The organism is Leclercia sp. UBA5076, from assembly GCF_002416465.1.
Taxonomy (GTDB): domain Bacteria; phylum Pseudomonadota; class Gammaproteobacteria; order Enterobacterales; family Enterobacteriaceae; genus Enterobacter.
Genome location: NZ_DIAO01000014.1, coordinates 173,015 through 230,437 on the forward strand (window position 1 = coordinate 173,015; position 57,423 = coordinate 230,437).

The window sequence follows — 57,423 nt, forward strand, 5'->3', positions numbered from 1 at the left end:
GAGAAAAATTTTCTCTGCGGGGTGGTTATGCTAGATAAAATTGACCGTAAGCTGCTCTCCTTACTGCAAAGTGACTGCACCCTCTCTTTGCAGGCGCTGGCGGATGCCGTTAATCTGACCACCACGCCCTGCTGGAAACGCCTGAAACGACTGGAAGACGAAGGCATATTGCTGGGGCGTGTGGCGCTGCTCGATCCCGAAAAACTGGGGCTTGGCCTGACCGCGTTTGTGCTGATAAAAACGCAGCACCACAGCAGCGAATGGTACTGCGGATTCGTTAGCGTGGTTTCACAGATGCCGGAAGTGCTGGGCTTCTGGCGCATGGCGGGCGAATATGACTACCTGATGCGCGTACAGGTAGCTGACATGAAGCGCTATGATGACTTCTATAAACGGCTGGTCAACAGCGTGCCGGGTCTGACGAATGTCACCTCCAGCTTTGCGATGGAACAGATAAAATACACCACCGCCTTACCCATTGAATAACCCGGAATACAATCCTCAGGAAAAGACCGCGTGCGATTATTTGCTCAGTTAAGCTGGTACTTTCGCCGGGAGTGGCAACGCTACCTCGGTGCAGTCGCCCTGCTTATTATTATTGCCATTCTGCAGCTCATCCCACCAAAAGTGGTGGGCTACGTTGTGGATGGCGTTACGGAACAGCATTACACCACCGCACGGGTGATGATGTGGATCGGCATGCTGGTCCTGACGGCGGTGGTGGTCTACCTGCTGCGCTATGTCTGGCGCGTGCTGTTGTTCGGTGCGTCATACCAGCTTGCCGTCGAGCTGCGGGAAGATTTTTACCGCCAGCTCAGCCGCCAGCATCCGGAATTTTATCTGCGCCATCGCACCGGCGACCTGATTGCCCGCGCCACCAATGACGTGGATCGCGTAGTCTTTGCCGCCGGGGAAGGGGTATTAACCCTGGTGGACTCGCTGGTGATGGGCTGCGCGGTGCTGATCGTCATGTCGACCCAAATCAGCTGGCAGTTAACCCTGCTGGCGCTCCTGCCAATGCCTCTGATGGCCCTGGCGATCAAACGCTACGGCGATCAGCTTCACCAGCGCTTCAAGCTGGCGCAGGCGGCGTTCTCCACTCTTAACGACCGTACCCAGGAGAGCCTGACCAGTATCAGGATGATCAAAGCCTTTGGCCTGGAGGATCGTCAGTCGGCGCTGTTTGCCGCCGACGCGGCGGATACCGGGGCCAAAAACCTGCGCGTCGCCCGGATTGACGCCCGTTTTGATCCCACGATTTATATCGCCATCGGCACCGCTAACCTGCTGGCCATTGGCGGCGGAAGCTGGATGGTGATTAACGGCTCGCTGACGCTCGGACAGCTGACCAGCTTTGCCATGTATCTGGGGCTGATGATCTGGCCGATGCTGGCCCTGGCCTGGATGTTTAACATTGTCGAGCGCGGCAGCGCGGCCTACAGCCGGATCCGCGCCATGCTCGCCGAAGCGCCGGTGGTCAACGACGGTAGCGAGACGGTACCGAACGGACGCGGCGAGCTGAATGTCGCCGTCCGCGCCTTTAGCTATCCGCAGACGGAACAGGTCACGCTTGAAAACGTCCACTTTACGCTGCAACCGGGGCAGATGCTGGGCATCTGCGGCCCAACAGGCGCCGGCAAGAGCACCATTCTGTCTCTAATCCAGCGCCACTTCGATATCCCTCAGGGTGAGATCCGCTTCCACGATATTCCACTGCCGCAGCTGCGGCTGGATAGCTGGCGCAGCCGCCTTGCGGTGGTGAGCCAGACGCCGTTCCTCTTCTCCGATACCGTCGCGAATAATATTGCGCTGGGTTGTCCGCACGCCACACGCGAGGAGATCGAGCACGTTGCGCGTCTCGCCAGCGTCCATGACGATATCCTGCGCCTGCCCCAGGGCTATGAAACCGAAGTGGGCGAGCGCGGCGTGATGCTGTCGGGCGGGCAGAAGCAACGTATTTCCATCGCCCGTGCGCTGCTGCTGAATGCCGAAATCCTGATCCTCGACGATGCCCTTTCCGCCGTCGATGGCCGTACTGAACATCAGATCCTGCATAACCTACGACAGTGGGGGGAGGGGCGCACGGTGATCATCAGCGCCCATCGTCTCTCGGCCCTGACCGAGGCGAGCGAAATTCTGGTGATGCAGCACGGGCACATTGCCCAGCGCGGGCAGCATGAGCAGCTGGCGGAACAGCCGGGCTGGTATCGCGATATGTACCGTTATCAACAACTGGAAGCGGCGCTGGATGAGGTGCCGGAGACGGACGAGGAGGCCGCCGATGCGTAGTTTTTCCCAGCTGTGGCCTACCCTGAAGCGCCTGCTGGCCTATGGCTCGCCGTGGCGCAAACCGCTGTCGCTGGCGGTGGTATTGCTGTGGATTGCGGCGATAGCCGAAGTGACCGGCCCGCTGCTGATCAGCTATTTCATCGACAACATGGTGGCGAAAAACTATCTGCCGCTCGGTTTAGTCACCGGGCTGGCGGTGGCCTATGTCGGGCTACAGTTGCTGGCGGCGGGGCTGCACTACGCCCAGTCGCTGCTCTTTAACCAGGCCGCCGTGGGGGTGGTGCAGCAGTTGCGCACCGACGTGATGGACGCCGCGCTGCGCCAGCCGCTGAGCGCGTTCGATACCCAGCCTGTCGGGCAGATTATCTCCCGCGTGACTAACGATACGGAAGTGATCCGCGATCTCTATGTTACGGTGGTGGCGACGGTGCTGCGCAGCGCCGCGCTGGTCGGCGCTATGCTGGTGGCGATGTTCAGCCTGGAGTGGCGCATGGCGCTGGTGGCGATGGCGATTTTCCCGGCGGTGATGATTGTGATGATCATCTACCAGCGCTACAGCACACCGATTGTGCGCCGGGTGCGAACCTATCTGGCGGATATCAACGATGGCTTTAACGAGGTCATCAATGGCATGAGCGTGATTCAGCAGTTCCGTCAGCAGGCGCGCTTTGGCGAACGGATGGGCGAGGCCAGCCGCTCACACTACATGGCCCGCATGCAGACCCTGCGTCTGGACGGTTTCCTGCTGCGCCCGCTGTTAAGCCTCTTTTCGGCGCTGGTGCTGTGCGGGTTGCTGATGCAGTTTGGCTTTGCCGCCCGTGGCACCATTGAAGTGGGGGTGCTATATGCCTTTATCAGCTATCTGGGCCGTCTTAATGAGCCGCTGATTGAACTCACCACCCAGCAGTCGATGTTGCAGCAGGCGGTGGTCGCCGGTGAGCGCGTTTTTGAGCTGATGGATCGCCCGCGCCAGGCCTATGGGGATGACGAGCGCGAACTGCAAAGCGGCGAGATTGAATTTGATCAGGTCTCCTTTGCCTATCGCGACGATCGCCTGGTATTGCAGGATATCAACCTGACGGTACCGTCCCGAAGCTTTGTCGCGCTGGTGGGGCATACCGGCAGCGGTAAAAGTACCCTCGCCAGCCTGCTGATGGGCTACTACCCGCTCACCGAAGGTGAAATTCGTCTGGATGGGCGCCCGCTGTCGACCCTGAGCCACGCCGTGTTGCGTAAAGGGGTGGCGATGGTGCAGCAGGATCCGGTGGTTCTGGCCGACACCTTCTATGCCAACGTGACGCTGGGGCGGCCGTTTAGCGAAGAGCAGGTGTGGGACGTGCTGGAAAAGGTGCAGCTGGCGGATCTGGCCCGCGGCCTGCACGACGGTATCCATACCCGGCTGGGCGAGCAGGGTAACAATCTGTCAGTCGGGCAAAAGCAGCTATTAGCGCTGGCCCGGGTGTTGATCGATACGCCGCAGGTGCTCATCCTCGATGAAGCCACCGCCAGCATCGATTCCGGCACCGAGCAGGCGATCCAGCAGGCGCTGGCGGCGGTACGCGAACAGACCACCCTGGTCGTGATTGCTCACCGCCTGTCGACCATTGTTGAGGCAGATACCATTCTGGTGCTTCATCGCGGCCAGGCGGTTGAGCGCGGTACCCATAAGCAACTGCTTGAGGCGAAAGGGCGTTACTGGCAAATGTATCAACTGCAGCTCGCTGGCGAAGAGCTGGCCGCCAGCGCGCGGGAGGAGTCCCTCAGCGCCTGATGCACTAAAATTAAGCAACCTGCCAGCCGCTGAATCGGTTGGTGCAAAAATGAAACGCACCCTGCACTGTCATGGTGCGTTTTTTTTCGCCATCTTATCGCGATGCCTCGTATTCACGCCCTTTTCACTTTTGGCACACCCCTTGCAATACCACCTTCGTTAGCTCGCCAAAACCGAATTCTGACTGGAGGGGATATATGAAGCTGGTTACCGTGGTAATCAAACCATTCAAGCTCGAAGACGTGCGTGAAGCGCTCTCTTCAATGGGTATTCAGGGGCTGACCGTCACCGAGGTGAAAGGCTTTGGTCGACAGAAGGGGCATGCAGAGCTCTACCGTGGCGCGGAATATAGCGTCAACTTTCTGCCAAAGGTGAAGATTGACGTGGCGATCGCCGACGATCAGCTGGAAGAAGTCATCGACGTGATTAGCAAAGCAGCCTACACCGGCAAAATTGGCGACGGCAAAATTTTCGTTGCTGAGCTGCAACGCGTTATTCGCATTCGTACAGGCGAAGCCGACGAAGCGGCACTGTAAAACAGCAGGCACACAGTGATAGGGATCGAGAAAATGAACACAACAACACTTAAAGCAGGTCTGGGGTCTCTGGCGCTGTTGCCGGGGCTGGCAATGGCTGCACCCGCGGTAGCAGACAAAGCCGATAACGCCTTTATGATGATTTGCACCGCGCTGGTGCTGTTTATGACCATTCCGGGGATCGCGCTCTTCTACGGCGGCCTGATCCGCGGCAAAAACGTCCTCTCCATGCTCACCCAGGTGACGGTGACCTTCGCGCTGGTTTGTGTGCTGTGGGTGGTTTACGGCTACTCGCTGGCCTTCGGGGAGGGCAACGCCTTCTTCGGCAGCTTTAACTGGGCGATGCTGAAAAATATCGAGCTAACCGCGGTAATGGGCAGCTTCTATCAGTACATCCACGTGGCGTTCCAGGGCTCGTTCGCCTGTATCACCGTCGGGCTGATTGTTGGGGCGCTGGCGGAACGTATCCGCTTCTCCGCCGTGCTGATCTTCGTGGTGGTGTGGCTCACGCTCTCCTACGTGCCGGTGGCGCATATGGTGTGGGGCGGCGGCCTGCTGGCCTCTCATGGCGCGCTGGACTTTGCGGGCGGTACCGTTGTGCATATCAACGCCGCGGTAGCGGGGCTGGTGGGAGCATACCTGATCGGCAAACGCGTCGGTTTTGGCAAAGAGGCCTTCAAACCGCACAACCTGCCGATGGTCTTTACCGGCACGGCTATCCTCTACTTCGGCTGGTTTGGCTTTAACGCTGGCTCAGCAAGCGCAGCAAACGAAATCGCGGCGCTGGCCTTCGTGAATACCGTTGTGGCGACAGCGGGCGCAATCCTCTCCTGGATCTTTGGCGAGTGGGCGGTACGCGGCAAGCCTTCGCTGCTGGGTGCCTGTTCCGGTGCCATTGCCGGTCTGGTAGGCATCACCCCGGCCTGTGGCTTCGTCGGTGTCGGTGGCGCGCTGATCATTGGTATCGTGGCAGGTCTGGCCGGTCTGTGGGGCGTAACGGCGCTGAAACGTGTTCTGCGTGTGGACGACCCGTGTGATGTCTTTGGTGTGCACGGCGTGTGCGGCATCATCGGCTGTATCATGACCGGTTTCTTCGCCTCAACGTCCCTTGGCGGCGTGGGTTATGCGGAAGGCGTGACCATGGGTCACCAGGTTCTGGTTCAGCTGGAAAGTATCGCCATTACGGTGGTCTGGTCGGGTGTGGTGGCCTTTATCGGCTACAAGCTGGCAGACATGACGGTGGGGCTGCGCGTACCGGAAGAGCAGGAGCGCGAAGGTCTGGACGTCAACAGCCACGGCGAGAACGCATACAACGCGTAAAGTTAAAGTATTGCCCGGTGGCGCTACGCTTACCGGGCCTACGGATTGTGCTTTTGTAGGCCGGGTAAGGCAAAGACGCCGCCCGGCTTTTTCATATCATCCGCGGTTACGCATCACCCCTTCCTGCACGGTGGAGGCCACCAGCACGCCATCCTGGGTATAAAACTCACCACGAACAAAGCCGCGAGCGCTGGATGCCGAGGTACTCTCCACGCTGTACAGCAGCCACTCATTCATATTAAACGGACGGTGGAACCACATCGAATGGTCGATGGTGGCAACCTGCATCCCTTTCTCAAGGAAGCCCACACCATGTGGCTGCAGGGCAACCGGCAGGAAGTTGAAGTCGGAGGCATAACCCAGCAGATATTGATGCACGCGGAAATCTTCCGGCATCGCGCCGTTCGCGCGGATCCAGACCTGACGAGCCGGCTCCGCAATATGGCCCTTCATTGGGTTGTGGAACTCAACCGGGCGGATCTCCAGTGGTTTATCGCAAAGAAACTTCTCTTTAACCTGCGGAGGCAGCAGATGCGCCAGCGCACGGGCAATGTCCGTCTCGGAACGCAACGCGTCGGGTGCGGGGGCAGGGGGCATCGCTTTCTGATGCTCATAGCCCGGCTCCGGCGCCTGGAATGAGGCGGTCATGTAAAAGATTGGCTTGCCGTTTTGCACCGCCGCCACGCGGCGGGCGCTGAAACTGGTGCCGTCGCGCAGGACTTCAACGTCATACACGATGGGCTTCTGGCTGTCGCCAGGGCGCAGAAAATAGCTATGAAAGGAGTGCACAAAGCGCTCCTGGGGTACGGTCTCTTTTGCAGCGTAGAGGGCTTGTCCCACAACCTGGCCGCCGAAAACCTGGCGTAATCCCAGATCTTCGCTTTGTCCCCGAAAGAGTCCTTCTTCAATTTTTTCCAGGTTTAATAATGTCAGCAGATTGCTTAATGCTTGACTCATAGTCGTCCTCAATTAATACGCCGTGGCGAAAGATACGCAGAGTATAACGCAGAAATGCAAGTGGTCCGATGGGTGCAATAATCTGAATAACAGGGGGATTCCAGGCATAAATAATTGATCTGTGCCACACTTAGTCTCGTTATCTTTATGTTAACCACTCATCTGGCGGTATCGATCCCGCTGGTGCATTGATGATAAGGAGAACTCAATGAAACTCGTGCACATGTTAAGTGGTTTAGCGGTAGCGATTGCTCTCTCTGCCTGCGCGGATAAAAGCGCAGACATTCAGACGCCGGCGCCGAACCCTAACACTGCTGGCGTAGCGACGCAGCCGACCATTCAGCAGCCAAATGTCTCAGGTACAATCTGGATCCGCCAGAAGGTGGCTTTACCGCCGGATGCAGTGTTAACCGTTACTCTGTCTGATGCCTCGCTGGCGGATTCGCCATCGAAGGTTCTGGCGCAGCGGGCGACGCGTACCGAGGGTAAACAGGCGCCATTTAAATTTGAACTGCCGTTTAACCCGGCGGATGTTCAGCCTAACGCCCGCATCCTGCTGAGCGCAGCCATTACCATTGACGATAAGGTTGTCCTGATGACCGATATCGTTAAACCGGTGATCAATCAGGGCGGTACCAAAGCCGATCTGGTGCTGGTGCCGGTACAGCAGACCTCGCTGCCGCTGCAGCCTGGCGGCGGTGCGCCGACAACTGTGCCGTCAACGTCACCAACCCAGGTTAGCCCATCTACGGCTACGCCGGCGCCAACCCAGCTTTAATGCTTCATGCCCCTCTCGTCTGAGAGGGGCTATTCAATACCGCCAGCGATAACGCTGCATATCAATTTGCCCACTTCCCGACACCTGCACACCTTCGCTGAGTAAGGCCTGACGCTGGCGCTGTAAATCTGGCCCGGTTAAGGAGATTGCTCCGTGGCGGTTGACCACCCGATGCCAGGGCAGGGTGCTACCTTCAGGCAGCCTTCTCAGCACACCGCCTACCTGTCGCGCTGCACGGGGAGAACCCGCCAGCTGCGCCACCTCGCCATAGGTGGTGACCGTGCCTTCGGGAATCGAGGCCACTATCTGCCATACCCGCTGGGGAAAAGAGTCGTGCTCGTCCATTTTGTGCTCCTGTGTTAAGGGCATGATAAAGATTTACGGACAAGACAGGAAGAAAGTGCCCACTCTGTAAACGCTTTGCGCAATAAAACATCACCCGGACGCGGTTAACTTGCAATTGCTATCCCGTACAGTGATAATGCGCCAGCGCGTTGGTTAACAACGCTCTCAATGGGGGCTCTGTTGGTTCTCCCGCAACGCTACTCTGTTCACCAGGTCAGGTCCGGAAGGAAGCAGCCAGGGCAGACGACGTGTGTGCCGGGATGTAGCTGGCAGGGCCCCCACCCATTTCTGCTCTTCTCAGCATCGCTTCATATCCATTATCGCCATTATCCCCAACAATAGTGCGCGTATTATATATTTTTAAACCGACCTGTATATTTCGCAAATTGTCATCATACTGAAACATGGTTGTCATTATTCTGTCATAAATTTTCTGCAGGGTAAGTGTGACATTTTTATGATGTATAAGCAGAGAATATATATCTGGATAATAATGTTAACTTCGTGTATTAATTTAAGAAAAAATAGCCAGGGATGTAAAAACGATGACGACTGCAGTCCTGAATGTAAAAATTGACGAAGCGCTGAAAGAGAAACTTCGTCATTATGCCGAAGTGAATAATGAGAATCTCAGCGTTACCACTGAGAAGCTGCTGCAGATGGCATTTGCTGTAGCAGATGAGGCGGGAGTGACGGAGGAGGATATCGACAATCAGCATACGGAAGAAGAGAGTGTAGCTCCATTTACTCCTAAAGAAATCAAGGCACTAAGAAAAATTCTGAAGAAGAAAAAATGAAACAACATCAACAATCCACCGCCAGCAGCTACTCCGAAGCCTGCACGCTTCTGCGCTCTGGCTATGTCAAACATGTCCGCCTGGGCTGGGACGTTGGCAGTGATGAGTTCTTTCGAATTGCGTCTGACTGGTGTGATACCGGCGCAAAAATAAAGAAAGAAGGCGATAGTTTTGTTATTTCCCTGAAAGGTTTTCCTATTCCTGCTCAGCACTGACCTCCCATGCTGAAAATGTCTGACTGTAACAATTACAGTCAGACATTTTTAAATTGCCCGTTATGCGCGATTATTTGTGCGCCCGCTCACTTTTTTCCCGTAATTAATATCAACGTTGCAGTCGCCCACGGCGAAAAGGCGATTACACCAGGGTACGTTTTACGTTTTGCCCACCGTTAATCAGCGCCAGCCACAGCGGCTTGATCCGCACCAGGGCGTTTTCCAGCGCCATTGGCTCCAGAGAGAAGGGCATGCGCAGGTAGCGGTCAAACGCCCCGGAAAGCCCGAACCGCGTCCCGGCCCCCAGATGAATACCCGCCGCTTCGGCGCGGGTGGCGAGCTGAGTGGCCAACATATCCGGCAGTTCCACCCAGTAGGATAAGCCCCCTTCCGGCACCTGGAAACGCCAGTCGGGAAAATGTTCCCGCAGTAGCGCGGCGCAGCCATCTCGCCGCTCACGCAGCATCTGCCGTCGGGCAGGTAAAAAGGTTTCGCCCTGCTCAATCAACCACAGGGTCGCCAGCTGTTCCAGCAGCGGCGAGCCGAGATCGAGCGTATCGCGCGTTTGCGCCAGCGTGGCGATGGTGCGCGCCGGGGCGCGAACCCAGCCCAGACGCAGGCCGCCCCAGAAACTTTTTCCCGCCGAGCCGAGGGTAATGACATTGCCGTTCGGGCAGAAGGCAGCCAGCGGCGCTGGGGGAGGTGCATCGAACCAGAGATCCACCATGGTTTCATCGACGACCAGCAGAGTGCGGGCCCGGGCAGCCACGGCGGCGATAGCTTGCCGGCTCGTCGCATCCATGCAGCGGCCCGTGGGATTGTGGAAATCCGGCATCAGATAAGCCAGGCGCGGCGCGGTCTGGGCGAGGGTGGCGGCAAATCCGTCAATATCCCAGCCGGTCTGCGGCAGCGAGACACCTACCGGTCGGCAGGAGGCGCCCTGGATGGCGGCAATAGCCAGCGGGTAAGTGGGGTGATCCACCACTACCCGATCGCCTGGCCCGGTGAACATGCGCAGTACCAGCGCCAGCCCGCTGACGGCACCGTTAACCACCATCACCTCTTCTGCCCGGGTCGGCAGGCCGCGCGCCGTATAGCGTGCGGCAATGGCTTCGCGCAGGGCCAGCAGTCCCAGTTGGTCATAGCCGGTTTGCGTCAGATGCGGCGTCATGGCGGTCAGGGCATGGGTATAGGCCTGATGGATCTCCGGCCCGGCTCCCAGCGCGGCGGTAGAGAGATCCAGCGCCGCACTGGCGTTGGCGCGGGTAGGGGGCGTGCGGCTGTTGGGCAGGATCACCCGCGAGCCGCTACCGTGTCGGCTTTCGAGGTAGCCCTCATCCCGCAGATGGGCAAGGGCGCTGCTGACGGTGGTCCGGCTGACTTCCAGCGTTAAAGCCAGCTCCCGCTCTCCCGGCAGGCGTGTATCCAGCGCCAGCCTGCCGTCCAGGATCAGCAGGCGCAGGGCATCGGCCAGCTGTCGCCACAGCGGGGTACGGGAGGGGCTCTCCTGCCAGTGACCCAGCAGACGCACTAATGACTGACTTCCAAATCGACGTGATGACACAGGCAGTCCACTTTTTGAAAACTGGTCATTAATCATAGGGCCATTTCAGGCAATGATAAAAGCAGAAACCATCGGAGAGCGATCATGTTACGTCGATTACTTCAGCTTTACGTCGGATTAAGCCTCTATGGCCTGTCAACGGCGATGTTTGTGCGCGCGGATCTGGGGGCCGATCCGTGGAATGTCTTCCACCTGGGGGTGGCAAAACTGCTGGGAATGGATATTGGCACCGTTATCATTCTGACCGGTGTGCTGGTGCTGCTGCTGTGGATCCCACTGCGCCAGCGCCTGGGGCTCGGCACCATCAGCAACGTGATTGCCATCGGTCTGGCGGCCGATGTCGCGCTGGCGTTTATTCCGGCTATCGATTCGCTGATGGCCCGCTGCGTATTGCTGGTCAGCGCGGTTATCGTAAATGCGCTGGCGACCGGCATGTACATCGGGGCCGGATTTGGCGCCGGGCCGCGCGATGGCCTGATGACTGGTATCAACGCCCGCACCGGCTGGTCGGTTCGCAGCGTGCGCACGGCGATTGAGATTTCAGTTTTGCTGACTGGCTGCCTGCTGGGGGGCACTTTTGGTGTCGGTACCGTGCTCTATGCGTTAAGCATCGGCCCGCTGATCCAGATCTGTCTGCCATGGTTTCGTCAGAGACCGCGCCCGCTAGTCCCGCAGCCTGAGCGCGTTGTCTGATTTTGCGAAGCGCTCACATGCTTTACGCCAGGCGTTATGACAGAATAGGTACCTCTGTCACTGCAACGCGAAGCGCATGAAAGCCATAACGCTCTATGATGTTGCCCGCCTCGCGGGCGTCTCTTATCAAACCGTCTCACGGGTCATTAATGATGCGGCCCACGTCTCGGCCCGGACCCGGGAGAAAGTGCTGCAGGCGATGGCCGAGCTGCACTATGTTCCCAATCGCGGTGCCCAGCAGCTGGCCGGTAAACGCACCCGCACCCTGGGGTTGATTACTACAGATCTGGCCCTGCATGCCCCCTCGCAGATTGCCTCAGCGGTGAAGACCCGCGCAGGCGAGCGCGGGGCGAGCGTGCTGATCTCGATGGTGGAAAATCCCCAGCAATGCATGGCGGCGCTGCAGGAGCTGCTGGCCCAGCGCGTGGAAGGGCTGCTGGTTAACGTGCCGCTCGAAGAGGCCCAGGCAGAAAGCCTGCAGGCGCAGGCCCTTCCGGTGCCGGTACTGTTTCTTGATGTCTCCCCTGACGCCCGGGTACACAGCCTGGTGTTTGATGCCGGACAGGGGGCCACTCTGGGGGCGCAACATCTGCTGGCGCTGGGCCATCAGCGGATCGCCCTGCTTGGCGGGCCACAAAGTTCCGTCTCTGCCCGGGCGCGTCTTGCCGGCTGGTTGTCTGCCTTAGGCGATGCGGGCCTGGAACCGTGTGCGGTTGCGGAGGGGGACTGGAGCGCGGCTTCAGGTTATGAAAAAGGCCATCAGCTGCTGGCGGGGGCGACCCTCCCGCAGGGGATCCTGGTGGCGAACGATCAGATGGCCCTTGGCGTGATGCGCGCCTGTGCCGAAAAGGGTATTGCTGTGCCGGGCCAGATCTCGGTGGTCGGTTTTGACGATACCACCGACAGCGCGTGGTTTACCCCGCCGCTGACCACGGTTCGTCAGGCGTTCCGTGAGGCGGGACTGCGCAGCGTGGAGTGGTTACTGGCGCAGCAGGGGACGAGTGAAGCAGCCCCGGCACAAACCCGGCTGCCGGTGACGCTTGTCGAGCGCCACTCCACCGCCCGGGAAGGGATCCCGCAGGGAAGTGAAGATCTGGCCCGTCAGCTTAAATCGCTGGCGCTGCTGGCCGAACAGCTGGCGCGTCGTTAACGCTTTTGTGATCGCCATCGCTTCATGACGCTCTCCCCCTTTACCCTGGCAACCTGACAGGGCATTGTAGCCATAAATTGTGAGCGCTTCGCAAAGAGGTAACTATGTCCCATCCTGCTTCGCTGACCCTCAGCACACTTCTTGCCCGTCGTGACTGGGAGAATCCCGGCGTCACCCAATGGAACCGACTTCCTGCCCACGTCCCGCTAAGCGGCTGGCGTGATGAGCACGCCGCGCGGGATGAGGAGCCAACCCCGGCCATCCGCTCGCTGAACGGTGACTGGCAGTTCAGCTTCTTTCCTGCACCCGAGCAGGTTCCCGACAGCTGGACGCAGGAGGATTGCGCGGATGCGGTGGTGATGCCCGTTCCCTCCAACTGGCAGATGCAGGGCTTTGATACGCCGATCTACACCAACGTCACCTATCCTATTGCGGTGGATCCGCCCTTTGTCCCGGCTGAGAACCCGACCGGTTGTTACTCGCTCACATTCGAGATGGACGCCAGCTGGCTGGAAAGCGGTCAGACGCGACTGGTCTTTGACGGCGTCAATTCCGCCTTTCACCTCTGGTGCAACGGGCAGTGGGTGGGCTACTCCCAGGATAGCCGTCTGCCTGCGGAGTTTGACGTGTCTGCGTTCCTGCGGGCAGGCAGCAACCGGCTGGCGGTAATGGTGCTGCGCTGGTGTGACGGCAGCTATCTTGAAGACCAGGATATGTGGCGGATGAGCGGTATCTTCCGCGACGTGACCCTGCTGCATAAGCCAGATACCCATATCGCCGACTATCACGTTGTGACGGAGCTGAACGCCGATTATGACCGCGCACAGCTTCAGCTGGGGCTGACCCTTGGCGGGAACAACTACGCAGGCTGTGAGGTGAGCGTAAACCTGTGGCGGGACGGAGAGCGTATCGCCAGCGCCATCGGCACACCGGGCTCTGCGGTTGTCGATGAGCGCGGAAGCTGGCAGGAGAGGGTAAATGTTGCACTGAAGGTGGAACACCCGGCGCTGTGGAGTGCGGAAATCCCCGCCCTTTACCGGCTGACTCTGGTGTTGCATGACGCGCAGGGCCAGATCCTGGACGTAGAAGCCTGCGATGTGGGATTCCGTCGTGTCGAGATCGCAAACGGGCTGTTGAAGCTCAACGGCAAGCCGCTGCTGATCCGTGGCGTAAACCGTCACGAGCATCACCCTGAGCGCGGACAGGTGATGGACGAAGCCACCATGCGCCGCGACATTGAGCTGATGAAGCAGCACAACTTTAACGCCGTGCGCTGCTCGCATTACCCTAACCACCCGCTCTGGTATCGCCTGTGCGATCGCTATGGGCTCTATGTGGTGGATGAGGCCAACATCGAAACTCACGGCATGGTGCCGATGAGCCGCCTGGCTGACGATCCGCGCTGGCTACCCGCCATGAGCGAACGCGTCACCCGCATGGTGCAGCGCGATCGTAACCACCCGTCGATCATCATCTGGTCTCTGGGCAACGAGTCTGGTCATGGCGCCAACCATGACGCCCTTTACCGCTGGGTGAAAACGACCGATCCTGGCCGTCCGGTGCAGTATGAGGGCGGTGGGGCGAATACGGCGGCGACCGACATCGTCTGTCCGATGTATGCCCGCGTCGATCAGGACCAACCCTTCCCGGCAGTACCGAAATGGTCCCTTAAAAAGTGGATCGGTATGCCGGATGAGACGCGTCCGCTGATCCTCTGCGAATACGCGCACGCGATGGGCAACAGCTTTGGCGGGTTCGCTAAATACTGGGAAGCCTTCCGCAAACATCCTCGTCTGCAGGGCGGTTTCGTCTGGGACTGGGTCGACCAGGCGCTGACGAAGCATGACGAACAGGGCAATCCTTTCTGGGCCTACGGTGGCGATTTTGGTGATAAACCGAATGACAGACAGTTTTGTCTGAACGGGCTGGTCTTCCCCGATCGCACGCCGCATCCGGCCCTCTATGAGGCCCAGCGCGCGCAGCAGTTCTTCACCTTTACCCTGCAAAGCCACTCCCCGCTGGTGGTGGAGGTGCAGAGCGATTATCTCTTCCGCACCACGGACAACGAGCAGTTACGCTGGTCGGTAATGCGGAATGGCGAGGTGCTGGCCACCGACGTTGTGGCGCTGGACATTCCGCCACAAGGGACGCAACGGCTGGAGCTCGCTCTGCCGCAGTGGGCATCTGCACCGGGTGAACTGTGGCTGAACGTTGAGGTTATTCAGCCTGCCGCCACGCCGTGGTCCGCTGAAAACCACCTTTGCGCCTGGGAACAATGGCCCTTGCCAGCGCCGTTATGCATCGCGACACCGAAGGCTGCCGGAGCCATTCCACAGCTGATCCATGAGGATGACGCGCTGGTCATAACCCATCAGCAGCAGCGCTGGCAGTTTGATCGCACCAGCGGCAATCTGACGCAATGGTGGCGCGACGGCGTGCCGACATTGCTTTCGCCGCTGACCGATAACTTTACCCGCGCCCCACTGGATAACGATATCGGCGTCAGCGAAGCGACCCGCATCGATCCGAATGCCTGGGTGGAACGCTGGAAGGCGGCAGGGATGTACAGCCTGACGCCGCGTTTGCTGCTGTGCGAGGGAGAGCAGCTGGCGCAGGGGGTAACGATCGCCACGCTCCAGGCCTGGGAGCACAACAATCAGGTGCTGTTCCTGAGCCGTAAATGCTGGCGCATCGATAGCCAGGGCGTGCTGCACGGCGACGTTGAGGTGCAGGTGGCGAGTGATATGCCAGAGCCCGCCCGAATCGGGCTGAGCTGTCAGCTGGCGCAGACGCCGCAGACCGTAAGCTGGCAGGGGCTCGGGCCGCATGAGAACTACCCGGATCGCAAGCTCGCTGCCCGTCAGGGACGCTGGGAACTGCCGCTTGCTGAGCTGCACACTCCCTACATTTTCCCGACCGACAACGGCCTGCGCTGCGATACGCGTCAACTGAATGTAGGGCAGCATCAGCTGGAGGGTGATTTTCACTTCTCGGTAAGCCGCTACAGCCAGACGCAGCTGCGCGAGACCTCGCATCACCATCTGTTACGTGAGGAGCCCGGCTGCTGGCTGAACCTTGACGCGTTCCATATGGGCGTTGGGGGCGATGATTCCTGGAGCCCAAGCGTCTCTCCGGAGTTTATCCTGCAGGTGAAAAAGGTGCGTTACGCCTTTAGCTGGCAACAGAACTAAACTTAATCGCTGATGCGGCCACACCGCGTGGCCGCACGTTCACTTCGGAGGTTTATCTGATGAAGTATGTCGACGGTTTTGTGGTTGCCGTGCCCGCAGATAATAAGGAGGCTTATCGCGAGCTGGCGGCGAAAGCCGCGCCGCTGTTTAAAGAGTTTGGCGCGCTGCGTATTGTTGAGTGTTGGGCAGATGACGTACCCGACGGCAAATTAACGGACTTTCGCATGGCGGTGAAGGCGGAAGAGAACGAAGAGGTGGTTTTCAGCTGGATCGAATATCCTTCAAAGGCGGTTCGCGACGAGGCGAATCAGAAGATGATGAACGATCCCAGAATGAAAGCGTTTGGCGAAGCCATGCCTTTTGATGGTAAGCGCATGATTTATGGCGGCTTCTCGCCGCTTCTGGACGAATAAGCGTGACGCCCGGCGGCGCTTCCCGCCGGGCGTTAAGCGTGGCTCTCGGGATCGAGATTCGTTTCCGCCCACTGGATAAACGCCTCTTTCGGCAGCGCCTTGCTGTAAAACCAGCCCTGGCCGTACTGCACACCGTGGCGACGAAGCCATGCCAGCTGGCCTTCGGTTTCAATACCTTCTGCTACCATGTCCAGATCGAGCGACCTGGCCATCTCTATGATGTGCGAGGTGACATTTTTATATTCCAGCGCATCCACAAACGATTTATCAATTTTCAGCGTATCGACATCCAGATCCTGAAGGTAGCTGAGGCTGGAGTAACCCGTTCCGAAATCATCAATATAGACAGAGTGCCCGGCACGTCGGAATGCGGCAATGGCCGGGGCGCTGACCGCAGGATCGGCGAACCCGCGCTCGGTGAGCTCCAGTGCAATCTGCGAAGGGTGCAGTTGCCACTGATTCAGCAGGCGGCTCAGCAGCGGAAGCACGGTGCCCGAGATCAAATCCGCCGGCGCCAGGTTTATCGAGATATGGTGGCCCGGATGCTGGCGTAACCATTCGCCCATCTCCTCAAACACTTTTTCGATGATAAGTGTCGTCAGCGGGTTGGTCAGGCCCGTCTGTTCCGCCAGGGAGACAAAAATATCGGGTGACAGATAGCTGCCGTCCGGCTGCGGCCAGCGTGCGAGGGCTTCCGCACCGGTGAGTCTGCCGCTGTTCAGATTCACAATCGGCTGGAAATGAACCTGGAATTCCCTGGCATTAATCGCATCCATTAAACGATACCGGGGCGATTGCAAACGGCGTAACACGCGCAATATAAACCAGGCTGTCAGCAGACTGATCAGGACACCAAAAGGCAGCCAGAAAATAAGCTGGTGGTGCCAGCTCTTTTGCAAAGGGGTCAGAGAGGACCACGCCACAATAGTGAAGCCCAGGTCAGATACATCGTGCCGGTTGTACATCACGCCGTTATGCTGAAAATTCGCGCGGCCATTGCGCTGCATTTCCTGAAAGACCTGCATATCCAGCTTGTTGCTGCTGGCAAAAACGATATTGCGGCGAAGCCCCACCAGGGCGACATCGATCGGCCATGAGCCAAAGGGGATCACATCGATCAGCGAGGCCGGATCGATCATGACAATGTAGTGCTCTGTACCAATCGCGGCCATATAGCGGTCGAGGCCCAGATCGTTATGCGAGGTGACCCAGGCCCGGTAGCCATCGGAGGTGATGCGCATTGCTGGCGGAAACGGGGCGGCATGGCTCACTTGTTCCAGCGAGGAGCAGCGCGGTTTCAGATCCTCAACGTAAAGAACTTCCTGAATGTAGCGCCAGGAAAAGGAGGCGCGGCGCATCGCCATCGCATGTTCGTAACTGCATGGGGTTCCATTAAAAGCGTGCATCTCCTTCAGGGCGGATTCCGCCTGGCTAATGACTCTGTCGGTACGTATCTGTACGCGCGAAGAGTAGCTGTTCAGATCATCGACAAACTTATCTTCTGCATTGCGGTGCGCCAGCCAGACACTCAGGCAGACAGGAACAAGGACAGCAATGATGAGTACACAGGTAACCACACTGACCAGGTGTCGGGTTGTCATGCTCCTGTTTCCTTTTATAACGCCGTTGTTGGGCGCCCAAGCCGATGACATTAAAACGAAAACGCCGTTGACATGTAGTGTTATAGCACGCAGTTGATAGTGAGTTCATTTAGCAATTGAGACACTGAATTAAATACCATTTTAAGTGACTTTTTCACAGAGCGAAAACCTGACGAACGCTACAGGCGCAGGTTGTTTTTGCCTCGCTACTCAGATATGCTAATTGTTATGTTATAACAAATCATAATGAGGTAGGTATGCAGGTTCTGAATTCATTGCGCAGCGCAAAACAACGCCATCCAGATTGTCAGATTGTGAAGCGTAAAGGGCGGTTATACGTGATTTGTAAATCCAATCCGCGCTTTAAGGCGGTGCAGGGGCGTAAGAAGAGACGTTAAGCGGGATAAAGATGCCTGCCGCCGATATTGGCGGCAGGCCAGGAGAGGTTCAGGCGGCCACGCGGGAGAGGGTGAAAACATCGTAGAAAGAGAGCTCGCCTTTCGTGGCGATCATCTTCTGCAGTTTCTCTTTTTGCTGGGACTCGACGTTAGGGGAATGCAGAATGTTTTCGATCAGCTGAGGAGGCACAAAGCGCGTGTTGTACCACTCACCGTTGTAGCAGACCCGGAAATCAAGCACATCAATATCTTCATAGCGATAACGCGGATTGACGTCAAAGAAGAAGAAGGCGTTAAAGACGATGAACAGGACAACCAGCAACCAGACGGAACCAATCAGCGTTTCGGATTGCAGCATCACTACCAGCGTAGCAAGCCACGCCGCATACATGGCGACAAACAGACCAGGATGTTTGCGAATAAAGCTGATGCTGAAGCGCGGCTTGTTGTCACGCTTTTCGCGAACATTGAGATCATCAATGGTTTCGGTAAGCAGGCGTTGTATCTCGGTCATCTTCTGCCCTTTCTGAATTCGACTCAATACGAAGGATCCGTATATTTTAAGTGACCACAATGTGTGTGGACAGTAACAGTTATGCTAAGAAACATCATAACAGTTACCAGAAAAGGGCGGGTGGGATGAGATGGCTGGCTGTTCAGTACAACGCAATCTTTCCCCTGGCGATAGCGCTAGCCCAGCAATGGAGAACTGCCTGTCACGCAAAGGATGAAACATCTGAACGTAGAATCTTTATCTCTGAGAGTAGTTAGACATAATCAGCGTACAAACTTCCATACAGCGGTCGGGATTTTATCGTACAGCTTATTCATCGTAAGTTCAGCCAGACGATGATCGGCTGCTGAATAGAATACCGCAAGCTCATTATCAGAAAGCTCGTATTTATTTTTTTCAATGACGCGTTCCAGGGTGTCAATGGACTGACAGCGTCGTAAACGCATCAAATAATCAGTCTTGGTTAATGGTTTATCAGACATAAATTCACCTAATTGTTTGTAATAATTTTAATCGGAGAAGCTAACGGGTTAGCTCTGCTTGCATTGACAAAACAACGAAAAAGCCGATTGCCCGATTTACGCCATTTTTGTAAATCCTGTGCGTTAATGCCGTAGCTGCTGAATAACATAAAAGTGTCATCCAGGTATTCGTCAATTTGCTCAATCAACTTATTATCTTCGTTATACTTAATTTTATAATTAAGCGCGAAGGTAGCAATATGTTCAATCAACTCGTTTAACTGCAAGTTAATGGCAGAAGTCGGGTCATTTACCCAGCCATGATTGCTTTCATCGAGATTGGTCAGGCAGTCATGGTACAGGGATTCACAAAGAAATTTCAACTGTGCAATATCTTGCCTTTTAGGCGAGTATTCGTCCATAGCGTATCCCCTTTTTGAGTGATTTTTTACTCACCGAACATCGTTGTCGGGAAGGGTACAACTGACTCAGCGTCAATGACTACTGTTATGCCTCTTGCTTTAACTATAATCTACTCTAATCAGGATTTCACCGCGCTATTACGAAAAATTACAATTACGCAGCATTTTACCGTCTCTGGCGGCCACTATGTTATATATTGTTTTATCCTGATACAGCTCTTTACTTATCACCCTGTGTGATTTCTTAACCAGTCTAAAAATCATTGGTAAGCGCGGGTGAAATCAAAAAACACCAGGAATACTCTTAATACCTAAGACGTGACGCAAAAATTTGGGAATTTCTGTAATAGAACCAGGTTAAATAGGATAAGCCGTTTAAGGGTGACATTAAATATATAAACCCTCAATAAGCTAATTTTATGATTTTTAATTGTTGAAAAAAAGGCCGCATATGCGGCCTTTTTAACGGTTAAACCCGGATGGGGGTCATCACACCGGATGATTGTGTTCGGTTTCGTCGTTCTTACGGCTGAAACGGCGACGTACGACCACGAAGAACACCGGCACGAAGAAGATTGCCAGGATGGTTGCGGTCACCATCCCGCCCATTACACCGGTACCTACGGCGTTCTGTGCACCGGAGCCTGCACCCGAGCTAATAACCAGCGGCATAACGCCGAGGATAAAGGCCAGCGAGGTCATCAGAATAGGACGCAGACGCATACGTACCGCCTCCAGCGTCGCTTCAATCAGGCCTTTCCCTTCTTTATCCATCAGATCCTTGGCGAATTCGACGATTAATATCGCGTTCTTCGCCGACAAGCCAATGGTTGTCAGCAGGCCCACCTGGAAGTAAACGTCGTTATTCAGGCTACGGAACGTGGCGGCCAGCAGGGCGCCGATAACGCCGAGCGGAACGACCAGCATAACCGAGAACGGAATCGACCAGCTCTCATACAGCGCCGCCAGACACAGGAAGACCACAATCAGCGAGATAGCATACAGGGCAGGGGCCTGGTTGCCGGACAGCCGTTCCTGGTAGGACATCCCCGTCCAGTCGTAGCCGATGCCCGCTGGCAGTTTACCTGCCAGTTCTTCCATCAGGTTCATGGCCTCACCGGTACTTCTGCCCGGTGCCGCCTGACCCAGGATCTCCATGGATGGCAGACCGTTGTAACGTTCCAGACGCGGCGAGCCGTATTCCCAGCGTGAAGTGGAGAAGGCTGAGAATGGCACCATCTGTCCGTTGCTGCCGCGCACATACCAGTTATTGATATCGCTCGGCAACATACGGTACTGCGCTTCAGACATCACGTAGACCTTCTTCACGCGACCGCGGTCGATGAAGTCGTTGACGTAGCTACCGCCCCAGGCTGCGCCCAGCGTGGTATTGATGTCACTGATAGAGACGCCCAGCGCCTGTGCTTTTTCCTGATCGATATCCACTTTGAACTGCGGTGTATCTTCCAGGCCGTTCGGACGAACGCCAACCAGCAGGTCAGGGTGCTTCGCAACTTCGCCAAACAGCTGGTTACGCGCCTGAGTCAGTTTCTCATGGCCCAGACCACCCTGGTCGATAAGCTGGAAGTCAAAGCCGGTTGCCGTACCCAGTTCAACAATCGCTGGCAGGTTAAAGGCGAAGACCATCGCATCTTTAATCTGCGAGAAAGTGCCCATCGCACGACCCGTAATGGCCTCAACTTTGTTCTCGTCGCCTGGACGCTCAGCCCAGTCTTTCAGAGAGACGAAGGCGATACCGGTGTTCTGGCCACGACCCGCAAAGCCAAAGCCGTTAACCGCAAACACCGATTCAACGTTGGCTTTCTCTTTGTTCAGGTAGTAATCCGTGACCTCATCCAGCACTTTCTGGGTACGTTCCTGGGAAGCACCTGCAGGCAGCTGAGCCATGGTCAGGAATACGCCCTGGTCTTCATCCGGCAGGAACGAGCTTGGCAGACGAACGAACAGGTAAGCCATGCCGACCACGATGATGATATAGAGCAGCAGATAACGACCGGTGCTGCGCAGGATGTTGCCCACGCTGTCGGTGTAGTGGTGCGTGCTCTTATCGAACATATGGTTAAACCAGCCGAAGAAGCCTTTTTTGTTCTCGCCGTGATCGCCTTTTGCCACCGGTTTCAGCATGGTGGCGCACAGGGCCGGCGTCAGGATCAGTGCCACCAGAACCGACAGGGCCATCGCGGAAACGATAGTGATCGAGAACTGACGATAGATCGCACCGGTAGAACCACCAAAGAAGGCCATCGGGATAAATACCGCCGACAGCACCATGGCGATACCGACCAGGGCGCCCTGGATCTGGCCCATGGATTTACGGGTCGCCTCTTTCGGCGGGAGTCCCTCTTCGGACATCACACGCTCGACGTTTTCGACCACCACGATGGCGTCATCCACGAGCAGGCCGATCGCCAGCACCATCCCGAACATCGTCAGGGTGTTTATCGAGAAACCAAAGGCCGCCAGGATCGCAAAGGTCCCGAGCAGAACCACCGGTACGGCGATGGTTGGAATCAGCGTCGCACGGAAGTTTTGCAGGAACAGATACATCACCAGGAAGACCAGGATGATCGCTTCTACCAGCGTTTTCACCACTTCGTGGATGGAGATTTTCACGAACGGCGTTGTGTCATACGGGTAAACGATTTTCAGGCCTGACGGGAAGAACGGTTCCATTTTCTTCAGTTCGGCACGGATCGCCGTCGCGGTATCCAGGGCGTTGGCGCCAGTCGCCAGTTTAATCCCCAGACCGGATGCCGGCTGGCCGTTAAACTTCGCGATCACGTCATAGTTTTCACCACCCAGTTCCACCTTTGCCACGTCGCGCAGGCGAACCTGGGAACCGTCCGGATTCACCTTCAACAGGATCTTACTGAACTCATCCGCAGAGGTCAGACGGGTCTGGGCGATGATCGAGGCGTTCAGCTGCTGGCCTTTAACCGGCGGCGTACCGCCTAACTGACCGGCTGCAACCTGGGCGTTCTGCGCTTTAATGGCGTTAATCACGTCTACCGGCGTCAGCTGGAAGTTGTTCAGTTTGTTCGGATCCATCCAGATACGCATCGCGTACTGAGAACCGAAGAGCTGAACGTCACCGACACCAGAAGTACGGCTAATAGCGTCCTTCATGTTGGCGCCCACGTAGTCGGAAATATCCTCCTGCGTCATGGTGCCGTTGGTGTTGATAACGCCGACAACCATCAGGAAGCTACTGGAGGATTTCTCCACGCTCACACCCTGCTGTTGTACTTCCTGCGGCAGCAGCGGCATCGCCAGCTGCAGTTTGTTCTGTACCTGAACCTGGGCAATGTCCGCATCCGTACCCGACTCGAAGGTCAGGGTGATCTGAACAGTACCGGTTGAGTCACTGTTGGAGGACATGTACATCAGGTTATCGATACCGTTCATGTTCTGTTCGATAACCTGCGTGACGGTGTCCTGCACCGTTTTTGCATCAGCCCCTGGGTAGGTTGCGGCGATTGAAATTGCTGGCGGCGCAATGGTTGGATATTGCGCGACAGGCAGCTTCAGGATCGCAAGTCCCCCGGCTAGCATGATGATGATGGCGATCACCCACGCGAAAATGGGGCGATCGATAAAGAAATTAGGCATGTCTTAACGGCTCCTGTTTAAGTTAAGACTTAGGTTGTTCTGACTGACCGCCTGCTGAGGCTTGCTGTTGATTGTCAGACGTGACCTCTTGCGCTTTTACCTTGGCGCCTGGGCGAACTTTTTGTAATCCGGTAATGATGACGCGATCGCCATCTTTCAGACCGTCAGTCACCAGCCATTTGTCACCAATCGCCTGGGTTGCCTTGATCTGACGAACTTCGACTTTGTCTTCAGCGCCAATCACCATCGCACTGGCATCGCCGCGCGGAGTACGGGTCACGCCCTGCTGTGGCACCAGCAGTGCGGTTGGGTTGGTCCCTTCTTCCAGGCTGGCGCGAACGAACATACCCGGTAACAGCGTATGGTTCGGGTTCGGGAAGATGGCGCGCAGGGTAATCGAACCGGTGGTCTGATCGACCGTTACGTCTGAGAACTCCAGGCTGCCGGTCTCCGGGAATTTGATGCCGTCGCTGGTGACCAGCTCAACTTTCGCTTTGCCGTTTTCCTGCTTCAGGGTGCCGTTTTCCAGCTCCTGTTTCAGACGCAGGAAATCGTTGCTCGACTGGGTGACATCGACATAGATCGGGTCCAGTTGCTGCACGGTTGCCAGCGCAGTGGTCTGGCCGTTCTGTACCAGCGCACCCTCGGTCACCGCGGATTTACCAATACGGCCGCTGATAGGGGAGGTCACTTTAGTATAGGCCAGGTTGATACGCGCGGTTTCAACGGCAGCCTTCGCAGCGACGACCGCAGCGTTAGCCTGCTGGGCATCCGCCTGCGCACTGTCATATTCCTGTTGGCTGATGTACTGCGTACCCAACAGTTTCTGATAACGGTTGACGGTCAGCTGGGCAATTTTTGCAGCAGCCTGCGCTTTGGCCAGATCGCCTTTCGCGCTTTCGTAGTTCGCCTGATAGGTTGCAGGATCAATCTGATACAGAGACTCGCCCGCTTTAACATCACCGCCTTCAGTAAAATTACGTTTCAGAATGATGCCACTCACCTGTGGACGCACTTCAGCAATACGGTAAGCGCTGGTTCGGCCGGGTAATTCTGTTGTCATCTGGAGAGGTTCGGTTTTGAGCGTCACGACACCAACTTCTGGCACCTGCTGCGCTCCTTGTTGAGCCTGTTTTTCGTCACATCCTGTAAGCGCTAAGCTGCCTGAGAGCATCAGAACGATCGCCAGAGGCGTTAACCCTCTGTTTTTGTTCATATGTAAACCTCGAGTTTCCGATTTCAAATTGATCAATGGATCAAGCGTCCACAAACCCATTGCTGCGTTTATATTATCGTCGTGCTATGGTACATACATTCATAAATGTATGTAAATCTGGCTCCTGTAAATTCACCTGCGCATGGCACGAAAAACCAAACAACAAGCACTTGCAACACGCCAACACATCCTTGATGTCGCTTTACGCTTGTTTTCGCAACAGGGGGTCTCCTCCACCTCTCTGGCTCAGATTGCTCAGGCGGCTGGGGTTACCCGGGGAGCGATTTACTGGCATTTCAAAAATAAGTCAGATTTATTTGGCGAAATTTGGGAGCTGTCAGAATCCAGTATTGGGGATCTTGAGACTGAGTATCGGGCAAAATTCCCTGGCGATCCACTCTCAGTTTTAAGAGAGATTCTGGTCTATATCCTTGAGGCGACGGTTATAGAAGAGCGACGCCGTCTGATGATGGAGATCATCTTCCATAAATGTGAATTTGTTGGGGAGATGGCGGTGGTGCAGCAGGCGCAGCGCAGCCTCTGTCTGGCCAGTTACGACCGAATCGAACAAACCCTGACGCACTGTATTAAAGCCAACATGCTCCCGGCTAATCTGCTGACCCGTCGCGCCGCCATTCTGATGCGCAGTTATATTTCCGGCATTATGGAAAACTGGCTGTTTGCTCCCCAGTCTTTTGATCTGCAACGTGAAGCCCGTGATTATGTCGCGATCCTGCTGGAGATGTACCAGCTCTGTCCCACGCTACGGGCGCAGCCTGAGCCGCTCCTGGCCTGACGCCCAGGAATTATCCGGGAGCCATCAGTTCACGCTATTTTGCTTTCGACGGCCGTGATATTCTTCACGCCGGTCATCCCGGTCATTCATCACACAAATTACACACTACTATGTCGCACTACACACGCCAATCGCATCCTGTTTTTGCCTTTATTTTGCTTCTCTTTTTTGCCTTACTGGCTTCCCCGGTTGCGTTTGCACGTGGTGATAACACCAATGATACGCCAACCCGGGCAGATATTCAGAGCCAGCTTGATGTCCTGAACAAACAAAAAGAGCTCACTCCGCAGGACAAGCTGGTACAAAAAGACCTGACGGAAACCCTCGAGACTATTGATAAGCTTGAGCGGATCAAGGCCGAAACCACACAGTTACGCCAGAAAGTGGCCCAGGCGCCGGAAGCGATGCGTAAGGCGACCGAAAGCCTGAATGCGCTAAGTGATGTGGACAATGATGAAGAAACCCGCAAAACGCTGGCCACGCTCTCATTACGCCAGCTGGAACTGCGCGTATCGCAGTTGCTCGACGACCTACAAACCGCCCAGAGCGATCTCTCAACCTACAACAGCCAGCTGGTTTCCCTGCAAACTCAGCCGGAGCGCGTACAGAATGCAATGTATGCCGCCTCTCAGGAGCTGCAGCAGATCCGCAATCGCCTGAACGGCACCACGGTGGGCGAGGCGGCGTTACGCCCCACGCAGCAAACGTTGCTCATGACGCAGCAGCTTCTGCTGAATGCCCAGATCGAACAGCAGCGCAAGAGCCTGGAAGGCAATACCGTCCTGCAGGATACCCTGCAAAAACAGCGCGACTACGTCACCGCGAACATCAACCGTCTGGAGCACCAGCTGCAGCTGCTGCAGGAGGCGGTCAACAGCAAGCGACTGACCCTGACGGAGAAAACGGCTCAGGAAGCGGTAAACCCGGATGAAACCGCGCGTATCCAGGAAAATCCGCTGGTGAAGCAAGAGCTGGACGTTAACCACCAGCTCAGCCAGCGCCTGATTAAAGCCACTGAAAACGGCAACACCCTGGTTCAGCAGAACATTAAAGTGAAAAACTGGCTGGATCGCGCCCTACAGTCCGAACGCAATATTAAAGAGCAGATTGCCGTCCTGAAAGGCAGCCTGCTGCTGTCGCGTATCCTTTATCAACAGCAGCAGACTTTACCTTCTGCCGATGAGCTGGAGGACATGACCAACCGCATTGCGGATCTGCGCCTGGAGCAGTTTGAGGTCAACCAACAGCGCGATGCCCTGTTCCAGAGCGATGCCTTCGTGGCGAAGCTGGAAGAGGGGCACAAGAGCGAGGTCAATGGAGAGGTTCACGATGCGCTGTTGCAGGTGGTGGATATGCGCCGCGAACTGCTTGACCAGATGAATAAACAGCTGGGTAATCAGCTCATGATGGCCATTAACCTGCAGATCAACCAGCAGCAACTGGTGAGCGTATCCAAAAGTCTGCAGGAGATCCTCACCCAGCAAATCTTCTGGGTGAACAGCAATAAACCGATGGACTGGGACTGGATCAAATCCTTCCCGGGCATGCTGAAAGATCAGATTAAGGGGATGAAAATCTCTGTTAACTGGGAAAAAGCAGGCCCTGCGGTGGCGTTTGCTTTCCTGGCGGGTCTGCCGCTGTTGTTGATTGCCGGCCTCATTCGCTGGCGTCTTGGCTGGCTGAAAAAGTATCAGGCGAAGCTGGCGCAGGAAGTGGGGCAGTTGCGTAATGACAGCCAGCTTCATACCCCAAAAGCGATTCTTATCGATCTGATCCGCGCCCTGCCGGTCTGTCTGCTGATCCTCGCCGCCGGCCTGATCCTGTTCACGATGCAGCTCAATATCAGCGATCTGCTGTGGGCCTTCAGCAAAAAGCTGGCGCTGTTCTGGCTGGTCTTTGGCCTGTGCTGGAAAGTGCTGGAGAAGGATGGCGTGGCGGTGAGCCACTTTAATATGCCTGCGCAGCTGACCAGCCACTGGCGCCGCCAGATTGTGCGCATCAGCCTGGCGCTGTTGCCGCTGCACTTCTGGTCGGTGGTGGCGGAGCTCTCTCCGCTCCATCTGATGGATGATGTGCTGGGGCAGTTTGTTATCCTGCTTAACCTGCTGCTGATCAGCGTCCTGATGTGGCCGATATTCCGTGACAGCTGGCGTGACAAAGAGTCGCATACCATTCGTCTGGTGACGGTCACCGTACTCTCTATTATTCCTATCGCCCTGATGGTGCTGACGGCCACCGGCTATTTCTATACCACCCTGCGTCTGTCGGGTCGCTGGATTGAAACCGTCTATCTGGTGATCTTCTGGAACCTGCTCTATCAGACCGTGCTGCGCGGGCTGAGCGTTGCCGCCCGCCGTATTGCCTATCGCCGCGCGCTGGCGCGTCGGCAGAATATGGTGAAGGAGGGGGCCGAAGGCGCTGAACCGCAGGAAGAGCCGACCATTGCCCTGGAGCAGGTTAACCAGCAAACGCTGCGTATCACCATGCTGGTGATGATAGCCCTGTTCGGCGTGATGTTCTGGGCGATCTGGTCTGATTTAATCACCGTCTTTGCCTATCTCGACAGCATTACGTTGTGGCACTACAGCGGCACCGAAGCGGGTGCGGCGGTGATGAAAAATGTCACTATGGGCAGCCTGCTGTTTGCACTGGTCTCGTCGGTGGTGGCATGGGCCTTGATCCGCAACTTACCCGGCCTGCTGGAGGTACTGATCCTCTCGCGCCTGAATATGCGTCAGGGGGCCTCCTACGCCATTACCACCATCCTGAACTATGTGATTCTGGTGGTGGGCGCCATGACCGTCTTCGGTTCGCTCGGGGTGTCGTGGGACAAACTGCAGTGGCTGGCGGCGGCGTTGTCGGTGGGCCTTGGTTTCGGTTTGCAGGAGATCTTCGGTAACTTCGTCTCCGGCCTGATTATTCTGTTCGAACGTCCGGTGCGAATCGGCGATACCGTCACCATCGGTACCTTCTCGGGCACCGTCAGCAAGATCCGTATCCGCGCGACCACCATCACTGATTTCGATCGCAAAGAGGTGATCATCCCGAACAAAGCGTTCGTCACCGAGCGGTTGATTAACTGGTCACTGTCGGACACCATCACCCGCGTGGTGATCCGCATCGGCGTGGCTTACGGTTCCGATCTGGAGATGGTGAAAAACGTCCTGCTGAAAGCGGCGATGGATCATCCAAAAGTGATGCACGATCCGGAGCCAGCCGTCTTCTTTACGACCTTCGGGCCGAGCACGTTAGATCATGAGCTGCGTCTGTACGTGCGTGAACTGCGCGATCGCAGCTACACGGTGGATGAACTGAACCGCACCATCGAACGTATGTGCCGCGAGAACAACATCAATATCGCCTTTAACCAGCTGGAAGTGCATCTGCGCAATGAAAAGGGCGACGAGCACACTGAAGTGAAACGTGACATTAAGGGTGACGATCCGACCCCGGCGTGATGTGCCCCCTCGCTCTGGCCTTCTCCCTTTCAGGGAGAGGGCAGGGGGGAGGGCAATTTCCCTTCAAAATCCCGCTTCACAATCTCCAGCGCTTTCAGCACTGTTTCAGTGGGGATGCCATGGTTCTCCAGCAACATGATGAGGTCGACGGCCAGCTTGACTTCGTCGGGGGCATTTTCCAGTGACACACACTACTCCTGTTAACGGGTCAGACGCGCGATAACGCGTTCAATATCATCCAGTGCCTTACGACAGCGTTCAAGCCGTCCTTCCAGGGCTGTGATTTCGCGCATCAGCATCTGCTGTTCTTCCAGCGTTTCGGCCTGATTCAGCCGCGCCGCGCGCGCCTTTTTCATTTCACATAGCCGACGTTCAAACTCCTGGTGTTCCAGACGCTTGCGCTGCCATTTTGTGGTGCCGGCAGAGGAACTGTCCCAGACGCGTAGCGGCCAGGCGGCAATCTCCCGATGCAGGGCGGCAATCTGTTCCGCCAGATGACCGGCGAGCCAGGCCACCTGCTCAGATTGCCCCTTTTCCACGGCGTGACGCAGCTCATCCAGGTTGTGCTGGGCTTCATCCAGATAGGCATTCATCACCGTGCTGCGGGTGCGAAACAGCTGCCGGTCAAAGCGCGGCTTCAGCGTGGCGTGCTGCATCAGCGGTGCGGCCTGCGTGCGCAGGGCCGACAGCTGATTTTGCAGCGTTTGTAAAAGCAAGGCTGTTTTCAATCCGCACTCCAGTGGTACAGTAGCCGTTCAGTTTGATACCGATTCGCATTATGCAGCGTACTATTCTAATCATCATTGGCTGGCTTGCGGTAGTGCTCGGCACGCTGGGTGTCGTTTTACCCCTCCTGCCGACTACCCCTTTTATATTGCTGGCGGCGTGGTGCTTCGCCCGCTCCTCGCCGCGTTTTCACCACTGGCTGCTCTACCGCTCATGGTTTGGCGGCTATCTGCGTCACTGGCAACAGTACCGTGCAATGCCGCCCGGGGCTAAGCCGCGGGCCATTGCGCTGATCCTGGTGACCTTCGCCATTTCATTATGGCTGGTCAAAATGATGTGGGTACGGATCCTGCTGCTGGCGATCCTCACCTGCCTGCTCATTTTCATGTGGCGGATCCCCGTTGTTGATGAAAAGCAATAATCATCAGACTGGCTGTTGCATTTCTTGTGCGCAGCCAGTAAATTCGACCGTTTTCGAGCACGGGCGGGCCTGGTTAAAGGTTAAACAATTGTTACTTTGACCAACCCTTTATCCGCTCCGTGAGTAACACCGTTTTCATCAGGCATCCATTTATGACCGCAACTGCGCAGCAGCTTGAATTTCTTAAAAACAGCATCAAAAGCATCCAGGATTATCCAAAGCCTGGCATTCTTTTCCGTGATGTCACCAGCTTGCTGGAAGACCCAAAAGCGTACGCGCTCAGCATTGAACTGCTGGTTGAGCGTTATAAGAACGCTGGGATCACCAAAGTTGTAGGCACCGAGGCCCGTGGTTTCCTCTTTGGCGCCCCGGTTGCGCTGGCAATGGGCGTGGGTTTTGTACCGGTGCGTAAACCGCGTAAACTGCCTCGCGAAACCATCGCCGAGAGCTACGAACTGGAGTACGGCACCGACCAGCTTGAGATCCACGTTGATGCGATAAAGCCAGGCGACAAAGTGCTGGTGGTTGACGATCTGCTGGCCACCGGCGGCACCATTGAAGCGACCGTGAAGCTGATCCGTCGCCTGGGTGGCGAAGTAACCGATGCGGCCTTTATCATCAACCTGTTCGATCTGGGCGGTGAACAGCGCCTCGAAAAACAGGGCATCACCAGCTACAGCCTCGTGCCATTCCCGGGACATTAATCCTCCCGCCCGCAACCTCGCCCAACGGGTGAGGTTGTGTTAGCATTACCCCCCTGAATATCCACCTTCCAGCGTTGCAGAGCCTGCCCATGAGTTATCAGGTGTTAGCCCGTAAATGGCGACCCCAAACCTTTGCTGACGTTGTCGGCCAGGAACATGTGCTGACCGCCCTGGCGAACAGCTTATCGCTAGGACGTATCCACCACGCCTGGCTTTTTTCCGGCACCCGTGGCGTCGGTAAAACCTCTATTGCCCGTTTGCTGGCGAAAGGCCTTAACTGCGAAACCGGGATCACCGCCACGCCGTGCGGCGTGTGTGATAACTGCCGTGAAATCGAGCAGGGGCGCTTTGTCGATCTGATTGAGATCGATGCCGCATCACGCACCAAAGTCGAAGATACCCGCGATCTGCTGGATAACGTCCAGTACGCCCCGGCGCGTGGCCGCTTCAAGGTCTATCTGATCGATGAAGTGCACATGCTGTCGCGCCACAGCTTTAACGCCCTGCTGAAAACGCTGGAAGAACCGCCTGCACACGTTAAATTCCTGCTGGCGACCACCGATCCGCAAAAGCTGCCGGTCACTATCTTGTCCCGCTGTCTGCAGTTCCATCTGAAGGCGCTGGACGTCACGCAGATCCGCGATCGGCTCGAATATATCCTGAATGAAGAGCAGGTTGCCCATGAACCGCGGGCGCTGCAGCTGCTGGCGCGTGCCGCAGATGGCAGCCTGCGCGATGCGCTCAGCCTCACGGATCAGGCGATTGCCAGCGGCGAAGGCAAGCTGACGACCCAGGCGGTGAGCACCATGCTCGGCACGCTGGATGACGATCAGGCGCTGTCGCTGATTGAAGCGGTTGTCGAGGCCAACGGCGAGCGGGTGATGGAGCTGGTCAACGCCTCAGCCTCACGCGGCGTGGAGTGGGAAGCCCTGCTGGTAGAGATGCTCAGCCTGCTGCACCGGATCGCGATGGTGCAACTCTCCCCGGCGGCGCTGGGCCCGGATATGGCGGCCATAGAACAGCGGATGCGCGAGCTGGCCCGCACCATTCCGCCAACGGATGTACAGCTTTACTACCAAACCCTGTTAATTGGCCGTAAGGAACTGCCGTTCGCGCCCGACAGACGTATGGGGGTTGAGATGACCCTGCTGCGCGCGCTGGCGTTCCATCCGCGCATGCCGTTGCCGGAACCCGAGGTGCAGCCGCAGTCTTTCGCACCGGCCGCGCCGACGGCGGTTATGTCACCGCAGCAGGTGCCAGTACAGCCGGCAGCGCCATCGCCGCAAAATGTGCCGCTGTCGGACGCCACCAGTTCGGTGCTTGCTGCCCGCAGCCAGCTACAGCGCGCGCAGGGAGCACCCAGACCAAAAAAGAGTGAACCGGCAGCGCCTGCAAGAGCGCGGCCGGTAAATAACGCCGCGCTTGAACGTCTGGCTTCGGTCACGGATCGTGTCCAGTCGCGTTCGGCATCGGTCACTTCTGAGCCTAAGGCGCCGGTTAAGCAAGAAGCCTATCGCTGGAAAGCCACCACCGTCACCGAAGAGGTGAAGGTGGAGATTGCCACGCCGAAGGCGCTGAAAAAGGCGCTGGAGCATGAGAAAACGCCGGAGCTCTCCGCGAAGCTTGCGGAAGAGTCGCTTGTGCGCGATGCCTGGGCAGCAGAGGTCAGTAAACTGAAGCTGCCGAAGCTGGTGGAGCAGGTCGCGCTCAACGCCTGGCGTGAGCAGGAGGGCAACCGCATCTGCCTGCATCTGCGTCCGGGCCAGCGTCACCTGAACTCGGCGAGCGCGCAGCAGGTGCTGAGTGAGGCGCTCTCCACATTACAGGGCGCGCCGGTTGAATTGACTATCATTGAAGATGATAATCCGGCGGTCCGTACCCCGCTGGAGTGGCGTCAGGCCATTTATGAAGAGAAGCTCGCGCAGGCGCGTGAGGCGATTATCGCGGATAATAACATTCAGACCCTGCAGCGTTACTTCGATGCAGAACTGGATGAAGAGAGTATTCGACCCATTTGATCGTGAGTCTGACTTACGGTTGTTATCTTTAACGTGAAAGAAGAGAGAAGCCTATGTTTGGTGGTAAAGGCGGTCTGGGTGGTCTGATGAAGCAGGCCCAGCAGATGCAGGAAAAAATGCAGAAGATGCAGGAAGAGATCGCGCAGATGGAAGTCACTGGCGAATCGGGCGCAGGTCTGGTCAAAGTGACCATCAACGGCGCACATAACTGCCGTCGCGTGGAGATCGACCCAAGCCTGCTCGAAGACGACAAAGAGATGCTGGAAGATTTGGTCGCCGCTGCGTTTAACGATGCTGCGCGCCGTATCGACGAAACTCAGAAAGAAAAAATGGCCTCTGTATCCTCCGGAATGCAGCTGCCGCCGGGCTTTAAGATGCCATTCTGATGCAAACCAGTCCGCTGCTTACGCAGTTAATGGAAGCGCTACGCTGCCTGCCGGGCGTAGGCCCGAAGTCGGCGCAGCGCATGGCGTTTACCCTGTTGCAACGCGATCGTAGCGGCGGCATGCGTCTGGCGCAGGCCCTGACCCGCGCCATGTCAGAAATTGGCCACTGTGCCGACTGCCGCACCTTTACCGAGCAGGAGGTGTGTAACATCTGCGCCAATCCGCGTCGTCAGGAAAATGGTCAGATCTGCGTGGTGGAGAGTCCTGCGGACATCTACGCCATCGAGCAGACCGGGCAGTTTTCCGGCCGCTATTTTGTGCTGATGGGGCATCTCTCGCCGCTGGACGGCATTGGTCCGGATGATATCGGCCTGGACCGTCTTGAACAGCGCCTGAAATCGGAAACGATCAACGAGGTGATCCTCGCCACCAACCCAACGGTGGAAGGGGAGGCGACAGCCAACTATATCGCCGAGCTGTGTGCGGAGTCGGGCGTTGATGCCAGTCGAATTGCCCACGGCGTGCCGGTGGGCGGTGAGCTGGAAATGGTCGATGGCACCACGCTGTCCCACTCTCTGGCAGGTCGTCACAAGATTAATTTCTGACCAAACGGAGGCTGCAGTCGTGGCCTCCGCTTGAAAAAATTCCCCCCTGGCCCCATCTCTCCCTCAACGCTTTTAAACCCCATTAAATGGCATTGTTGAGGTCGACTTAGTATGAAAGGACAAGAAACCCGTGGTTTCCAGTCAGAGGTAAAACAGCTTCTGCACCTGATGATCCATTCTCTTTATTCCAATAAAGAAATTTTCCTGCGCGAGCTTATCTCTAACGCCTCTGATGCGGCAGACAAGCTGCGTTTTCGTGCGCTCTCGAAGCCAGAGCTGTATGAAGGTGACGGCGAACTGCGCGTGCGCGTCTCATTTGATAAAGAGAACCGCACCCTGACCATCGCCGACAACGGCATCGGTATGACCCGTGATGAAGCCATTGACCATCTCGGCACCATCGCCAAATCCGGCACCAAAGCGTTCCTGCAGTCGATGGGTTCCGATCAGGCCAAAGACAGCCAGCTGATCGGCCAGTTCGGTGTGGGCTTCTATTCCGCCTTCATCGTGGCGGATAAAGTTACCGTGCGCACGCGTGCGGCAGGCGAAAGCGCTGAAAGCGGCGTATTCTGGGAATCCCACGGCGAAGGTGAATACACCGTTGCCGACATCACCAAAGCCGATCGCGGCACCGAGATCACCCTGCACCTGCGCGAAGGGGAGGACGATTTCCTCAACGACTGGCGCGTACGCTCCATCATCAGCAAATATTCTGACCATATCGCCCTGCCGGTAGAGATCGAAAAACAGGAAGAGAAAGATGGCGAAACCGTCATCTCCTGGGAGAAGATCAACAAAGCGCAGGCGCTGTGGACGCGTAACAAGTCTGAAATCAAAGACGACGAATACAACGAATTCTACAAGCACATCGCCCACGACTTTACCGATCCGCTGACCTGGAGCCACAACCGCGTGGAAGGGAAGCAGGAGTACACCAGCCTGCTCTACATCCCGGCGCAGGCACCGTGGGATATGTGGAACCGCGATCACAAGCACGGCCTGAAGCTGTACGTGCAGCGCGTGTTCATCATGGATGAAGCTGAACAGTTCATGCCGAACTACCTGCGCTTTGTGCGCGGCCTGATTGACTCCAACGATCTGCCGCTGAACGTCTCCCGTGAGATCCTGCAGGACAGCACCGTCACCCGTAATCTGCGCACCGCGCTGAGCAAGCGTGCGCTGCAGATGCTGGATAAGCTGGCGAAAGACGACGCCGAAAAATACCAGACTTTCTGGAAACAGTTCGGCCTGGTGCTGAAAGAGGGCCCGGCGGAAGATCCGTCTAACGTTGAAGCCATTGCCAAACTGCTGCGCTTCGCCTCCACACACAACGACTCTTCCGAGCAGAATGTGTCGCTGGAAGAGTACATCTCCCGCATGAAAGAAGGGCAGGAGAAGATCTACTACATCACCGCCGACAGCTATGCCGCGGCGAAGAGCAGCCCGCACCTGGAGCTGCTGCGTAAGAAAGGCATCGAAGTGCTGCTGCTTTCCGATCGCATCGATGAGTGGATGATGAACTACCTGACCGAGTTCAGCGGCAAAGCGTTCCAGTCCGTTGCCAAAGCCGATGAGTCCATCGACAAGCTGGCAGATGAAGTGGACGATACCGCGAAAGAGGCGGAAAAAGCGCTGGAGCCGTTTGTTGAGCGCGTGAAAACCCATCTGGGCGATCGCGTGAAAGAGGTGCGTTTCACCCACCGTCTGACCGATACCCCTGCCATCGTCACCACTGATGCTGACGAGATGAGCACCCAGATGGCGAAGCTGTTCGCCGCTGCGGGTCAGGCAGTGCCGGAGGTGAAATACATCTTTGAACTGAACCCGGACCACGCGCTGGTGAAACGTGCAGCCGAGACCCAGGATGAAGCCCGCTTCGCCGAGTGGGTTGAACTGCTGCTGGATCAGTCCCTGCTGGCTGAACGCGGCACGCTGGAAGATCCAAACCAGTTCATCAAACGCGTGAATGCGTTGCTGCTGGCGTAAATCACTTCCCTCTCTTCGCTGAAGAGAGGATAAGGGTGCAGGTTATCTGCCTGCACCCACTAATAAATTCCCCTCATTAACCGTTTCAGCCTGCCCGCCTTTCTTGAGCGATACCCGTTCTGGTGGTATTGTTTAGCGCTTTTTGAAAAATTGAATCGACTTTTGAGGGGATTTTCGCAATGCGTATTATTCTGCTTGGCGCTCCGGGCGCGGGTAAAGGAACTCAGGCTCAGTTCATCATGGAGAAATACGGTATTCCGCAAATCTCTACGGGTGACATGCTGCGTGCCGCTGTTAAATCTGGCTCCGAGCTGGGTAAACAGGCGAAAGACATTATGGACGCCGGCAAACTGGTGACCGACGAGCTGGTTATCGCTCTGGTTAAAGAACGCATTTCTCAGGAAGATTGCCGTAACGGTTTCCTGCTGGACGGCTTCCCACGTACCATTCCGCAGGCGGATGCCATGAAAGACGCGGGCATCAACGTAGACTACGTGCTGGAGTTCGACGTACCGGACGAACTGATCGTTGACCGTATCATCGGTCGTCGCGTACACGCCGCTTCCGGCCGCGTTTACCACGTTAAGTTCAATCCGCCGCAGGTGGAAGGCAAAGACGACGTGACCGGCGAAGAGCTGACCACTCGTAAAGACGATCAGGAAGAGACCGTGCGTAAGCGCCTGGTGGAATACCATCAGATGACCGCGCCGCTGATCGGCTACTACTCTAAAGAAGCGCAGGCGGGTAACACCAAATACGCAAAAGTCGACGGTACTAAGCCTGTCGCTGACGTTCGTGCAGAGCTGGAAAAGATCCTCGGCTAATCGCACCACCACTTAACGTGGTTCTCACCCGGGTTCCCGGGTGAGAAAAATTCTCATTTTACCTTTTGCTGCAATTGGTTCCGTTTACGTACTTTTCAGATACACTTATCAGCCTGTTAAAAGGTTATGAGGCGTGAATGAGTCAGGCGAAAACCGGCATCCTGCTTGCCAATCTGGGAACCCCCGAAGCACCTACTCCAGCGGCGGTAAAACGCTACCTGCGACAATTTTTAAGCGATACGCGCGTTGTGGATACCCCACGCCTGCTGTGGTGGCCTTTGCTGCGCGGCGTGATTCTGCCGATCCGTTCGCCGCGCGTGGCAAAGCTCTATCAGTCCGTCTGGATGGAAGAGGGCTCACCGCTGATGGTCTACAGCCGTCGTCAGGAGAAGGCGCTGGCCGCCCGTCTGCCGGATATGCCGGTGGCGCTGGGCATGAGCTACGGCAAACCTTCCTTGAAAAGCGCCGTCGATGAACTGCTGGCGCAGGGCGTTGAGCACATTGTGGTGCTGACGCTCTATCCGCAGTATTCCTGCTCCACTGTGGCAGCCGTCTGGGATGAGCTGGCGCGCATTCTGGCAACCCGTCGTCGCATACCCGGCGTGACCTTTATTCGCGACTACGCGGATAACGAGCTCTATATCAACGCCCTTGCCAGCAGCGCCCGCGCGTCGTTTGAGAAACACGGCGAGCCGGATCTGCTGCTGCTCTCCTATCACGGCATCCCGCAGCGATTCGCCAACGAAGGGGACGACTATCCGCAGCGCTGCCGCGATACCACCCGTGAGCTGGTATCCGCCCTCGGCCTGCCGCCCGAGAAGGTGATGATGACCTTCCAGTCGCGCTTTGGCCGCGAGCCGTGGCTGACCCCTTATACCGATGAGACCCTCAAAATGCTGGGTGAGAAGGGGGTGAAGCATATCCAGGTGATGTCGCCGGGCTTTGCGTCAGACTGTCTGGAAACCCTGGAAGAGATCGCGGTGCAAAACCGGGAGTTCTTCCTCGAAGCGGGCGGGACGAAGTACGAGTATATTCCGGCCCTTAACGACAATCCTGAGCACATCGAGATGATGGCATCACTGGTGACCCGCAGCCGCTGATCGCACTCTGCGCCGGGTTTGTGCTACCATTCCCGGCCCATCCGTCACTCATAGCTCAGAACATGAAATTTCCCGGTAAACGTAAATCCAAACACTACTTTCCCGTTAACGCCCGCGATCCGCTGCTGCAGCAAATTCAGCCGGAAAATGAGTCCAGTGCCGCCTGGGTGGTGGGTATCGACCAGACGCTGGTGGATATTGAAGCAAAAGTGGACGATGCGTTTGTCGAACGTTACGGCCTGAGCGCCGGGCACTCTCTGGTGATTGAAGACGATGTAGCGGAAGCGCTCTATCAGGAGCTGGTGCGGGATAACCTGATCACCCATCAGTTTGCCGGGGGGACCATCGGCAACACCATGCACAACTACTCCGTGCTGGCGGACGACCGCTCCGTGCTGCTGGGCGTGATGTGCAGCAATGTCGAAATCGGCAGTTACGCCTACCGTTATCTCTGCAACACCTCCAGCCGGACCGATCTGAACTACCTCCAGGGCGTGGACGGGGCGATTGGCCGCTGTTTTACGCTGATCGGTGAATCCGGCGAGCGGACCTTCGCCATCAGCCCTGGCCATATGAACCAGCTGCGCGCCGACAGCATTCCTGAAGAGGTGATCGCCGGGGCATCGGCACTGGTGCTGACCTCCTATCTGGTGCGCTGCAAGCCCGGTGAGCCGATGCCGGAAGCGACCATGAAGGCCGTGGAATACGCGAAGAAATACAACGTGCCGGTGGTCCTTACCCTGGGCACCAAATTTGTCATCGCCGATAACCCGGAGTGGTGGCAGGCGTTCCTGAAGGAGCACGTCTCGATTCTGGCGATGAACGAAGAAGAGGCCGAAGCCCTGACCGGGGAGAGCGATCCGCTGCTGGCATCCGATAAAGCGCTGGACTGGGTCGATCTGGTGCTCTGCACCGCCGGGCCGGTAGGATTGTATATGGCTGGCTTCACCGAAGAAGAGGCAAAACGCAAGACCCAGCATCCGCTGTTGCCGGGGGCGATTGCCGAGTTCAACCAGTTTGAATTCAGCCGCGCCATGCGCCATAAGGACTGCGTAAATCCGCTGCGTATCTTCTCGCATATCGCCCCGTACATGGGTGGCCCGGAGAAGATCATGAACACCAACGGCGCAGGCGACGGCGCGCTGGCGGCGCTGCTGCACGATATCACTGCCAACGCGTTCCACCGTACCAACGTGCCGAACTCCAGCAAACACAAGTTTAACTGGCTGACCTATTCGTCGCTGGCGCAGGTATGTAAGTACGCAAACCGCGTGAGTTATCAGGTGTTGAACCAGCACTCACCGCGCTTAACGCGCGGCCTGCCGGAGCGGGAAGACAGTCTGGAAGAGTCCTACTGGGACAGATAAGTCCATTCCCCGGCAGCGCTGCGCTTGCCGGGGCGACGTCCAGGCCTGCTAAGCGAAGCGCCAGCAGGCTTTTTTTTTACCCCATCACCGGCGCCTTATCCAGCAGCGCCAGCATCGTATTGGCAATTTCACGCTCACCCATCACCACCTGATTCGCGCCACGCTCGGTGATGTAATCCACCTCGTCGTCGTAATGGGCGCGGGCAATAATTTCAATATCCGGACACTTTTCGCGCGCCGAGGCGACAATCTCACCCGCTTCATAGCCGTTGGGAATGGTCAGCAGCAGCCAGCGCGCGCAGTCCAGATGCGCCAGATTCATGATCTCTTCGTTCGCCGCATTCCCCAGCACCGCCCGGATCCCGCGTGCGCGCAACTCATCCACGCGGGTACGGGAGTTTTCAATCACCACCAGCGGAATGCCCTGGGCCATCAGCTTCTCACCCAGCAGGCTGCCGACGCGGCCAAAACCCACCAGCAGGGCGTGGTTACAGATATCCACCGGGATCTGCTTCTCATCCTCAATGGCCTCTTCCAGCGTCTGATCGTCCAGGATTTCGGTTTTATCGAGGTATTTTTCCAGCAGCGCGAACAGTATCGGGTTCAGCATAATTGAGAGGATCGCCCCCGCCAGCACCAGGTTTTGCCCGGCCTGCGGCAGCAGATCCAGCGCCATGCCCAGCCCGGCGAGAATAAAGGCAAATTCACCAATCTGGGCGAGACTGGCGGCAATAGTCAGCGCGGTACGCGGCGAGTGGCCGAACATGCGCACCAGGAAGAAAGCGGCGAGTGACTTACCGAAGATAATGATGGCCAGCGTGCCGAGCACCGCCAGCGGCTGTTCAATGAGGATCATCGGATTGAACAGCATCCCTACCGAGACGAAGAACAGCACTGCAAAGGCGTCGCGCAGGGGCAGGGTATCGTGGGCGGCACGGTGGCTCAGCTCCGATTCGTTCAGCACCATACCGGCAAAGAAAGCCCCCAGCGCGAAGGAGACGTCGAACAGCTCCACGGCCCCGAACGCAATACCCAACGCCAGCGCCAGCACCGAGAGGGTGAACAGTTCACGCGAGCCGGTCGCTGCGCTACGGGCGAGGATCCACGGCACCAGGCGGCGGCCCACCAGCATCATAATGGCAATAAACGCCACTACCTTACCGATGGTAATACTCATATCGAGCGCCAGCGAGGCTAAACCGACATTCTCTTTTTCCAGCATGCCGGCGATGGCAGGCAGCAGCACCAGGGTTAAGACCATCACCAGATCTTCAACAATCAGCCAGCCGATGGCGATCTGCCCCCGCTGGCTGTCAATCAGCTGTCTCTCTTCAAGCGCGCGCAGCAGTACCACGGTACTGGCGGTAGAAAGACAGAGCCCAAACACGATGCCGGTCATCAGCGGCCAGCCCAGCACCGCGGAAAGCGCCATACCCAACAACGTCGCCACGGCTATCTGGGCGATCGCGCCGGGAATGGCGATGGACTTTACCGCCATCAAATCCTTCAGGGAGAAATGCAAACCCACACCGAACATCAGCAGGATCACGCCAAGCTCTGCCAGCTCCGGGGCGAGTTTCGTATCAGCAACAAAACCTGGGGTAAAAGGTCCGGCTAACACGCCCGCCAATAAATAGCCCACCAGAGGGGAAATACGCAGTTTGTTGGCAATCATGCCGAGAATAAAAGCGAGTACAAGTCCACCAACAATGGTGGTGATAAGCGGTGTGGCGTGGTGCATTCCGTCTCCTTTCGTTGCTGTATGACGCCATTTTTGGTCGGGAAACCAAAAAGCTGTGTAATAGTTTATGACAAAATTAATGATTACGTTTATGAATAATCATTGAATTTTGGTAAAAACAGCAATAAAGGAGAAACGGAAGCCTGGGCGGGGAATTTTCAGAAGGAAAGTAAAGAAAGGCTGATGGTATAAGGAGAGGGCGCGGCCAAACCGGAAGATTGACCGCCAATAAATCAGGCGTTATGCCGGTTATCAGGCAGGAATATAGTCAACATCCCGAGAAGCGGCAGGAAAGCGCAGATTTTGTAGACCAGGAAGATGCTGGTATGGTCTGCAATCAAGCCTAATACCGCTGCACCAAGGCCACCCATGCCAAAAGCAAAACCAAAAAACAGCCCGGAAACCATGCCGATACGCCCCGGAAGCAGCTCCTGGGCATAGACCAGAATGGCAGAAAACGCAGAGGCGAGGATAAAACCAATGATCACGGTTAAAATACCCGTCCACCACAGGGTTGCGTAGGGCAAAATAAGCGTGAAGGGCGCAACGCCAAGGATAGAGCCCCAAATCACATATTTACGCCCGATTTTGTCACCCAATGGCCCACCAATAACGGTTCCGGCGGCAACGGCAAACAGGAAGGCGAAGAGATGAAACTGGGCGTTTTGTACCGATAATCCGAATTTTTCCATCAGGTAAAAGGTGTAATAGCTGCTGATGCTCGCCATATAGAAATATTTGGAGAAAATCAGCATCAGCAGAATGCTGACCGCCAGAATAACCTTGTTACGGGGAAGGGGATTGATAACCGGCGCTTTTGGTTTGCCCTTATTAACCCGGTGCTGGGCGGCGTACCAGCGGCTGATTTGCGCCAGCACCACAATCGCCAGCAGCGCAGCCAGCACAAACCAGGCCACGTTTCCTTTTCCATAGGGGGCAATAATTACCGCCGCCAACAGCGGGCCGAGGGAGCTGCCGAAGTTACCGCCCACCTGGAACAGCGACTGCGCCAGCCCGTGACGGCCACCGGAGGCCATACGTGCCACGCGGGACGACTCCGGGTGAAATACCGACGAGCCGGTGCCCACCAGCGCGGCGGCCACCAGTACCCCTTCAAAGCTCCCGGCCATCGCCAGCAGGATCAGGCCGCTCAGGGTAAAGCACATACCAATGGGCAGCGACCACGGCATCGGGTATTTGTCCGTCCAGTAGCCCACCACCGGTTGTAGCAGCGACGACGCCAGCTGGAAGGTGAGGGTGATCATGCCGATCTGCACGAAGGTAAGAGAGAACTCGGACTGCAATAAGGGGTAGATCGCCAGAATAAGCGACTGGATCATATCGTTCAGCAGATGCGAAAGACTGATTGCGCCAAGAATACCAAATGAGGTGCGAGCCTTAGCAGCCGACACCGGTGGAGTAGATTCACTGATTGCCATAAATACCACGTCGATTGTTATAGGAAGTGCAGGATGTAATTATTATCCGCCTAACATACCTGTCCCCGACATTTGAGGAAAGTCGCAATTCTGAAAACATATTTGTCTATTCTGATTACTCATTGTAATTTTTGCGTTTGTCTATGCATCAGGGAGTGAAGAAATGAAGTTAATGAAGCGAGGCGTCGCGCTGGCAATCATTGCGGCGTGTGGGCTGATCAGCCTGCCGGCCCAGGCCTGGGAAAAAGATAAAACCTATAACATCACCATCCTGCATACCAACGATCACCACGGCCACTTCTGGCGCAGCGAATATGGCGAATATGGCCTTTCGGCACAGAAAACGCTGGTGGATGGGATCCGTAAAGAGGTGGCGGCAAAAGGCGGCAGCGTGCTGCTCCTCTCCGGCGGCGACATTAATACCGGCGTGCCGGAATCAGATTTACAGGACGCGGAACCCGATTTTCGCGGCATGAATTTGATTGGCTACGATGCGATGGCCGTGGGCAACCATGAGTTTGATAATCCCATCGAAGTATTACGCCAGCAGGAGAAGTGGGCCAAATTTCCGTTCCTCTCCGCCAATATTTATCAGAAAAGCACCGGCGAACGCTTATTTAAACCCTGGGCCATTTTCAAACGCCAGGATATTAAAATTGCGGTGGTGGGGCTGACCACCGACGACACGGCGAAAATTGGCAACCCGGAATATTTCACCGATATCGAATTCCGTAAGCCGGCTGACGAAGCGAAGCTGGTGATCCAGGAGTTGCAGCAGAACGAAAAGCCGGACGTGATTATCGCCACTACCCATATGGGTCATTACGATAATGGCGAGCACGGCTCGAACGCGCCAGGGGATGTCGAGATGGCGCGTAGCCTGCCGGCGGGCTCCCTGGCGATGATCGTGGGGGGGCACTCCCAGGATCCGGTCTGCATGGCCTCGGAAAATAAAAAGCAGGTGGACTATGTGCCAGGCACGCCGTGCGCGCCCGATAAGCAGAACGGGATCTGGATTGTGCAGGCGCACGAGTGGGGCAAATATGTGGGCCGGGCCGATTTCGAATTCCGTAACGGCGAGATGAAGCTGGTTCACTACCAGCTCATCCCGGTCAACCTGAAGAAGAAGGTGACCTACGATAATGGCCAGAGCGAGCGCGTTCTCTATACGCCAGAAATTGCGGAAAACCCACAGATGCTCTCCCTGCTGACGCCGTTCCAGAATAAAGGTAAAGCGCAGCTGGATGTGAAGATCGGTACGCTCAATGGCAGACTGGAAGGCGATCGCAGCAAGGTGCGCTTCGTGCAGACCAATATGGGCCATCTGATCCTGGCCGCCCAGATGGCGCGCACCAATGCCGATTTTGCGGTGATGAGCGGCGGCGGCATCCGCGACTCCATTGAGGGCGGCGATATCACCTATAAAGATGTCCTCAAGGTGCAGCCGTTCGGCAACGTGCTGGTCTATGTCGATATGAGCGGTAAAGAGGTTACCGACTATCTCACCGCGGTGGCGCAGATGAAACCGGACTCCGGTGCCTATCCGCAGTTTGCCAACGTGAGCTTTGTGGCGAAAGGTGGGGTGCTCAACGACCTGAAGATCAAGGGTGAACCGGTTGATCCGGCGAAAACCTACCGTATGGCGACCCTGAGCTTCAACGCCACCGGCGGCGATGGTTATCCGCATATCGACGACAAACCAGGCTATGTGAATACCGGCTTTATTGATGCCGAGGTGCTGAAGCAATACATCCAGCAGAACTCACCGCTGGATGTAAATGCCTATGAACCGCAGGGTGAAGTGAGCTGGCAGTAAGCGCCGTCAGTGCCGGGTGGCGGCTTCGCCTTACCCGGCCTACGGTTTTAACGGTTTTTGGGTTTTGTAGGCCGGGTAAGCGCAGCGCCACCCGGCGTTTTTTTAATCCCGACGCGCGATATCCGCAAACTGCGCATCCAGCATTTTCGCCAGATCGCTCGCCGCCAGCTCAATATCCATCCCGCGCTTGCCGCCGGAAATATAGATCGTCTCAAACGCCTGTGAAGGTGCATCAATCAGCGTCGGCAGGCGCTTCTTCTGCCCCAGCGGGCTAATTCCCCCCACCAGATACCCCGTGGTGCGTTGCGCCACCATCGGGTCGGCCATATCCACCTTTTTGGCGCCCAGCGCTTTGGCCACTTTCTTCAGATCCAGCTGACTGGCAACCGGCGTCACCGCCACGGCGAGGTGTTTCATATCGCCATTCACCGCGACCAGCAACGTTTTATAGACCTGATCCGCATTCAGACCCAGTTTACGCACCACTTCATCACCAAAATTGGTTTCAGCCGGATCGTGGTCATAGCTGTGGATCCGAAACGGAATCTTGTTTTTTTCGAGTAATTTAACGGCGGGAGTCATAGCAATCCTTCTTGGCCCGGACAATAAACGCCTTAAGAATACGCCTCAAAAGCGGCTAAAAAATAGCACCATCTTGCGCAATAGTGTTGGCAGTGATGGTCACTTTGAGCGACAATCTGCTGAACCGGAGGTCTCCTCCGGCATAATAACAATGATGAAATTCCTCTTTGACGGGCCAATAGAAATATTGGCCACTTTTTTATCTCAGCAGCGACGGCAAATTCCCCTCGCCGTACAGATGCAACGCCCCCACCGCCACCACATACCGCCCAGCCGGCAACGCGTGCAGCTTTTCGCACCACGCCTGATTACGCTCATGCATCAGCACATCATACAGCGACTCGCTGAAGGTCGCCGGAAGCGCCAGCTTGTCGACGACAGGGGGGGAATCCAGCCACCAGCTCACCATGGTTTGCAGCAGGCGGGCATTGGTGTGCCAGTGAGTCAGGGTATCTTCCAGCAGCAGCAAACCGTCGTCTGGCATCTGGCGCAGCAGGGCGATCTGGCTGGCCGCCCCTTCCAGCTCAATGACCGGTAGGTTCTGCGTGCGCGCGGCATTCAGCAATTGGTAATCGATGCCGTAATCTCCCCGCAGCCCTAACCGCTGCGCCTGGGTAGCCTGCAACACCATAGCGATCTGCCACAGCGGCTGGCTCTCAAGCTGATTAAGCGATAATCCAAGCTCCCCGGCGACCCGTTGCAGTTCCGTAAGCTGGGTCGGGCTGATACGCTCCGCCAGCGGAGGCGGGATCGCAAGTCCTGCGAAGGGCGACTCATCCCCGGAGATATCCGCTTCGACGATCAGCGCGTCGGCATGATGCAAGCGGGTAACCAGGCCATCGGGCAGGGGAGACATATCCCGCGTACCCATATGGATACTGCCGACCAGATGCAGATGCTGTCCGCCGGGAAGGGTGATATCAAGACCAGGCCAGCGATAGCGGCGGGGGAAGAGGGCGCGAAACGATGCTTTCAGACGTTGAAACAGACCCATACGCGCTCCCTGATGAAAAATTCATGCTAGCGCGTGGGGAGGAGTGGCGCAAGACGTCCTTGTCCTGCGACCACCTCAGGCTTTAGGTTTAAAGCGCAACAGGCGGTTGGCGTTGCTGACCACGGTAATAGAGGAGAGGGCCATGGCGGCACCCGCCACTACCGGGTTCAGCAGCGTGCCGGTCAGCGGCCATAAGATCCCGGCGGCGACAGGAATACCGAAGGCGTTGTAGATAAAGGCCCCCAGCAAATTCTGCTTCATGTTGCGCAGCGTCGCTTTCGAGATGGCGAGCGCGTCGGCCACGCCGGTCAGACTGTGGCGCATCAGGGTTATCGCCGCCGTTTCGATAGCGACATCGCTGCCGCCGCCCATGGCAATTCCGACATCGGCCTGTGCCAGCGCCGGGGCATCGTTGATGCCGTCGCCAACCATCGCCACCCGGCGCCCCTGCTTCTGCAGTTTGATAATCGCCTCCGCCTTGCCATCCGGCAGGACGCCCGCAATCACCTCATCAATGCCAGCTTCCCTGGCGATAGCCTGTGCGGTAGTGGCGTTATCGCCGGTCAACATCACCAGACGATAACCCTCCCGGTGCAGGCGTTGCAGTGCGGTCACGCTGTCTGCGCGCAGCGGATCGCGGATGGCAAACAGCGCCGCGGCCCGCCCGTCAATCGCCAGCAACACCGGCGTTGCGCCCCTGGTGGCCCAGGTGTGCAGATGTTCATCCAGCGCGCTGGTATCAATGCCATTTTCCGCAAGCAGCGCCTGATTACCGAGCAGCAGGGTGCGGTTGTCCACCTCGCCGCTGACGCCAAGGCCACGCAGGGTGCGGAAGTTATCTACCTGGGCGAGCGCGCGCTCCGCTTTATCCAGAATCGCCCGCGCCAGCGGGTGGCTGGAGCCCTGCTCAAGTGCGCCTGCCAGATTGAGGGCGGCAGCTTCGTCGATCCCACCCAGGGTATGGACGGCAACCACCTGCGGTTTACCTTCGGTCAGGGTGCCGGTTTTATCAAAGACCAGCGTATCCAGAGTGCTGGCGCGTTGCAGGGCGTCGGCGTCGCGCACCAGCACGCCCGACTCCGCGGCACGTCCGACGCCGGAGATAATCGACATCGGCGTCGCCAGCCCCAGGGCGCAAGGGCAGGCGATAATCAGCACCGTGGTGGCGATCACCAGGGTGTAAACAATCTGCGGCGCGGGGCCAAAAAAGTACCAGATAGCGGCGCTGAACAGGGCGATACCCACCACCACCGGCACGAAAATGGCAGAGATTTTATCCGCCAGCTTGCCGATCTCCGGTTTGCTGCTCTGGGCCTGGCGCACCATCCGAATAATGCGCGACAGCGTGGTGTGACTGCCGACGGCGCTGGCGCGGAACAGCACGCTGCCATCCTGCACGACAGTACCGGCATGAACGCTCTCCCCGTCGCTTTTCTGCTGCGGTACCGGCTCGCCGGTGAGCATCGCCTCGTCAAACCAGGCTTCGCCCTGGGTGATCTCCCCGTCCACCGGGACGCGATCCCCGGTGGTCAGGCGCAGGATCATGCCTGCTTCAACCTCTGCCAGCGGCACGCTTTGTTCGCCGCTCTCCGTTACCACCCGGGCGGTGGGCGGTGTTAAATCGAGTAATCTTTCCAGCGCTTTCGACGAACGCTGCCGGGCCCGCGCCTCCAGCATATGGCCTAAGTTGATCAGGCCGATGATCATGGCGCTGGCTTCATAGTAGAGATGGCGCGCTTCCATCGGGAACCACTGTGGCCAGAGGTTTACGCTCATCGAGTAGAGCCACGCCGCGCCGGTACCCAGCGCCACCAGCGTGTCCATGGTGGCGGTGCGGTTTTTCAGGCTCTTCCAGGCGCTGGTATAAAAGTGGCCGCCGGCGACGATCATCACGCCGAGGGTGAGCACGCCGATCGCCAGCCACAGCGTGCGGTTATCGTCGGTGACCATCATGTTGTCGCCGAGCATACCCCAGCCCATCACCGGGATACCTACCAGCAGGGCGACAATCGCCTGCCAGCGAAAACGTTTCATGGTGGCGATGGCCGTCTCCTGCTGGCGCGCCCGCCGTTCGATGTCATCCTCAATCGCTTCGGCGCCGTAGCCCGCTTTCTCAACGGCCTGCACTAAATCAGCGGCGGAAGCACTGCCCATCACCAGCGCAGTGCGTTCCGCCAGATTGACCCGTGCCTGTGCCACACCCGGAACCGCCTGCAGGGCATCCTGCACCCGGGTGACGCAGCTGGCGCAGCTCATGCCGTTGATCAACAGCTGTTGGCTGTCATCACTGTCGTGAGCTGCCGGAAGCTCAGAGGGGTCCGCTGTCAGTGCTTCCGACGGAGTTGTTGACGCTGTCAGCGGATCAGCCTTTGGGTGGCTTAACGCCGCACCGTACCCGGCCTGTTTGATGGTGTCGATCAGGGCATCGGCGCTGGCGCTGCCGGTAACGACCGCGTGCTCGATGGTCACCTCTGCATGCTCAACGTCCGGGCGTTGCTCCAGACTCTCTTTAACGCGTTTGACACAGTGGCCGCAGGAGAGGCCGTCCAGTGTCAGATCGATGGTTTGAGACATAATTAGCTCCTTATAAATCTCCAGCCAGATATTGACCGGAGAGACACTTTCATCTAACTGTTATCAAGGTTAAACCTTCCATCAAGGGGAAGGTCAAGGGGGAAACGTGAATATCAGTGATGTTGCCAAAAAAACTGGCTTAACCAGCAAAGCGATTCGTTTTTACGAAGAGAAAGGGCTGGTGACACCGCCGCTGCGCAGTGAGAACGGCTACCGGAGCTATACGCAAAAGCACCTTGATGAACTCACGCTGCTGCGCCAGGCGCGTCAGGTAGGGTTCAATCTGGATGAGTGCGGGGATCTGGTGACGCTGTTTAACGATCCTGCCCGCCACAGCGCCGATGTAAAAAGCCGGACGCTGGATAAGGTGGCTGAAATTGAGCGGCATATTGTAGAGCTACAGGCGATGCGCGATCGGCTGCTGGCCCTGGCCGAGAGCTGCCCGGGGGATGAGAGCGCCGACTGCCCGATCATCGATAATCTCTCCGGCTGCTGTCACCGTAAGGTGAAGGCTTAACGCCGGGCCGGGTTGAGCATAAACACCACCGTCCCGCGATACCAGGGAGATTTTTGCAGTTGCGCTTCGGCCTGCACATCCCGCTGGCCGTTTTGTACCAGCCCGAGCTTGAAGGGAATGCGCAGCCGGGCAAGCGCGGGTAGATAGGCCTGATAATTGTCTACCGTGTGGCGGCCCTGATAGCTCTGGATCACCAGCTCATCCACTGCCAGGCTATTCAGCGTGGCGACATCGCCGGTTTTCGCCCAGTCCAGTAGCCCGGTCACCCCCAGCGCAAACTCCGGCGGCAGCTGCTGGCGAAGTGTACGCAAAAAGCGCGCGTAGTCTGCCAGCTGGTGGGTAGCGGCATCAAAATCGATCTGTAACCCCACGACCTGATTCCCTGCGGCCTGCCAGCGCTGCATCAGGCGGACAATTCTCGGCACGATGGTCGGCGGCACCTCCAGGGTGGTAAAGCGCACGGTCAGCCAGATGGAGGGAAAGGCCAGGCGACTGACCGGCAGGCCGAGGCGCTGAAACACCACCTCATCGGGCTGGGCCAGCACTTCGCCCTGATGGAGATAGACCGTTTGCGCCTCTTTCAGTGCGTCGCTGGCCTTCACCCCTGACCAGAGCCAGAAGGCCGGATGCTCGTGGGCGGTAACGATTTCTGCCGCCTGCGCCTCTCCGGCCAGCAGCGCGGCTACCAGTAGTATTTGAGTTTTTGCGCCCACGGACTGCCCGGATACTGCGTTTTTAACTGCGAGAACCAGCCTTTGCGCTGGGCTTTGTCCACATCGGTTCCGCCACATTCGTTATAGCCGGACGGGGCGTAGCACATGATGGCCCGATAGAGCGCATAGCTCTTATCTTCATGTTCTGCCTTTGGTGAGGTGATGACCTGCTGGTAGTAAGCCTGTCTGTCGAACTGCCCGTAGGGTTCTTTGAGGTGGATGGCCGCCTCCAGCAGACCGTTGCCCGCACTCTCTTTCCACAGATCGACATGGGTATTGGTTGTGCGGAAAAACTCGCCCAGACAGTTCAGGGCATGGGCATCTGCGGCGTTCTGGCTGAGCACCTGCACCGTTTGGTCCAGGCTTCGACAGACGTAACCGGCTTCGGCGGCATCGCCGTTCCAGTCAAATACGCTCAGGTTAACATCGTCAAACGCTTTGCCAATGACTGGCGAGGTTATCGCGCTGGCGAGCTTTCTGTCATTTAACCAGTCGCTAAAGCGGTTCTCCGTTAAATCGCGCACCAGCAGGGTATGCAGCGCAATGGTCCGCTCTTCATTGTTGGGTCCCTGACTGGCCTGCTGACGTAACCGCTCAGGCGAGGCTACCGCTTTCAGCACCCGGGAGCGATAACGCAGGCTGGTGATGGCGCTATCCGCGGCAAAGATCGCCTCTGGATTACCGCTATAGACCAGGGTGGCCGCCAGTCTGGACTGCACGTACTGCTGCTGTTCAGCATCCTGGCTGAGTTTCAGCAGCTTAAGCCAGAAATCACGCACCTCAGGCCACTGCTTTTGCGCCATCAGCGCGTCGCCGTACAGTACCTGCTCGCTGAAGGCGACAATGTCGTGCGCCGGGAGTCTTTCTGCCGGTTTAACGGCCTGAAGGATGGCGGCAGGGTTATTCGTCGCCTGCCACAGGTTCAACTGTAAATTGCGCCACAGCGCCAGTTTGCCGCTCTGTTCAAACGCCGGTTTGCTGCTGTTGAGATCGTCCTGCGTCAGGGTCGGTTTCTCGTCGCTGTTCAGGCGAAGGGCGCGCAGCAGTTCGATATAGCTGACCTGCGGCGCGTCGGGGAAGGCTTCCCGCACGGCACGACCGTAGAACTGCATGCCGTAGACATTATCGTATTCGGTCACCAGGCCGCGCAGCGTCTCAGCATTCTCAGCCTGCTGGAACCGCTGCTCGTACAGCCCTGCCAGCTGCGGCCACGCCTGCAGATACCAGTTGATGCGGCGCAGCATACCGCGCGCAGAATCGGCGTAACGCCCCTCCGGCCAGCGCTGGAGGTAGGCCTGGGCCGCTTTCTGCGCCTGTTCAGCGGCCGGACGGTCGATGCGGTCGATATCAAAATCGCCATACTCTCCGGTGCTGTTCTGGCTGCTTTTGTTCAGCGCCGTGCGCATCAGCATATAGCCCGCGGTCTCTGCCAGCCACGGACGATCGCTGTCGACAAGCGAGGTAAACGCCCGTTCCGCCTCCTCGTAATCTCCGGCATAAAAACGGGCCGCCCCGGTCAGATAAGTTTGATACAGCAGGGCAGAAGAGTGGGCAGGAAGGGTCGTCAGGGAGGCGGAGATCTGCTCATCGGTTGCGCCGGAGTAAAGCCCCAGACGCGCCTGCCCCAGGACATGGCGCTGCTCCGCCGTCAGCGCGTCGTCGGCCAGCAGCGCGGCAAAAAACTGGCTGAGGCTCTCGGCACTGTTCGAGACGAAGCGGTTTTCCTGCTCGCTGTCCTGCCGGGTGTCGACGGCCCCGAGCTGCAATGCGGCCAGCTGCTGATTGAGAAGGCTCTCTTCAGCGGGTTTGTCCGCGGCTGGGGTGACCGGATCTTCCGGGTCATCCCACTCCGGGTGGTAAGCAAAATAGAAATCCCGGGAGCGGGTGATATCCACAGGCATCGACTGCACGGGCAGGGCAAAGGATTTGGCTTCGCTCAGCAGGCGCAGCAGGTTATCGCGGGAGTCGTTACCGGGCGTCAGCACCGGGTCGCCTTTCAGCAGACAATGCTCATCGCTCCAGTTGCAGTCTTCCATATCAAATGAGGCAAATGCCGGAGCGGCGCTCGCCAGTAAGGCGCTAACGCTGAGTGCCAGCGTTGTCTTCCTGACCATCATGCTATTCCTGTTCTTATCGGGAAAGGGCCCGGACGCGAAGGGTAATACCCTCTACGGCCACCACCTCAACTTTGGTGCCGACGCCTAAATCCTCGTCGGCAATAACCGGCCACGAACTGTCGCCGACACGCATATGACCGCGCCCGTTAACCAGGGCGGTGTCCAGGGTAAACTGCATCCCCACCAGCTGTTTTCCTCGCTGGTTGAGCCGGGCATCGGCGGGCTTCTGGGCGCGCACCTGCCTTGAGAGCCAGCGCCACCAGAGCCAGGCGGCAATCAGGGTCAGCAGGGCAAACAGCACCCCCTGCCATGCCCAGTCGAACGGTAAGATCCACACCAGCAGCCCGGTGATAACGGCCGCCACGCCGCTCCACAGCAGATAGCCGTTGCCGCCGAGCATCTCTGCCGCCAGCAGCAGGCCGCCGAGGCTAAGCCAGAAAACGTGCGGATGTGCAGCAATCATCTCGATCATCATTTGCGCTCGTTGCCGCTGTTTTTAATCAGTTCCGCGATCCCGCCGATCGAACCCATCAGGCTGCTGGCATCCAGCGGCATCATCACCACCTTGCTGTTATCCGCCGAGCCTATAGCCTGCAGCGCCTCGGTGTACTTCTGCGCCACAAAGTAGTTAACCGCCTGGATATCCCCGGCTGCGATAGCTTCCGAAACCATTTTCGTGGCGCGGGCTTCAGCTTCCGCCGAACGTTCACGGGCTTCAGCCTGTAAGAAGGCCGACTGGCGTTCGCCTTCAGCTTTCAGGATCTGCGACTGTTTTTCCCCTTCAGCCTTCAGGATCTCCGCCTGACGTACCCCCTCGGCCTCCAGAATGTAGGCGCGCTTGGTTCGCTCGGCCTTCATCTGGGCGTTCATGGAGGTGATCAACTCTGCTGGCGGGCGCACGTCGCGGATCTCAATACGCGTAACTTTAATACCCCAGGGGTTGGTGGCTTCATCGACGATGTGCAGCAGGCGGGTATTGATGCTGTCGCGCTGGGAGAGCATTTCGTCCAGCTCCATTGAACCCAGCACGGTTCGAATATTCGTCATCGTGAGATTTATGATGGCTAACTCAAGGTTGCTGACCTCGTAAGCCGCTTTCGGCGCGTCAATCACCTGAATAAAGCAGACCGCATCGATGGTGACATTGGCGTTATCCCGGGAGATAACCTCCTGAGACGGAATATCGAGGACCTGCTCCATCATATTGATTTTGCGGCCAATGCGGTCCATAAACGGCACGACCAGGCTTAAGCCCGGCTGCAGCGTCGTGGTATATCGACCAAAACGTTCCACCGTCCACTGGTAGCCCTGCGGAACGATTTTGACGCCGGCGGCGACGATCACCAGCGCCACGAAGATTAAAATAGGGATGACGATGAACATGTAAAACCTCCTGTTTTGTATTCCATGTTGCGATTAAAACTGTTCGTTTGTTGCGCATAAGTATACCGGCAAACAGGGGTAAATTCCCGCCAAATCAACGAGCCGGGCTGGATTCAGACAGAAAAAAGCCCCGCTAAAAATAGCAGGGCAACGCGTGTTTTCCGTTATCAGAGAAGATCAGGCGCTGGAGGGAGTGTAAGAGAAGTCAGCGATATACTGTTCGCCCGCGTCAACGATCGCCCGCGACAGTCCCGCATAATATTTTTCCAGGCCCATCGCTTCTATCTGCTGCAGCTGCTCGCGCACCGGGGCACAGAACAGACCGGCGTTACCCGCTTCGACGCGCTTATTATTCGGTGGCAGATCGCCGGTGATCGCTTTAAACCAGGTGCGGATACCCTGTTTAAGGTTATTTGGCGCTTTCGACAGATCGTCGATCCCCGTCAGCACCTGCAGGGTCGGGAAGCGATCTTCCGCCACGGCGCTTTTCAGGCGGTCAAAGAACTGGCTGAACAGTTCAAAGGAGCCCAGTTCGATAATTTTCGGTTTTGTGGTTTTACCGTTTTTATTGCCGATTTTGCTTGCTGCAGGCGTGCTGGACGGCACGATACCTGTCTTATGCAAGTCTAAACCAAACAGCAGATTGCAGTGGGCACGGCGCTCTTTCAGCGGGTAAGACATCAGCACATCGATAAACGTCGTCGCCATCACACCCGACAGCTTATGGTTGATCAGCCACTGCGAGCGAGAGAAATCGGCCGGGGAGACAAACCAGTGCGGAACCTCGTTGTAACGCTTCGACTTACCTTTGCCATCAAATTCAATGAAATGCGTGCCGTTGTCGAAAGCAAATTTGCAGTTTTTAAAGCTGACGATGGTGGTGTTGACGATCAGCGCTTTTTTGACGAAATCAACGACTTCCGGTCCAATAACGAAGCTGGTCTCTGCCGATGAGTGGATGACTTGCATTAATGTTTCTACATCAGGAACACCCGGCTTGAGAGAGGTGAACTCATAAAAGATATGTGCCATGCCGCATACTTCCTATAGTTATTAGCGTGCCCTTTTCATAACGAAAAAGTTTAACATCATCCTGATAAAGCTGGCTAATGGCAGCGTGTGTGGGCGTTTTGCCACGATCACAAATGGAAGATAAACGTTACTCCAGACGGGCTATTCGTTCAGAAACGTGGACATAGGGAAGGCTATATTTTACATCGTTAAAGTCTGGTTAACATTTTCTCAAAATTAAACATCAGGAAGACTAAACAAACGCTATCGGCAGAGATAAAAAAGCCGCCATAACGGCGGCTGACAGAGTGTTCGTGGCGGCACTGACCGGCCAGCTGGCAGAATCAGTACAGCAGAGCGTAAAGTTTACGGCGATAGGTCGAAGCCAGTGAATCACCCGTCCCGAGGGCGGCCAGAATTTCCTGGAACATTTTGCGCGCCTGGCCGTCTGCCGCAGCCAGATCCTTTTTAAGATGGCTGAACAGCAGTTCCAGCGCCTCTTCGTTACGACCTACCTGATGCAGCTGCAGCGCCAGCTGGCTCGCCAGTACCGCGTCGTCAGGGTTGTCGGCAACCTGCTGTTGCAGCTGCTGGATTTCCGGCGTATCCGCCGCCTGCTTCAGCAGTTCAATTTGCGCCACCAGCCCCTGGTAGCGGGTATCCTGATCCTGCAATGGGATCGTTTTGAGCACCACTTCGGCCTCTTCAGAACGCTTTAAGATAATCAGCGTTTCCGCCAGCAGCAGGCCGATTTCACTATTCTGACCGGAGAGCTGCCACGCCTCTTTCAACAGCGGCAGGGCTTCGTCATGTTTGCCTTCGGCCATCAACGCTGCCGCCTGCTGCGCTTTCAGCTCCTCTTCGCGCGGCAGCACTTTATCCAGCAGGGCGCGGATCGCCTCTTCCGGCTGCGGGCCCTGGAAGCCATCCACCGGCTGACCGTTCTGGAACAGATAAACCGTAGGAATGGCGCGCAGGCCAAACTGGGAGGCAATCATCTGCTCGGCGTCGCAGTCCAGCTTCGCCAGGATAAACTGACCGTTGTACTGGGCTGCCAGCTTCTCGAGCACCGGCGTCAGCTCCAGACAGTGCTGACTACGTTCAGACCAGAAGTAGAACAGCACCGGTTTGGTCATCGACTGTTCAAGGGTCTGGTGCAGGTTGGCTTCGGTAATGTTGACAATATTCTGTACGGACATGCGGCTATCCCAATTATGAGTTTCTGTTTACATGGGGGCGTGGCGCGAGGCTTCAACTCAACCCTGTAAAAATTTGTCCATCATCCGGCCAGGCAGCAGGCGCTTCAGCAGGCCGACGGCATGGGTCACCAGCGTGACCGGATAACGCAGCTTGGGGTTTTTGCTCTCAAAAGCATGGCGCACTTTGGCGACCACCGCCTCCGGCCCCAGGGTAAAACGGGCGGCGATACCGGGGTTTTCCACCGGCTTGTCGGCCTGGGTTTGATTGACATTGTCGGTAAAGCGGGTGCGGATAGGGCCCGGTTCAATCAGGCTCACCTTAATGCCGCTGTGGCGAAGCTCCATGCGCAGGGCATCAGACCAGGCTTCCAGCGCATATTTGCTGGCGGCGTAAGCCCCGCGGCCCGGAGTAGAGATAAGCCCCATCACCGAGGAGGTCATCACAATCCGGCCTTCGCCATGCGGCAGCATGGCCGGCAGCAGGCGCATGGTCAGCTGATGAACGCCAAAAAAGTTGGCGGAGAATTGCGCTTCAAGCTGCTGGCGGGTAACGCTCTGCAGCGGGCCGTAAACGCCGAAACCGGCATTATTAAACAGCCCGTACAGACGATTGCCGGTCAGGGCGATCACCTCATCGGCGGCGCGCTCAATGCTGTCGGTACAATCCAGATCCAGCTGTACGCCGGTTAAACCCATGCCGTTCATCCGTTCAACGTCTTCCGGTTTACGGCAGGCGGCCAGCACCCAGAACCCCTGACGCTTCAGCTCAAGGGCGCTTTCCAGGCCAATGCCACTGGAACATCCTGTAATTAAGACCGATTTTTGCATAACTTTACCTGTCAGGATCTCCGTTGAATTACGAGTCATGTTTAACTAATGGAGCCAACCGGGTTGCCATCCAGTCGGCGATAAACGGCTGGGCGTCCCGATTGGGGTGAATACCGTCGTCCTGCATCCACTGCGGTTTCAGGTAAACCTCTTCCATAAAAAAGGGCAGCAGCGGAATATCGAACTCTTTAGCAAGCTTCGGATATATCGCGCTAAAGGCTTCATTATACCGACGACCATAGTTGGCAGGCAGTCGAATTTGCATCAGCAACGGCTGGGCGTTCGCGGCGCGGATATCCTGCAGAATTTTGCGCAGGGTTTGCTCGGTCTGCTGTGGCTGGAAACCGCGCAGGCCGTCATTGCCGCCAAGCTCCACCAGCACCCAGCGCGGCTGGTGCTGTTTCAGCAGGGCCGGCAGACGGGAGAGACCTTGCTGGGAGGTGTCCCCGCTAATGCTGCCGTTAACAACCGACGTTTTGCTCTGCCATTTATCATTCAGCAGCGCAGGCCAGGCGGCACTGGCCGCCATCCGGTAGCCAGCGCTCAGACTGTCACCCAGAATTAATAGCGTGTCCGCAGCCGCGGCGCGAAATGAGAACAGCATCAAAAACAGGAAGGGCAAATGCCAGCGGAAAACATTGTTGAAGTTCATCATCTTAAGAAGTCCGTGGGTCAGGGTGAGCACGAGCTTTCCATCCTCACCGGAGTTGAACTCATTGTCAAACGCGGGCAGAGCATCGCCCTGATTGGAGAATCGGGCTCCGGCAAATCCACGCTGCTGGCGATCCTCGCCGGTCTGGATGACGGCAGCAGCGGTGAGGTCAACCTGGTCGGGCAACCCTTGCATAAGCTCGATGAAGAGGCGCGCGCCGCCCTGCGGGCAAAGCACATTGGCTTTGTGTTCCAGTCATTTATGTTGATTCCAACCCTTAACGCGCTGGAGAACGTCGAGCTGCCGGGGCTGCTGCGCGGTGAGAACACCACCCAGAGCCGGGAGAGCGCCAGCGCGCTGCTGCAACAGCTGGGGCTGGGGAAACGCCTCGATCACCTTCCGGCGCAGCTCTCCGGCGGCGAGCAGCAGCGCGTAGCGCTGGCCAGGGCGTTTAACGGTCGCCCGGATGTGCTGTTTGCCGACGAACCCACCGGTAACCTCGATCGCCAGACCGGAGACAAAATTGCCGATCTGCTCTTTTCGCTGAACCGTGAACACGGCACGACGCTGATCCTCGTCACCCACGATCCGCAGCTGGCCGCCCGCTGCGATCGCCGCCTGCGCCTGGTCAATGGCGAACTGCAGGAGGATGCATGATTGCCCGCTGGTTCTGGCGCGAATGGCGCTCCCCTTCGCTGCTGATTGTCTGGCTGGCGCTAAGCCTGGCGGTGGCCTGCGTACTGGCGCTCGGCAGCGTCAGCGATCGGATGGAAAAGGGACTCAGCCAGCAAAGCCGTGAGTTTATGGCCGGCGACCGGACGCTGCGCAGCTCCCGCGAAGTGCCGCAGGCGTGGATTGAGGAGGCGAGAAAGCAGGGGCTGAAGGTCAGCGAGCAGATCGGTTTCCAGACCATGACCTTTGCCGCCGGGACGCCGCAGCTGGCGAGCGTGAAGGCGGTCGATGATATCTATCCGCTCTACGGCGAGCTTCAGACCAACCCGCCGGGGCTGAAGCCTGCGCCGGGCACGGTGCTGCTGGCGTCGCGTCTGATGGCGCTGCTGAATTTAAAAACCGGCGACAGCATTGATGTCGGCGATGCCACCCTGAAAATCGCCGGGGAGGTGGTGCAGGAGCCGGACGCCGGATTCAATCCGTTTCAGATGGCGCCGCGTCTGCTGATGAACACCGCAGATGTCGCCAAAACC

52 protein-coding genes, 1 other RNA gene and 1 other annotated feature (1 of these 54 running past the window's edge) are annotated in these 57,423 nt (G+C 57.1%); of the genes, 29 read left to right on the forward strand and 24 right to left on the reverse strand.

Going from position 1 to position 57,423, the window contains the following annotated elements; translation table 11 throughout:
- The first annotated feature begins 27 nt into the window (after positions 1-27).
- The 5 genes from B3X29_RS14190 (at position 28) to amtB (ending at position 5,916) form a co-directional block, all read left to right on the forward strand.
- Positions 28-486, forward strand: a complete 459-nt coding sequence (locus B3X29_RS14190) for an Lrp/AsnC family transcriptional regulator (protein ID WP_168192003.1) — start codon at positions 28-30, stop codon at positions 484-486.
- Positions 487-516: 30 nt separating this feature from the next.
- Positions 517-2,289: a SmdA family multidrug ABC transporter permease/ATP-binding protein gene (locus tag B3X29_RS14195; RefSeq protein WP_103178491.1), complete on the forward strand. Its 1,773-nt coding sequence runs from the start codon at positions 517-519 to the stop codon at positions 2,287-2,289.
- Entirely contained in the window at positions 2,282-4,060 is a 1,779-nt protein-coding gene (locus B3X29_RS14200; RefSeq protein ID WP_159339715.1) for a SmdB family multidrug efflux ABC transporter permease/ATP-binding protein, read from the forward strand. The genes B3X29_RS14195 and B3X29_RS14200 overlap by 8 nt, the downstream gene beginning before the upstream one ends.
- Positions 4,061-4,257: 197 nt before the next feature.
- The gene (gene glnK / locus B3X29_RS14205; RefSeq protein WP_103178493.1) at positions 4,258-4,596 is read left to right on the forward strand and encodes a P-II family nitrogen regulator; all 339 of its coding nucleotides are present in this window, start codon (positions 4,258-4,260) and stop codon (positions 4,594-4,596) included.
- Between the two features lie 33 nt (positions 4,597-4,629).
- Positions 4,630-5,916, forward strand: coding sequence for an ammonium transporter AmtB (gene amtB / locus B3X29_RS14210; protein ID WP_032616850.1), 1,287 nt, complete (start codon positions 4,630-4,632; stop codon positions 5,914-5,916).
- A 96-nt stretch (positions 5,917-6,012) separates the two neighbouring features.
- Here the strand turns inward: amtB and tesB are convergent, their stop codons facing one another.
- Positions 6,013-6,873 (reverse strand): acyl-CoA thioesterase II, encoded by an 861-nt coding sequence (gene tesB, locus B3X29_RS14215; protein ID WP_103178494.1) that lies wholly within the window; start codon positions 6,871-6,873, stop codon positions 6,013-6,015.
- Between the two features lie 208 nt (positions 6,874-7,081).
- Here tesB and B3X29_RS14220 point away from each other — a divergent pair, with 208 nt between their 5' ends.
- Positions 7,082-7,651, forward strand: a complete 570-nt coding sequence (locus tag B3X29_RS14220; RefSeq protein ID WP_159339716.1) for a YbaY family lipoprotein — start codon at positions 7,082-7,084, stop codon at positions 7,649-7,651.
- Positions 7,652-7,684: 33 nt separating this feature from the next.
- Here the strand turns inward: B3X29_RS14220 and B3X29_RS14225 are convergent, their stop codons facing one another.
- Positions 7,685-8,020 (reverse strand): MGMT family protein, encoded by a 336-nt coding sequence (locus B3X29_RS14225; protein WP_168194659.1) that lies wholly within the window; start codon positions 8,018-8,020, stop codon positions 7,685-7,687.
- A gap of 154 nt (positions 8,021-8,174) precedes the next feature.
- Between B3X29_RS14225 and ffs the strand changes: the two genes are divergently transcribed.
- The 3 genes from ffs (at position 8,175) to B3X29_RS14240 (ending at position 9,008) form a co-directional block, all read left to right on the forward strand.
- Positions 8,175-8,271: signal recognition particle sRNA small type (ffs, locus tag B3X29_RS14230), an RNA gene on the forward strand.
- A 270-nt stretch (positions 8,272-8,541) separates the two neighbouring features.
- Positions 8,542-8,793 carry a hypothetical protein gene (locus tag B3X29_RS14235; RefSeq protein WP_039032396.1) on the forward strand — a complete coding sequence of 84 codons (252 nt, stop codon included), beginning with the start codon at positions 8,542-8,544 and terminating at the stop codon, positions 8,791-8,793.
- Entirely contained in the window at positions 8,790-9,008 is a 219-nt protein-coding gene (locus B3X29_RS14240; protein WP_032616855.1) for a hypothetical protein, read from the forward strand. The genes B3X29_RS14235 and B3X29_RS14240 overlap by 4 nt, the downstream gene beginning before the upstream one ends.
- Positions 9,009-9,150: 142 nt before the next feature.
- Here B3X29_RS14240 and B3X29_RS14245 read toward each other — a convergent pair whose 3' ends face one another.
- Positions 9,151-10,572, reverse strand: a complete 1,422-nt coding sequence (locus B3X29_RS14245; RefSeq protein WP_159339717.1) for a PLP-dependent aminotransferase family protein — start codon at positions 10,570-10,572, stop codon at positions 9,151-9,153.
- An 84-nt stretch (positions 10,573-10,656) separates the two neighbouring features.
- Here B3X29_RS14245 and B3X29_RS14250 point away from each other — a divergent pair, with 84 nt between their 5' ends.
- The 4 genes from B3X29_RS14250 (at position 10,657) to B3X29_RS14265 (ending at position 16,019) form a co-directional block, all read left to right on the forward strand.
- Positions 10,657-11,265: a YczE/YyaS/YitT family protein gene (locus B3X29_RS14250; protein ID WP_156654004.1), complete on the forward strand. Its 609-nt coding sequence runs from the start codon at positions 10,657-10,659 to the stop codon at positions 11,263-11,265.
- A gap of 76 nt (positions 11,266-11,341) precedes the next feature.
- Entirely contained in the window at positions 11,342-12,415 is a 1,074-nt protein-coding gene (locus B3X29_RS14255; protein ID WP_159339719.1) for a LacI family DNA-binding transcriptional regulator, read from the forward strand.
- 104 nt (positions 12,416-12,519) lie between these two features.
- Complete coding sequence (locus B3X29_RS14260; RefSeq protein ID WP_290556452.1) at positions 12,520-15,606, forward strand: beta-galactosidase; 3,087 nt, start codon at positions 12,520-12,522, stop codon at positions 15,604-15,606.
- Positions 15,607-15,665: 59 nt separating this feature from the next.
- Positions 15,666-16,019 (forward strand): DUF1428 domain-containing protein, encoded by a 354-nt coding sequence (locus B3X29_RS14265; RefSeq protein WP_103178500.1) that lies wholly within the window; start codon positions 15,666-15,668, stop codon positions 16,017-16,019.
- 32 nt (positions 16,020-16,051) lie between these two features.
- Here B3X29_RS14265 and B3X29_RS14270 read toward each other — a convergent pair whose 3' ends face one another.
- The gene (locus B3X29_RS14270; protein WP_103178501.1) at positions 16,052-17,620 is read right to left on the reverse strand and encodes an EAL domain-containing protein; all 1,569 of its coding nucleotides are present in this window, start codon (positions 17,618-17,620) and stop codon (positions 16,052-16,054) included.
- Positions 17,621-17,877: 257 nt separating this feature from the next.
- On the opposite strand from B3X29_RS14270, the gene ykgO reads away from it, so the two are divergent.
- On the forward strand, positions 17,878-18,018 hold the full coding sequence (gene ykgO, locus B3X29_RS14275) for a type B 50S ribosomal protein L36 (RefSeq protein ID WP_003859006.1): 141 nt from the start codon (positions 17,878-17,880) through the stop codon (positions 18,016-18,018).
- Between the two features lie 49 nt (positions 18,019-18,067).
- Here the strand turns inward: ykgO and B3X29_RS14280 are convergent, their stop codons facing one another.
- The 5 genes from B3X29_RS14280 to acrA form a co-directional block, all read right to left on the reverse strand.
- Positions 18,068-18,532: a YlaC family protein gene (locus tag B3X29_RS14280; RefSeq protein ID WP_103178502.1), complete on the reverse strand. Its 465-nt coding sequence runs from the start codon at positions 18,530-18,532 to the stop codon at positions 18,068-18,070.
- Positions 18,533-18,795: 263 nt separating this feature from the next.
- Positions 18,796-19,014, reverse strand: coding sequence for an HHA domain-containing protein (locus B3X29_RS14285; protein ID WP_032616864.1), 219 nt, complete (start codon positions 19,012-19,014; stop codon positions 18,796-18,798).
- Between the two features lie 8 nt (positions 19,015-19,022).
- Complete coding sequence (tomB, locus tag B3X29_RS14290) at positions 19,023-19,415, reverse strand: Hha toxicity modulator TomB (protein ID WP_103178503.1); 393 nt, start codon at positions 19,413-19,415, stop codon at positions 19,023-19,025.
- Positions 19,416-19,904: 489 nt separating this feature from the next.
- Positions 19,905-23,045 (reverse strand): multidrug efflux RND transporter permease subunit AcrB, encoded by a 3,141-nt coding sequence (gene acrB, locus B3X29_RS14295; protein ID WP_159339721.1) that lies wholly within the window; start codon positions 23,043-23,045, stop codon positions 19,905-19,907.
- Between the two features lie 22 nt (positions 23,046-23,067).
- A complete protein-coding gene (gene acrA, locus B3X29_RS14300; protein WP_156654007.1) occupies positions 23,068-24,261 on the reverse strand; it encodes a multidrug efflux RND transporter periplasmic adaptor subunit AcrA in 1,194 nt (397 codons plus the stop codon).
- Between the two features lie 142 nt (positions 24,262-24,403).
- Here acrA and acrR point away from each other — a divergent pair, with 142 nt between their 5' ends.
- Both acrR and mscK read left to right on the forward strand, forming a co-directional pair.
- Complete coding sequence (gene acrR, locus B3X29_RS14305) at positions 24,404-25,057, forward strand: multidrug efflux transporter transcriptional repressor AcrR (RefSeq protein ID WP_103178506.1); 654 nt, start codon at positions 24,404-24,406, stop codon at positions 25,055-25,057.
- Between the two features lie 110 nt (positions 25,058-25,167).
- Positions 25,168-28,515, forward strand: coding sequence for a mechanosensitive channel MscK (gene mscK / locus B3X29_RS14310; RefSeq protein WP_159339722.1), 3,348 nt, complete (start codon positions 25,168-25,170; stop codon positions 28,513-28,515).
- A 29-nt stretch (positions 28,516-28,544) separates the two neighbouring features.
- Here the strand turns inward: mscK and rsmS are convergent, their stop codons facing one another.
- On the reverse strand, positions 28,545-28,703 hold the full coding sequence (rsmS, locus tag B3X29_RS14315; RefSeq protein WP_103178508.1) for a pleiotropic regulatory protein RsmS: 159 nt from the start codon (positions 28,701-28,703) through the stop codon (positions 28,545-28,547).
- 12 nt (positions 28,704-28,715) lie between these two features.
- Positions 28,716-29,243 (reverse strand): primosomal replication protein N'', encoded by a 528-nt coding sequence (gene priC / locus B3X29_RS14320; RefSeq protein ID WP_103178509.1) that lies wholly within the window; start codon positions 29,241-29,243, stop codon positions 28,716-28,718.
- A gap of 50 nt (positions 29,244-29,293) precedes the next feature.
- Here priC and B3X29_RS14325 point away from each other — a divergent pair, with 50 nt between their 5' ends.
- The 9 genes from B3X29_RS14325 to B3X29_RS14365 all read left to right on the forward strand — a co-directional run bounded on the left by B3X29_RS14325 (position 29,294) and on the right by B3X29_RS14365 (position 38,652).
- A complete protein-coding gene (locus B3X29_RS14325; protein ID WP_103178510.1) occupies positions 29,294-29,662 on the forward strand; it encodes a DUF454 family protein in 369 nt (122 codons plus the stop codon).
- Positions 29,663-29,814: 152 nt separating this feature from the next.
- A complete protein-coding gene (gene apt, locus B3X29_RS14330) occupies positions 29,815-30,366 on the forward strand; it encodes an adenine phosphoribosyltransferase (protein WP_010428187.1) in 552 nt (183 codons plus the stop codon).
- Positions 30,367-30,455: 89 nt separating this feature from the next.
- Positions 30,456-32,384 (forward strand): DNA polymerase III subunit gamma/tau, encoded by a 1,929-nt coding sequence (dnaX, locus tag B3X29_RS14335; RefSeq protein ID WP_103178511.1) that lies wholly within the window; start codon positions 30,456-30,458, stop codon positions 32,382-32,384.
- Positions 31,714-31,778: a sequence feature (DnaX frameshifting element), on the forward strand. Its footprint overlaps the gene before it by 65 nt.
- Positions 32,385-32,437: 53 nt before the next feature.
- On the forward strand, positions 32,438-32,770 hold the full coding sequence (locus B3X29_RS14340; RefSeq protein WP_014882811.1) for a YbaB/EbfC family nucleoid-associated protein: 333 nt from the start codon (positions 32,438-32,440) through the stop codon (positions 32,768-32,770).
- On the forward strand, positions 32,770-33,375 hold the full coding sequence (recR, locus tag B3X29_RS14345) for a recombination mediator RecR (protein WP_103178512.1): 606 nt from the start codon (positions 32,770-32,772) through the stop codon (positions 33,373-33,375). Before B3X29_RS14340 ends, recR begins: the two co-directional genes overlap by 1 nt.
- Positions 33,376-33,486: 111 nt before the next feature.
- Positions 33,487-35,361, forward strand: a complete 1,875-nt coding sequence (gene htpG / locus B3X29_RS14350; RefSeq protein WP_103178513.1) for a molecular chaperone HtpG — start codon at positions 33,487-33,489, stop codon at positions 35,359-35,361.
- A 179-nt stretch (positions 35,362-35,540) separates the two neighbouring features.
- Positions 35,541-36,185, forward strand: a complete 645-nt coding sequence (adk, locus tag B3X29_RS14355) for an adenylate kinase (protein WP_103178514.1) — start codon at positions 35,541-35,543, stop codon at positions 36,183-36,185.
- Positions 36,186-36,322: 137 nt separating this feature from the next.
- Positions 36,323-37,285, forward strand: coding sequence for a ferrochelatase (gene hemH / locus B3X29_RS14360; RefSeq protein WP_103178515.1), 963 nt, complete (start codon positions 36,323-36,325; stop codon positions 37,283-37,285).
- Between the two features lie 62 nt (positions 37,286-37,347).
- On the forward strand, positions 37,348-38,652 hold the full coding sequence (locus B3X29_RS14365; RefSeq protein WP_103178516.1) for an inosine/guanosine kinase: 1,305 nt from the start codon (positions 37,348-37,350) through the stop codon (positions 38,650-38,652).
- A 76-nt stretch (positions 38,653-38,728) separates the two neighbouring features.
- Here B3X29_RS14365 and ybaL read toward each other — a convergent pair whose 3' ends face one another.
- On the reverse strand, positions 38,729-40,393 hold the full coding sequence (gene ybaL, locus B3X29_RS14370; protein ID WP_103178517.1) for a YbaL family putative K(+) efflux transporter: 1,665 nt from the start codon (positions 40,391-40,393) through the stop codon (positions 38,729-38,731).
- Between the two features lie 233 nt (positions 40,394-40,626).
- Entirely contained in the window at positions 40,627-41,832 is a 1,206-nt protein-coding gene (locus B3X29_RS14375; RefSeq protein WP_159339724.1) for an MFS transporter, read from the reverse strand.
- A 163-nt stretch (positions 41,833-41,995) separates the two neighbouring features.
- On the opposite strand from B3X29_RS14375, the gene ushA reads away from it, so the two are divergent.
- Entirely contained in the window at positions 41,996-43,648 is a 1,653-nt protein-coding gene (gene ushA, locus B3X29_RS14380; RefSeq protein WP_103178519.1) for a bifunctional UDP-sugar hydrolase/5'-nucleotidase UshA, read from the forward strand.
- 102 nt (positions 43,649-43,750) lie between these two features.
- Here the strand turns inward: ushA and ybaK are convergent, their stop codons facing one another.
- From ybaK to copA, 3 genes are all read right to left on the reverse strand, one after another.
- Positions 43,751-44,230 (reverse strand): Cys-tRNA(Pro)/Cys-tRNA(Cys) deacylase YbaK, encoded by a 480-nt coding sequence (gene ybaK / locus B3X29_RS14385; protein WP_103178520.1) that lies wholly within the window; start codon positions 44,228-44,230, stop codon positions 43,751-43,753.
- Positions 44,231-44,429: 199 nt separating this feature from the next.
- Positions 44,430-45,224 (reverse strand): TraB/GumN family protein, encoded by a 795-nt coding sequence (locus tag B3X29_RS14390; RefSeq protein ID WP_103178521.1) that lies wholly within the window; start codon positions 45,222-45,224, stop codon positions 44,430-44,432.
- 75 nt (positions 45,225-45,299) lie between these two features.
- The gene (copA, locus tag B3X29_RS14395; RefSeq protein ID WP_159339725.1) at positions 45,300-47,798 is read right to left on the reverse strand and encodes a copper-exporting P-type ATPase CopA; all 2,499 of its coding nucleotides are present in this window, start codon (positions 47,796-47,798) and stop codon (positions 45,300-45,302) included.
- Positions 47,799-47,904: 106 nt separating this feature from the next.
- On the opposite strand from copA, the gene cueR reads away from it, so the two are divergent.
- Positions 47,905-48,315, forward strand: coding sequence for a Cu(I)-responsive transcriptional regulator (gene cueR / locus B3X29_RS14400; RefSeq protein WP_103824084.1), 411 nt, complete (start codon positions 47,905-47,907; stop codon positions 48,313-48,315).
- Here cueR and B3X29_RS14405 read toward each other — a convergent pair.
- The 8 genes from B3X29_RS14405 to tesA all read right to left on the reverse strand — a co-directional run bounded on the left by B3X29_RS14405 (position 48,312) and on the right by tesA (position 56,218).
- The gene (locus B3X29_RS14405) at positions 48,312-49,028 is read right to left on the reverse strand and encodes a DUF3142 domain-containing protein (protein ID WP_103178524.1); all 717 of its coding nucleotides are present in this window, start codon (positions 49,026-49,028) and stop codon (positions 48,312-48,314) included. The genes cueR and B3X29_RS14405 overlap by 4 nt on opposite strands.
- On the reverse strand, positions 48,998-51,142 hold the full coding sequence (locus B3X29_RS14410; protein ID WP_159339775.1) for a hypothetical protein: 2,145 nt from the start codon (positions 51,140-51,142) through the stop codon (positions 48,998-49,000). Before B3X29_RS14410 ends, B3X29_RS14405 begins: the two co-directional genes overlap by 31 nt.
- Before the next feature lie 16 nt (positions 51,143-51,158).
- Positions 51,159-51,617 carry an NfeD family protein gene (locus B3X29_RS14415; RefSeq protein ID WP_159339776.1) on the reverse strand — a complete coding sequence of 153 codons (459 nt, stop codon included), beginning with the start codon at positions 51,615-51,617 and terminating at the stop codon, positions 51,159-51,161.
- Positions 51,617-52,528, reverse strand: a complete 912-nt coding sequence (locus tag B3X29_RS14420; protein WP_103178526.1) for an SPFH domain-containing protein — start codon at positions 52,526-52,528, stop codon at positions 51,617-51,619. Before B3X29_RS14420 ends, B3X29_RS14415 begins: the two co-directional genes overlap by 1 nt.
- Before the next feature lie 177 nt (positions 52,529-52,705).
- Positions 52,706-53,560 (reverse strand): hypothetical protein, encoded by an 855-nt coding sequence (locus B3X29_RS14425; RefSeq protein WP_290556453.1) that lies wholly within the window; start codon positions 53,558-53,560, stop codon positions 52,706-52,708.
- Positions 53,561-53,883: 323 nt separating this feature from the next.
- Positions 53,884-54,738 (reverse strand): co-chaperone YbbN, encoded by an 855-nt coding sequence (locus B3X29_RS14430; RefSeq protein WP_159339727.1) that lies wholly within the window; start codon positions 54,736-54,738, stop codon positions 53,884-53,886.
- Positions 54,739-54,795: 57 nt separating this feature from the next.
- Complete coding sequence (locus tag B3X29_RS14435) at positions 54,796-55,605, reverse strand: SDR family oxidoreductase (RefSeq protein WP_103178529.1); 810 nt, start codon at positions 55,603-55,605, stop codon at positions 54,796-54,798.
- The gene (tesA, locus tag B3X29_RS14440) at positions 55,595-56,218 is read right to left on the reverse strand and encodes a multifunctional acyl-CoA thioesterase I/protease I/lysophospholipase L1 (protein WP_103178530.1); all 624 of its coding nucleotides are present in this window, start codon (positions 56,216-56,218) and stop codon (positions 55,595-55,597) included. The genes B3X29_RS14435 and tesA overlap by 11 nt, the downstream gene beginning before the upstream one ends.
- Between tesA and ybbA the strand changes: the two genes are divergently transcribed.
- Both ybbA and ybbP read left to right on the forward strand, forming a co-directional pair.
- Positions 56,189-56,875, forward strand: a complete 687-nt coding sequence (gene ybbA, locus B3X29_RS14445; protein ID WP_159339728.1) for a putative ABC transporter ATP-binding protein YbbA — start codon at positions 56,189-56,191, stop codon at positions 56,873-56,875. The genes tesA and ybbA overlap by 30 nt on opposite strands.
- Positions 56,872-57,423: the 5' end (the start) of a putative ABC transporter permease subunit YbbP gene (gene ybbP, locus B3X29_RS14450; RefSeq protein WP_103178532.1), read on the forward strand. The gene runs 1,863 nt beyond the window's last position; 552 of the gene's 2,415 nt are visible here — the first part of the coding sequence; the start codon lies at positions 56,872-56,874; its stop codon lies beyond the right edge, outside the window. The genes ybbA and ybbP overlap by 4 nt, the downstream gene beginning before the upstream one ends.

Excerpts from the sequence above, each read along its gene's own strand:
- B3X29_RS14190 (WP_168192003.1), top strand. The coding sequence starts at position 28 with ATGCTAGATAAAATTGACCGTAAGCTGCTCTCCTTACTGCAAAGTGAC.
- B3X29_RS14200 (WP_159339715.1), top strand. The coding sequence starts at position 2,282 with ATGCGTAGTTTTTCCCAGCTGTGGCCTACCCTGAAGCGCCTGCTGGCC.
- glnK (WP_103178493.1), top strand. The coding sequence starts at position 4,258 with ATGAAGCTGGTTACCGTGGTAATCAAACCATTCAAGCTCGAAGACGTG.
- amtB (WP_032616850.1), top strand. The coding sequence starts at position 4,630 with ATGAACACAACAACACTTAAAGCAGGTCTGGGGTCTCTGGCGCTGTTG.
- tesB (WP_103178494.1), bottom strand. The coding sequence starts at position 6,873 with ATGAGTCAAGCATTAAGCAATCTGCTGACATTATTAAACCTGGAAAAA.
- B3X29_RS14220 (WP_159339716.1), top strand. The coding sequence starts at position 7,082 with ATGAAACTCGTGCACATGTTAAGTGGTTTAGCGGTAGCGATTGCTCTC.
- B3X29_RS14225 (WP_168194659.1), bottom strand. The coding sequence starts at position 8,020 with ATGCCCTTAACACAGGAGCACAAAATGGACGAGCACGACTCTTTTCCC.
- B3X29_RS14235 (WP_039032396.1), top strand. The coding sequence starts at position 8,542 with ATGACGACTGCAGTCCTGAATGTAAAAATTGACGAAGCGCTGAAAGAG.
- B3X29_RS14240 (WP_032616855.1), top strand. The coding sequence starts at position 8,790 with ATGAAACAACATCAACAATCCACCGCCAGCAGCTACTCCGAAGCCTGC.
- B3X29_RS14250 (WP_156654004.1), top strand. The coding sequence starts at position 10,657 with ATGTTACGTCGATTACTTCAGCTTTACGTCGGATTAAGCCTCTATGGC.
- B3X29_RS14255 (WP_159339719.1), top strand. The coding sequence starts at position 11,342 with ATGAAAGCCATAACGCTCTATGATGTTGCCCGCCTCGCGGGCGTCTCT.
- B3X29_RS14260 (WP_290556452.1), top strand. The coding sequence starts at position 12,520 with ATGTCCCATCCTGCTTCGCTGACCCTCAGCACACTTCTTGCCCGTCGT.
- B3X29_RS14265 (WP_103178500.1), top strand. The coding sequence starts at position 15,666 with ATGAAGTATGTCGACGGTTTTGTGGTTGCCGTGCCCGCAGATAATAAG.
- B3X29_RS14270 (WP_103178501.1), bottom strand. The coding sequence starts at position 17,620 with ATGACAACCCGACACCTGGTCAGTGTGGTTACCTGTGTACTCATCATT.
- ykgO (WP_003859006.1), top strand. The coding sequence starts at position 17,878 with ATGCAGGTTCTGAATTCATTGCGCAGCGCAAAACAACGCCATCCAGAT.
- B3X29_RS14280 (WP_103178502.1), bottom strand. The coding sequence starts at position 18,532 with ATGACCGAGATACAACGCCTGCTTACCGAAACCATTGATGATCTCAAT.
- B3X29_RS14285 (WP_032616864.1), bottom strand. The coding sequence starts at position 19,014 with ATGTCTGATAAACCATTAACCAAGACTGATTATTTGATGCGTTTACGA.
- tomB (WP_103178503.1), bottom strand. The coding sequence starts at position 19,415 with ATGGACGAATACTCGCCTAAAAGGCAAGATATTGCACAGTTGAAATTT.
- acrB (WP_159339721.1), bottom strand. The coding sequence starts at position 23,045 with ATGCCTAATTTCTTTATCGATCGCCCCATTTTCGCGTGGGTGATCGCC.
- acrA (WP_156654007.1), bottom strand. The coding sequence starts at position 24,261 with ATGAACAAAAACAGAGGGTTAACGCCTCTGGCGATCGTTCTGATGCTC.
- acrR (WP_103178506.1), top strand. The coding sequence starts at position 24,404 with ATGGCACGAAAAACCAAACAACAAGCACTTGCAACACGCCAACACATC.
- mscK (WP_159339722.1), top strand. The coding sequence starts at position 25,168 with ATGTCGCACTACACACGCCAATCGCATCCTGTTTTTGCCTTTATTTTG.
- B3X29_RS14325 (WP_103178510.1), top strand. The coding sequence starts at position 29,294 with ATGCAGCGTACTATTCTAATCATCATTGGCTGGCTTGCGGTAGTGCTC.
- apt (WP_010428187.1), top strand. The coding sequence starts at position 29,815 with ATGACCGCAACTGCGCAGCAGCTTGAATTTCTTAAAAACAGCATCAAA.
- dnaX (WP_103178511.1), top strand. The coding sequence starts at position 30,456 with ATGAGTTATCAGGTGTTAGCCCGTAAATGGCGACCCCAAACCTTTGCT.
- B3X29_RS14340 (WP_014882811.1), top strand. The coding sequence starts at position 32,438 with ATGTTTGGTGGTAAAGGCGGTCTGGGTGGTCTGATGAAGCAGGCCCAG.
- recR (WP_103178512.1), top strand. The coding sequence starts at position 32,770 with ATGCAAACCAGTCCGCTGCTTACGCAGTTAATGGAAGCGCTACGCTGC.
- htpG (WP_103178513.1), top strand. The coding sequence starts at position 33,487 with ATGAAAGGACAAGAAACCCGTGGTTTCCAGTCAGAGGTAAAACAGCTT.
- adk (WP_103178514.1), top strand. The coding sequence starts at position 35,541 with ATGCGTATTATTCTGCTTGGCGCTCCGGGCGCGGGTAAAGGAACTCAG.
- hemH (WP_103178515.1), top strand. The coding sequence starts at position 36,323 with ATGAGTCAGGCGAAAACCGGCATCCTGCTTGCCAATCTGGGAACCCCC.
- B3X29_RS14365 (WP_103178516.1), top strand. The coding sequence starts at position 37,348 with ATGAAATTTCCCGGTAAACGTAAATCCAAACACTACTTTCCCGTTAAC.
- ybaL (WP_103178517.1), bottom strand. The coding sequence starts at position 40,393 with ATGCACCACGCCACACCGCTTATCACCACCATTGTTGGTGGACTTGTA.
- B3X29_RS14375 (WP_159339724.1), bottom strand. The coding sequence starts at position 41,832 with ATGGCAATCAGTGAATCTACTCCACCGGTGTCGGCTGCTAAGGCTCGC.
- ushA (WP_103178519.1), top strand. The coding sequence starts at position 41,996 with ATGAAGTTAATGAAGCGAGGCGTCGCGCTGGCAATCATTGCGGCGTGT.
- ybaK (WP_103178520.1), bottom strand. The coding sequence starts at position 44,230 with ATGACTCCCGCCGTTAAATTACTCGAAAAAAACAAGATTCCGTTTCGG.
- B3X29_RS14390 (WP_103178521.1), bottom strand. The coding sequence starts at position 45,224 with ATGGGTCTGTTTCAACGTCTGAAAGCATCGTTTCGCGCCCTCTTCCCC.
- copA (WP_159339725.1), bottom strand. The coding sequence starts at position 47,798 with ATGTCTCAAACCATCGATCTGACACTGGACGGCCTCTCCTGCGGCCAC.
- B3X29_RS14410 (WP_159339775.1), bottom strand. The coding sequence starts at position 51,142 with ATGGTCAGGAAGACAACGCTGGCACTCAGCGTTAGCGCCTTACTGGCG.
- B3X29_RS14415 (WP_159339776.1), bottom strand. The coding sequence starts at position 51,617 with ATGATCGAGATGATTGCTGCACATCCGCACGTTTTCTGGCTTAGCCTC.
- B3X29_RS14420 (WP_103178526.1), bottom strand. The coding sequence starts at position 52,528 with ATGTTCATCGTCATCCCTATTTTAATCTTCGTGGCGCTGGTGATCGTC.
- B3X29_RS14425 (WP_290556453.1), bottom strand. The coding sequence starts at position 53,560 with ATGGCACATATCTTTTATGAGTTCACCTCTCTCAAGCCGGGTGTTCCT.
- B3X29_RS14430 (WP_159339727.1), bottom strand. The coding sequence starts at position 54,738 with ATGTCCGTACAGAATATTGTCAACATTACCGAAGCCAACCTGCACCAG.
- B3X29_RS14435 (WP_103178529.1), bottom strand. The coding sequence starts at position 55,605 with ATGACTCGTAATTCAACGGAGATCCTGACAGGTAAAGTTATGCAAAAA.
- ybbA (WP_159339728.1), top strand. The coding sequence starts at position 56,189 with ATGCCAGCGGAAAACATTGTTGAAGTTCATCATCTTAAGAAGTCCGTG.
- tesA (WP_103178530.1), bottom strand. The coding sequence starts at position 56,218 with ATGAACTTCAACAATGTTTTCCGCTGGCATTTGCCCTTCCTGTTTTTG.